Origin of the sequence: Lysinibacillus sp. NPDC094177, from assembly GCF_050279145.1 — a bacterium.
Lineage (GTDB): Bacteria > Bacillota > Bacilli > Bacillales_A > Planococcaceae > Lysinibacillus.
In genome coordinates, this window is record NZ_JBNNTW010000011.1 from 129,019 (window position 1) to 172,697 (window position 43,679).

The 43,679-nt window shown below is 37.6% G+C and carries 43 protein-coding genes; 35 read left to right on the forward strand and 8 right to left on the reverse strand.

Translation table 11 applies throughout. The features are described from left to right. Positions 1 to 631: 631 nt before the first annotated feature. From ACQKNC_RS17395 to ACQKNC_RS17510, 24 genes are all read left to right on the forward strand, one after another. Positions 632 to 2,791, forward strand: coding sequence for an EAL domain-containing protein (locus ACQKNC_RS17395; protein WP_427426011.1), 2,160 nt, complete (start codon positions 632 to 634; stop codon positions 2,789 to 2,791). 126 nt (positions 2,792 to 2,917) lie between these two features. Next, positions 2,918 to 3,547 (forward strand): uracil phosphoribosyltransferase, encoded by a 630-nt coding sequence (gene upp, locus ACQKNC_RS17400; RefSeq protein ID WP_370044630.1) that lies wholly within the window; start codon positions 2,918 to 2,920, stop codon positions 3,545 to 3,547. A 227-nt stretch (positions 3,548 to 3,774) separates the two neighbouring features. Beyond that, the gene (gene wecB, locus ACQKNC_RS17405; protein ID WP_427426012.1) at positions 3,775 to 4,896 is read left to right on the forward strand and encodes a non-hydrolyzing UDP-N-acetylglucosamine 2-epimerase; all 1,122 of its coding nucleotides are present in this window, start codon (positions 3,775 to 3,777) and stop codon (positions 4,894 to 4,896) included. Positions 4,897 to 5,412: 516 nt separating this feature from the next. Next, positions 5,413 to 5,784, forward strand: coding sequence for an ATP synthase subunit I (locus ACQKNC_RS17410; RefSeq protein WP_427426013.1), 372 nt, complete (start codon positions 5,413 to 5,415; stop codon positions 5,782 to 5,784). 36 nt (positions 5,785 to 5,820) lie between these two features. Next, complete coding sequence (gene atpB / locus ACQKNC_RS17415) at positions 5,821 to 6,543, forward strand: F0F1 ATP synthase subunit A (protein WP_134020520.1); 723 nt, start codon at positions 5,821 to 5,823, stop codon at positions 6,541 to 6,543. 66 nt (positions 6,544 to 6,609) lie between these two features. After that, complete coding sequence (gene atpE / locus ACQKNC_RS17420; RefSeq protein WP_132360362.1) at positions 6,610 to 6,834, forward strand: F0F1 ATP synthase subunit C; 225 nt, start codon at positions 6,610 to 6,612, stop codon at positions 6,832 to 6,834. Positions 6,835 to 7,007: 173 nt separating this feature from the next. Continuing rightward, a complete protein-coding gene (gene atpF, locus ACQKNC_RS17425; protein ID WP_427426014.1) occupies positions 7,008 to 7,529 on the forward strand; it encodes a F0F1 ATP synthase subunit B in 522 nt (173 codons plus the stop codon). Continuing rightward, complete coding sequence (locus tag ACQKNC_RS17430) at positions 7,526 to 8,062, forward strand: F0F1 ATP synthase subunit delta (RefSeq protein ID WP_427426015.1); 537 nt, start codon at positions 7,526 to 7,528, stop codon at positions 8,060 to 8,062. Before atpF ends, ACQKNC_RS17430 begins: the two co-directional genes overlap by 4 nt. A gap of 28 nt (positions 8,063 to 8,090) precedes the next feature. Next, positions 8,091 to 9,599 (forward strand): F0F1 ATP synthase subunit alpha, encoded by a 1,509-nt coding sequence (gene atpA / locus ACQKNC_RS17435; protein ID WP_427426016.1) that lies wholly within the window; start codon positions 8,091 to 8,093, stop codon positions 9,597 to 9,599. 47 nt (positions 9,600 to 9,646) lie between these two features. Then, complete coding sequence (atpG, locus tag ACQKNC_RS17440) at positions 9,647 to 10,504, forward strand: ATP synthase F1 subunit gamma (protein WP_427426017.1); 858 nt, start codon at positions 9,647 to 9,649, stop codon at positions 10,502 to 10,504. Between the two features lie 48 nt (positions 10,505 to 10,552). Beyond that, a complete protein-coding gene (gene atpD, locus ACQKNC_RS17445; protein WP_337991625.1) occupies positions 10,553 to 11,968 on the forward strand; it encodes a F0F1 ATP synthase subunit beta in 1,416 nt (471 codons plus the stop codon). A 24-nt stretch (positions 11,969 to 11,992) separates the two neighbouring features. Then, positions 11,993 to 12,400, forward strand: a complete 408-nt coding sequence (locus tag ACQKNC_RS17450; RefSeq protein WP_268636088.1) for a F0F1 ATP synthase subunit epsilon — start codon at positions 11,993 to 11,995, stop codon at positions 12,398 to 12,400. A gap of 97 nt (positions 12,401 to 12,497) precedes the next feature. Further along, positions 12,498 to 12,737 (forward strand): DUF1146 family protein, encoded by a 240-nt coding sequence (locus ACQKNC_RS17455; protein WP_427426018.1) that lies wholly within the window; start codon positions 12,498 to 12,500, stop codon positions 12,735 to 12,737. A gap of 496 nt (positions 12,738 to 13,233) precedes the next feature. Next, complete coding sequence (murA, locus tag ACQKNC_RS17460; RefSeq protein ID WP_427426019.1) at positions 13,234 to 14,547, forward strand: UDP-N-acetylglucosamine 1-carboxyvinyltransferase; 1,314 nt, start codon at positions 13,234 to 13,236, stop codon at positions 14,545 to 14,547. Between the two features lie 359 nt (positions 14,548 to 14,906). Continuing rightward, the gene (spoIID, locus tag ACQKNC_RS17465; RefSeq protein ID WP_427426020.1) at positions 14,907 to 15,791 is read left to right on the forward strand and encodes a stage II sporulation protein D; all 885 of its coding nucleotides are present in this window, start codon (positions 14,907 to 14,909) and stop codon (positions 15,789 to 15,791) included. Positions 15,792 to 15,828: 37 nt separating this feature from the next. Further along, the gene (locus ACQKNC_RS17470) at positions 15,829 to 16,497 is read left to right on the forward strand and encodes a peptidoglycan DD-metalloendopeptidase family protein (RefSeq protein WP_427426021.1); all 669 of its coding nucleotides are present in this window, start codon (positions 15,829 to 15,831) and stop codon (positions 16,495 to 16,497) included. Positions 16,498 to 16,909: 412 nt separating this feature from the next. Further along, complete coding sequence (locus tag ACQKNC_RS17475) at positions 16,910 to 17,170, forward strand: sporulation transcriptional regulator SpoIIID (protein ID WP_427426022.1); 261 nt, start codon at positions 16,910 to 16,912, stop codon at positions 17,168 to 17,170. 405 nt (positions 17,171 to 17,575) lie between these two features. Continuing rightward, entirely contained in the window at positions 17,576 to 18,571 is a 996-nt protein-coding gene (locus tag ACQKNC_RS17480; protein ID WP_068986217.1) for a rod shape-determining protein, read from the forward strand. A 21-nt stretch (positions 18,572 to 18,592) separates the two neighbouring features. Then, positions 18,593 to 19,426, forward strand: coding sequence for a flagellar hook-basal body protein (locus ACQKNC_RS17485; protein ID WP_427426023.1), 834 nt, complete (start codon positions 18,593 to 18,595; stop codon positions 19,424 to 19,426). Positions 19,427 to 19,450: 24 nt separating this feature from the next. Beyond that, positions 19,451 to 20,290 (forward strand): flagellar hook-basal body protein, encoded by an 840-nt coding sequence (locus ACQKNC_RS17490; RefSeq protein WP_427426024.1) that lies wholly within the window; start codon positions 19,451 to 19,453, stop codon positions 20,288 to 20,290. A gap of 47 nt (positions 20,291 to 20,337) precedes the next feature. Beyond that, complete coding sequence (locus tag ACQKNC_RS17495) at positions 20,338 to 20,622, forward strand: DNA-directed RNA polymerase subunit beta (RefSeq protein ID WP_427426025.1); 285 nt, start codon at positions 20,338 to 20,340, stop codon at positions 20,620 to 20,622. Positions 20,623 to 20,672: 50 nt separating this feature from the next. Then, positions 20,673 to 21,116 carry a 3-hydroxyacyl-ACP dehydratase FabZ gene (gene fabZ, locus ACQKNC_RS17500; RefSeq protein ID WP_053484429.1) on the forward strand — a complete coding sequence of 148 codons (444 nt, stop codon included), beginning with the start codon at positions 20,673 to 20,675 and terminating at the stop codon, positions 21,114 to 21,116. Between the two features lie 203 nt (positions 21,117 to 21,319). Further along, complete coding sequence (locus ACQKNC_RS17505; RefSeq protein WP_427426026.1) at positions 21,320 to 21,703, forward strand: hypothetical protein; 384 nt, start codon at positions 21,320 to 21,322, stop codon at positions 21,701 to 21,703. A 109-nt stretch (positions 21,704 to 21,812) separates the two neighbouring features. Beyond that, the gene (locus ACQKNC_RS17510) at positions 21,813 to 22,232 is read left to right on the forward strand and encodes a hypothetical protein (protein WP_427426027.1); all 420 of its coding nucleotides are present in this window, start codon (positions 21,813 to 21,815) and stop codon (positions 22,230 to 22,232) included. Here ACQKNC_RS17510 and ACQKNC_RS17515 read toward each other — a convergent pair. The 3 genes from ACQKNC_RS17515 to ACQKNC_RS17525 all read right to left on the reverse strand — a co-directional run bounded on the left by ACQKNC_RS17515 (position 22,163) and on the right by ACQKNC_RS17525 (position 23,902). Continuing rightward, a complete protein-coding gene (locus ACQKNC_RS17515) occupies positions 22,163 to 23,164 on the reverse strand; it encodes a nuclease-related domain-containing protein (protein WP_427426028.1) in 1,002 nt (333 codons plus the stop codon). The two genes, ACQKNC_RS17510 and ACQKNC_RS17515, sit on opposite strands and share 70 nt — an antisense overlap. Before the next feature lie 10 nt (positions 23,165 to 23,174). After that, a complete protein-coding gene (locus ACQKNC_RS17520; RefSeq protein ID WP_427426029.1) occupies positions 23,175 to 23,375 on the reverse strand; it encodes a hypothetical protein in 201 nt (66 codons plus the stop codon). Positions 23,376 to 23,476: 101 nt separating this feature from the next. Then, positions 23,477 to 23,902 (reverse strand): YwpF family protein, encoded by a 426-nt coding sequence (locus ACQKNC_RS17525; protein ID WP_427426030.1) that lies wholly within the window; start codon positions 23,900 to 23,902, stop codon positions 23,477 to 23,479. A gap of 310 nt (positions 23,903 to 24,212) precedes the next feature. Between ACQKNC_RS17525 and ACQKNC_RS17530 the strand changes: the two genes are divergently transcribed. Beyond that, positions 24,213 to 24,635: a single-stranded DNA-binding protein gene (locus tag ACQKNC_RS17530; RefSeq protein WP_427426031.1), complete on the forward strand. Its 423-nt coding sequence runs from the start codon at positions 24,213 to 24,215 to the stop codon at positions 24,633 to 24,635. Between the two features lie 259 nt (positions 24,636 to 24,894). On the opposite strand, the gene ACQKNC_RS17535 is transcribed toward ACQKNC_RS17530, so the two are convergent. Continuing rightward, positions 24,895 to 27,657, reverse strand: coding sequence for a DEAD/DEAH box helicase (locus ACQKNC_RS17535; RefSeq protein ID WP_427426032.1), 2,763 nt, complete (start codon positions 27,655 to 27,657; stop codon positions 24,895 to 24,897). Beyond that, positions 27,654 to 29,228, reverse strand: a complete 1,575-nt coding sequence (locus ACQKNC_RS17540) for a hypothetical protein (protein ID WP_427426033.1) — start codon at positions 29,226 to 29,228, stop codon at positions 27,654 to 27,656. The genes ACQKNC_RS17535 and ACQKNC_RS17540 overlap by 4 nt, the downstream gene beginning before the upstream one ends. A 199-nt stretch (positions 29,229 to 29,427) precedes the next feature. Here ACQKNC_RS17540 and ACQKNC_RS17545 point away from each other — a divergent pair, with 199 nt between their 5' ends. After that, positions 29,428 to 29,901: a transcriptional regulator gene (locus tag ACQKNC_RS17545; RefSeq protein WP_427426034.1), complete on the forward strand. Its 474-nt coding sequence runs from the start codon at positions 29,428 to 29,430 to the stop codon at positions 29,899 to 29,901. Positions 29,902 to 30,104: 203 nt separating this feature from the next. Next, positions 30,105 to 30,953 carry a flagellin gene (locus ACQKNC_RS17550; protein ID WP_427426035.1) on the forward strand — a complete coding sequence of 283 codons (849 nt, stop codon included), beginning with the start codon at positions 30,105 to 30,107 and terminating at the stop codon, positions 30,951 to 30,953. Here the strand turns inward: ACQKNC_RS17550 and ACQKNC_RS17555 are convergent. Continuing rightward, positions 30,950 to 31,621 carry a hypothetical protein gene (locus ACQKNC_RS17555; RefSeq protein ID WP_427426036.1) on the reverse strand — a complete coding sequence of 224 codons (672 nt, stop codon included), beginning with the start codon at positions 31,619 to 31,621 and terminating at the stop codon, positions 30,950 to 30,952. The two genes, ACQKNC_RS17550 and ACQKNC_RS17555, sit on opposite strands and share 4 nt — an antisense overlap. A gap of 169 nt (positions 31,622 to 31,790) precedes the next feature. On the opposite strand from ACQKNC_RS17555, the gene ACQKNC_RS17560 reads away from it, so the two are divergent. From ACQKNC_RS17560 to ACQKNC_RS17590, 7 genes are all read left to right on the forward strand, one after another. After that, complete coding sequence (locus ACQKNC_RS17560; protein WP_427426037.1) at positions 31,791 to 32,747, forward strand: nuclease-related domain-containing protein; 957 nt, start codon at positions 31,791 to 31,793, stop codon at positions 32,745 to 32,747. Between the two features lie 295 nt (positions 32,748 to 33,042). Beyond that, positions 33,043 to 34,314 (forward strand): nucleotide sugar dehydrogenase, encoded by a 1,272-nt coding sequence (locus tag ACQKNC_RS17565; protein ID WP_427426038.1) that lies wholly within the window; start codon positions 33,043 to 33,045, stop codon positions 34,312 to 34,314. Further along, a complete protein-coding gene (locus ACQKNC_RS17570) occupies positions 34,311 to 35,027 on the forward strand; it encodes a WecB/TagA/CpsF family glycosyltransferase (RefSeq protein WP_427426039.1) in 717 nt (238 codons plus the stop codon). The genes ACQKNC_RS17565 and ACQKNC_RS17570 overlap by 4 nt, the downstream gene beginning before the upstream one ends. 611 nt (positions 35,028 to 35,638) lie before the next feature. Then, positions 35,639 to 39,595, forward strand: a complete 3,957-nt coding sequence (locus ACQKNC_RS17575; RefSeq protein ID WP_427426040.1) for an S-layer homology domain-containing protein — start codon at positions 35,639 to 35,641, stop codon at positions 39,593 to 39,595. A 442-nt stretch (positions 39,596 to 40,037) separates the two neighbouring features. Next, the gene (locus tag ACQKNC_RS17580) at positions 40,038 to 40,175 is read left to right on the forward strand and encodes a hypothetical protein (RefSeq protein WP_427426041.1); all 138 of its coding nucleotides are present in this window, start codon (positions 40,038 to 40,040) and stop codon (positions 40,173 to 40,175) included. Beyond that, the gene (locus ACQKNC_RS17585; RefSeq protein ID WP_427426048.1) at positions 40,172 to 40,501 is read left to right on the forward strand and encodes a JAB domain-containing protein; all 330 of its coding nucleotides are present in this window, start codon (positions 40,172 to 40,174) and stop codon (positions 40,499 to 40,501) included. Before ACQKNC_RS17580 ends, ACQKNC_RS17585 begins: the two co-directional genes overlap by 4 nt. Positions 40,502 to 40,520: 19 nt before the next feature. Next, a complete protein-coding gene (locus tag ACQKNC_RS17590) occupies positions 40,521 to 40,658 on the forward strand; it encodes a hypothetical protein (RefSeq protein ID WP_427426042.1) in 138 nt (45 codons plus the stop codon). Between the two features lie 893 nt (positions 40,659 to 41,551). Here ACQKNC_RS17590 and ACQKNC_RS17595 read toward each other — a convergent pair. After that, positions 41,552 to 42,364 (reverse strand): helix-turn-helix transcriptional regulator, encoded by an 813-nt coding sequence (locus ACQKNC_RS17595; RefSeq protein ID WP_427426043.1) that lies wholly within the window; start codon positions 42,362 to 42,364, stop codon positions 41,552 to 41,554. 72 nt (positions 42,365 to 42,436) lie between these two features. Beyond that, entirely contained in the window at positions 42,437 to 42,787 is a 351-nt protein-coding gene (locus ACQKNC_RS17600; RefSeq protein ID WP_377662788.1) for a cyclic-phosphate processing receiver domain-containing protein, read from the reverse strand. A gap of 485 nt (positions 42,788 to 43,272) precedes the next feature. Between ACQKNC_RS17600 and ACQKNC_RS17605 the strand changes: the two genes are divergently transcribed. After that, the gene (locus tag ACQKNC_RS17605) at positions 43,273 to 43,518 is read left to right on the forward strand and encodes a hypothetical protein (protein ID WP_427426044.1); all 246 of its coding nucleotides are present in this window, start codon (positions 43,273 to 43,275) and stop codon (positions 43,516 to 43,518) included. Positions 43,519 to 43,679 lie beyond the last annotated feature (161 nt).

The following is a 43,679-nucleotide window of genomic DNA, read 5'->3' on the forward strand; positions in this document are numbered from 1 at the left end:
CAAAACCGTGTTGTTGCTGCCGCTTCGCTTTCGCACAGACAAAACCGTGTTGTTGCTGCCGCTTCGCTTTCGCACAGACAAAACCGTGTTGTTGCTGCCGCTTCGCTTTCGCACAGACAAAACCGTGTTGTTGCTGTAGCTTCGCTATCGCACAGTATCCAAAGTGGAACGAAATCAACCTGCGTTATGGTGAAAAGCTTTCTTGTTTGGAAAATAAGATTATAATGTAATTATTTTTTCTAAAATGGAAACAAAATACTCTTATTTTTGAATTTATTTACATAAACTTAGTATAAAAGGATATATTATGGCTCGTTGCTAATAGTTGTGGATAGCATTTTTAAAACAAATGCCATTTATATAAGTTGATCTTCGTTCCGGCTGGGCGACTAACGTAGTGTTGTTGCCACTACGCTTTCGCACAAAAAACATCTGTTGGACCCAGCGGCTAATCGGACTCCTTCAGTTGGAACGGAAATCAACCACACATTATGATGAAGAGCCTATATTATAAAGTTGATCGGGACAAGTAATGTCCTTATAAAGAATATTTTTTTATAAAAGTGACAATTTTTTGAATTTTTTATGTACAATGAAGAGAGATTAAAGTGATAGAGGGAGGGGGAGCTGGATGGTTACTAAAATGATGTTCGTAGAAAATGAAATGCTATTAAATACAATTCGTAGGTTAGGTGATAATTCTAGAGAAAGCTACGTTATTTTTGATGTAACGAATAATCATTGTATATTGGAGTGTAATGATTCTTTTTGTGCGCTTACGAATTCTACACGTTCACAAATAATAAATAGCGATTATTTTTCATTGATGTCAAACGAAGAACAGATGACGACTATTGAAACGATTAAACAAAAGATACATAGCGGAGTCATGGTACAAGCAAAATTGCACCATAGTTGCTTCGATAAACCTCCTTTTTGGGCAGAAATACAAGCACTCCCATTTCAAAATAATAAAAATGAAACATTATTTGTACTAGCACTTGTGAAGGATGTTACGTACTATCACACAGAGGAATTTTTAATGCGCTTAGAGAAAGCTATGTATGAGGCGATTGAAAAGGATAATTCTTTTGATATAACGATGAGCATTATTTGCAGTGGTCTAGATGAATTTTTTATGCCGAATATATCAAGTATGGTACTTGTCAAAACGGAGGCAGATCAATTACAAATTTTTAAAGGGAACGATAAAATAAAAGGTTTACCAGAGCGTTGTGAAAACAATGAATTTTTTAAGAAAGTTATGCAAAGCGAGACATCCATTCTAGTTAAGAACTTGGATGAAATTGATATTCCAATAGAACATAAAATGTTTGCCAATTCATCTAAAAAGCCATTTGGATGGTTCGTGCCAATATACAATCAACAACATCAAGCAATTGGATTGTTTGCGATATTTTTAAGGCAACATTCAAGTGACCGAAAGTTTTTTGAAAACATGTTTCGAAAAATTGGTGCACTTGTTGCATTGGCCTACTCGTATGCAAAAACACAACAAAAGATATGGGATTTAGCCTATATCGATATTACAACGGGACTACCTAATCGACATAGTTTTTTAAACAAGGTAGAAAAAGAGAGAGAATGCGGTGAAAATGGTAATATCAAAATCTTAAAGCCGAGCGAATTTAATCAAATTGTCGAGTTATATGGTCGTGAAGCGGGAGATGAGCTTTTAAGACAAATTGCCAAACGTCTAAATGAAGAGAAAAATGAGCATAACGAATATATTGCTAGATTTACAAGTTCTAGTTTAATCATTTCAAATACGATATCCGATGAAGATTTCTTAAATTATGAAAGGCGTCTAAAAGAGATTATTCGTCAGCCCTTTATTGTGGGAGGGAAGCAAATTTATATTACACTGAAAACTGGAATTGCTTTATATAACGATGAGATAAAAATTGCTGATGCGGTTCGCTTTGCAGATAATGCTGTATCCTTTGCGGCCAATAAACCGGGCACTTATGTGGAAATATTTACGCAAGAAAGAAACGATGTACTTGAGCAGCAAATGGCAATGTTAAACCATTTGGCACAAGCAATAAAAAATAAAGAAATCTCGGTGAATTTACAGCCAAAGGTTGATTTACGGACAGGTGAAATCCAAAGTATTGAGGCGCTTGCACGTTGGATTTCTCCGAAACTCGGTTTTGTGTCACCAGCGGTATTTATTCCAGTGGCAGAAAGTGCGGGAAAGGTACGAGAAATCGATATTCAGATATTAGAGATTGTTCTTTCATGGTTAGCAGAGCGCAAGAGATTAGGGAAAAAATTAGTGAAGGTGGCAGTAAATATTTCGCCTGATCATTTTTACTATGCTAATTTTGTACAAGATACATTGGAGCTCGTTCAGAAATACGATATTGATCCAAGGTATATCATTTTAGAAGTAACTGAAAATATTGGTCTAGTTGATTTTCAGACAGCTTTTTCTATTATCCAGGAATTAAAGGGCTATGGCTTTAAAACTTCGGTGGACGACTTTGGAACAGGCTTCTCATCACTAAGTTATTTACAACGACTACCGTTTACTGAATTGAAAATAGATAGAAGCTTTATTAATGCTATTAATGATGCTGCGACACTCGCTATTGTCCGCTCCATTATTCAATTAGCATTAAACTTAGGAATGACTTCGGTCGCAGAAGGTATTGAAAAAAAAGAACAGGTTGAGATTTTACTTGCACTTGGCTGTACAGTAGGACAAGGATATTTCTATTACAAACCGATGGAAATAGAACAGTTAGATGCAATACTTGATGAATAATCGCTATTATATGTAGTAAACACACTTGAAAAGGAATTGTCCCAAATTTATTTTTGAGACGACTCCTTTTTTCTGTTATACTAGGTGAGATAAAAATGAAATCCGAACGGTTAGGAGCGAATCCCTTTGAGCAAAGTATACGTATTTGATCATCCACTAATCCAACACAAGTTAACTTATATTCGTGATAAGAATACAGGAACAAAAGAATTTCGTGAGCTAGTAGACGAAGTTGCAACATTAATGGCATTCGAAATTACACGAGACATGCCAGTCGAGGAAATTGAAATTGAGACACCTGTTACAGTTGCTAAGACAAAAGTACTTTCTGGTAAAAAAATTGCGATTGTACCGATTTTACGTGCAGGTATCGGCATGGTAGATGGCGTATTAAATCTAATTCCAGCTGCAAAAGTTGGTCATATCGGTCTTTATCGTGATCCAGAAACTTTAAAACCTGTAGAATACTATGCAAAACTTCCTGCAGATGTAGAAGAACGTGATTTCATCATTGTAGACCCAATGCTTGCAACTGGTGGATCAGCAGTGGAAGCGATCAACTCACTGAAAAAACGTGGTGCGAAAAGTATTAAATTTATGTGCTTAATCGCTGCGCCAGAGGGTGTAAAAGAGATTCAAGAACAGCATCCAGATGTAGATATTTATATTGCTGCACTAGATGAAAAATTAAATGACCATGGTTACATTGTCCCTGGTTTAGGTGATGCAGGCGACCGTCTATTCGGTACGAAATAATACTGAGCAGTTTTCAACTGTAATAACATGGTTCACTACCTGAAAATTTATTATGTAATTTTTGGGAAACTTAAAACTTTTGAGAGCGTCCTTCAATATTGAAGGACGTTTCATAGTATGTTAGGCGAATTACTTCCCTTGAAGTCCGACACTTGCTTCATACGACGCAGATCAATGGGAGTAAAGAACTTTTCATACAAATATTATAAAGGACGGTGCAAATCGTTTTGACGAAAAAATGGAAAGTAATGACGATTTTCGGTACGAGACCAGAGGCTATTAAAATGGCTCCACTTGTATTGGAATTACAAAAGCATCCTGAGCAAATAGAATCGATTGTGACGGTAACAGCTCAACATCGCCAAATGCTCGATCAAGTTTTAGAAACATTTAAAATTACACCAGACTACGATTTAAATATTATGAAGGATCGTCAAACATTAATTGACGTGACGACTAATGCATTACAAGGCTTAGACAAAGTTATGAAAGAAGCAAAACCAGATATTGTTTTAGTACATGGCGATACAGCAACGACTTTCATTGCAAGCCTAGCTGCATTTTATAACCAAATTGCTATCGGACATGTGGAAGCAGGTCTTCGAACTTGGAATAAGTATTCACCATATCCAGAGGAAATGAACCGCCAGTTAACAGGTGTCATGGCCGACCTTCATTTCGCACCAACGGAAGTATCGAAGAAAAATCTTTTAGATGAAAATAAAAACCCTGAAACTATTATTGTCACTGGTAACACAGCTATCGACGCATTAGCTACAACTGTAAGTGAACATTACACACATCCTGTCTTAGAAAAAATAGGTTCAGATCGTATGATTTTATTAACAGCGCATCGTCGTGAAAATCTAGGTGAACCTATGCGTCATATGTTTAGAGCGATTACTAGAATTTTGGCAGAGCATGAGGATGTTCAAGTTGTTTATCCAGTTCATATGAATCCAGCTGTACGAGAAATAGCTAATGAAATTTTAGGAGACCATAAGCGTGTACATTTAATTGAACCTCTTGAAGTCTTCGATTTCCATAACTTTGCGGCTAATTCTTATATGATTTTAACTGATTCTGGTGGCGTCCAAGAAGAAGCCCCTTCATTAGGTAAACCAGTTCTAGTGCTCAGAGATACAACAGAACGTCCAGAAGGTATTGCAGCAGGGACTTTAAAGCTAGCGGGAACTGAAGAAGAAACAATCTATTCTCTAGCAAAGCAATTAATAGAAGATACAAATGCCTATGAATCAATGGCAAAAGCATCAAATCCTTATGGTGATGGACATGCTTCTGAACGTATTGTGAAGGCTCTTCTAGAATTTTTACAAAAAAGCAAGTAATACGCCATTTTGAAATTGAAAAATGAGTCTAATTTACCATTTGTAATGGGTGGGCTAATTTACGAGCATAAATGTGTCGTAAATTAGCTTTTTTTTGCACAAACGTGGACTTTCATTTTTGGGCTATGAGTTTTCATACACAAATTTGTCAACAATTTGACAAGAATACAGTGGCTGTGAAGTTTTTCTCCTTTACCAATTGACTTCAAATATCTCCTATTGTATGCTTACAAAGGGTAAGAATGATAAGGGTTTCTATTCGTAAATAGAGGTTGAAACACTTGTTATATCAAGTTTCTACTAAATTGACAGTACAAACTATAACTGTCGATTTGCAACGTTTTGTGCGTTTCGGGGTGTAAGATTTTTTTGGGATTTACACCTGTAATTTCAAAATGACTCTCTCCCGTTACTATTCCGCTGTGAGTAGTGTTTTTCACTGCTCTTTTCTGATTTCACATAGTGGTCAGCAAACGTTTCTTTACTCGAAAAATTGATTCAGGAGATTATAAACCAATGCTAGATTTGCATCACATTTTTGCTGTGCAGAAGAGAGCGTTATTTTTTTTGCTCGCACTCTGTGCATTAGGCTGGGGATTCACACCCTATCAAACGGTATTTGCGGGCATCGCAATCGGTGCATTTTTTGGTACGTATAATTTTTGGATTTTAGTTCGCCGTATGGAGAAGTTTGATCGATCCATTAGTGAAGGGAAGAAAGTAGGCTCACTTGGTACAGCGCTTCGCTTTGCATCAGGTGTAGCGGCAGTCGCTTTAGCCATTTCGTTGCCAAACTATTTTCACTTAATTAGCACGGTCATAGGGCTAATGATTCCGTACGTTTTTCTCTTTGTCGAGAGAATTGTGTCACATGTAAGGAACCACTAATGTGCTTTAAATTAGAAAGAGAGGTGAAAAATAACAATGAATCATGAAGCTCCATTAAAAGTAGTTGATTTTGGTTTGTTTACTCTAACGTTCAACCTTTCAACTGTAATGATGTTACTAGTTGCGGCTGTAATCGTTTTCTTAATCGCATTTATCTCAACTAGAAGCCTTAAGTTAAAACCTACAGGTATGCAAAACTTTATGGAATGGATTATGGATTTCGTAAAGAACATCATCAAAAGCAACATGGACTGGAAAACTGGCGGTCGATTCCATATTTTAGGTATCACGTTAATTATGTTTATCGCTGTATCTAACTTATTAGGTCTTCCATTTTCTATCATCTATGATGGCGAACTTTGGTGGAAATCTCCTACAGCTGACCCAACTGTTACAATGACGCTTGCAGCAATGATTTTAGCCTTAACACATTTCTATGGTATTAAAATGAAGGGTACAGGCCATTATGTTGGTACATTCTTCAAGCCAATGTCATTCATGTTCCCGCTAAAAATCGTTGAAGAATTTGCGAACACTTTAACATTAGGTCTTCGTCTTTACGGTAACATTTATGCAGGTGAGATTTTACTAGGCTTAATCGCAGGTTTAGCATCATCAGGTGCTGTTGGATTCATCGGAGCAATTGTTCCAATGATGGCATGGCAAGGTTTCTCTATTTTCATTGGCTTTATCCAAGCCTTTATCTTCACAATGTTAACAATGGTTTACATGGCTCATAAAGTGAGCGATGACCATTAATATAAAGCATACACCTTATGCTTGAACCCAAAAAAAAACAAACAATTCCAAGGAGGAAATTTTCAAATGACAGGTTCATTAGGTTTATTAGCAGCAGCAATCGCAATCGGTTTAGGTGCACTTGGTGCAGGTATCGGTAACGGTCTTATCGTTTCAAAAACAGTAGAAGGTATCGCTCGTCAACCAGAAGCACGTGGCGTTCTTCAAACTACAATGTTCATCGGGGTAGCATTAGTTGAAGCCCTACCAATCATCGCAGTAGTAATCGCATTCATCGTAATGAACAAATAATTCAGTTGTATACTGAATTCTAGTGGCGAAGCAGGAATCTATAGATGAAACTTCGCCCTTCATTTTGGAACTGATAAAAGCTATGTGAAAATATAGCTTTTTAAAATAGGTAGTTTTTCAAGTAATAAAATTATTATGTTGAAGTTAAAGCTCTTGAAGGGAGTGAAACAATCGTGTTTTTAGATAATCTTGTACTAGGCAACGCTGGACCTGGTTTCAATGGTGGCGATATCGCCGCAACATTAATCATTTTCATAGTGTTAATGCTATTACTTAAAAAGTTCGCTTGGGGTCCACTTATGGGCATCATGCAACAACGTGAAGAATTAGTAGCTAGTGAAATCGAAGCAGCTGAAAAAGCTCGCAAAGATTCTCATGCATTTTTAGAAGAACAAAAGAGCCTTCTTAAAGAAGCTCGTACGGAAGCACAATCGATTGTTGAAGGCGCTAAGAAGCAAGGCGAAGTGCAAAAAGAAGAAATTCTTACTGCAGCACGCAATGAAGCGAACCGCTTAAAAGAATCGGCTTTACGTGAAATTGAGTCTGAAAAAGAAAAAGCTATTGCAGCTGTACGTGATGAAGTCGTTTCATTATCTGTACTTGCAGCATCTAAAGTCCTTAGCAAAGAGATTTCTGAGGCAGACAACCGTGCTCTAATTGAAGAGACGATTGCGAAGGCAGGGGAAGCTCGATGAGTAATTCAACTGTAGCAAAACGTTACGCTCAAGCGCTTTTTGAATTAGCGCAACAAAAAAACATTCTTGCAGAAGTTGGAGCAGACTTAAACGAACTAACAAAGGTTGTCAATGAATCTCCTGATTTTTTAACACTTTTAAATGCTCCTAAGTTCTCTATCGAACGCAAGAAACAAATGATAGCTGAAATCTTTGCTGGTGCAACTCCAGAAGTTTTACACACAGTTCAACTACTTGTTGAGAAAAAACGTGTAAACGAAGTGAAGCTAATCGCAACAGCATATGCTGAACTTGCTGCACAAGCACAAGGTATTGCAGATGCTACAGTATTCTCAACTCGTGCAATTTCTGCTGAAGAGAACGCTAATATTTCGGCAGCGTTTGCGAAACTTGTTGGGAAACAATCATTAAACATAACAAACGAAATCGATCCATCTTTACTTGGTGGGATTCGTGTTCAAATCGGTAACCATATTTATGATAGCTCAGTAGCGAACAAGCTTGAGCGTCTAAAACGTGAATTAATCGGTTAATAATTTAGAAATGTGAGAGGTGACATACATGGGCATCAAGGCTGAAGAAATCAGCAGTCTGATTAAACAACAGATTGAGAATTATGAATCTGAACTTAAAGTAAGCGAAGTTGGTACAGTTATCCGTATTGGTGACGGTATCGCACTTGCTCATGGCCTCGACAACGTCATGGCTGGAGAGCTTTTAGAGTTCTCTAACGGTGTTATGGGTATGGCTCAAAACCTAGAAGAAGGTAGCGTTGGTATCGTAATCTTAGGTCCATACACAGACATCAAAGAAGGCGATGAAGTTCGTCGTACAGGTCGTATCATGGAAGTACCAGTTGGTGAAGAACTAATTGGTCGTGTTGTAAACCCACTTGGTCAACCAGTGGATGGACAAGGTCCTATCAACACAACAAAATCTCGTCCAATCGAAAGTCCAGCTTTCGGTGTAATGGCTCGTAAATCAGTACACGAACCACTACAAACTGGTATCAAAGCGATTGACGCTCTAGTACCAATCGGTCGTGGTCAACGTGAGTTAATCATCGGTGACCGTCAAACTGGTAAAACATCAGTAGCAATCGATGCAATTCTTAACCAAAATGACCAAAACATGATCTGTATCTATGTTGCAATCGGTCAAAAAGAATCTACTGTACGTGGTGTAGTAGAAACTCTTCGTAAAAATGGCGCTTTAGATTACACAATCGTTGTGACAGCTTCTGCTTCTCAACCAGCTCCATTATTATTCTTAGCACCACTTGCTGGTGTTTCTATGGCAGAAGAATTCATGTTACAAGGTAAGCACGTATTAATCGTGTATGATGATCTTTCTAAACAAGCATCAGCTTACCGTGAACTTTCACTTCTTCTACGCCGTCCTCCAGGTCGTGAAGCTTACCCTGGTGACGTTTTCTACTTACACAGCCGCTTACTTGAACGCGCTGCGAAGTTAAATGAAACATACCAAAATGGTTCTATTACAGCTCTTCCATTCGTTGAGACACAAGCTGGGGATATCTCTGCATACATCCCAACTAACGTAATCTCAATCACTGATGGACAAATTTTCTTACAATCTGACTTATTCAACTCAGGTGTACGTCCAGCGATTAACGCCGGTCTTTCTGTATCACGTGTAGGTGGATCTGCTCAAATTAAAGCGATGAAAAAAGTTGCGGGTACACTACGTCTTGACTTAGCTGCATTCCGTGAACTTGAATCATTTGCTCAATTCGGTTCTGATTTAGATAAAATCACACTTGCTAAACTTGAACGTGGTAAACGTACGGTTGAAGTTCTTAAACAAGACCTTAACAAACCACTTAAAGTTGAAAAGCAAGTTGCTATCCTTTATGCATTAACTAAAGGTCACTTAGATGATATTCCAGTACAAGATATCGTTCGCTTCGAAGGTGAATTCTTAAGCTGGTTAGATACAAACCACACAAACGTTTTAGATCATGTTCGTACTACAAAAGAGCTTGCTCCTGATGCTGATTACGTAGCAGCTTTAACTGAGTTCAAAAAAACTTTCGCTAAATCAGAATAAGTTCGAGTTAGTCACTTGATTAAAAAACAAAAGGTGGTGAAATACCAGTGGTAAACTTACGCGAAATAAAAGGTCGTATTAATTCTACAAAGAGTACGAAACAAATTACGAAAGCGATGCAGATGGTTTCTTCTTCAAAGTTACGTCGTGCAGAGCAAAACGCTAAAGCGTACGTTCCTTACATGGAAAAAATCCAGGACGTAGTAGGCGCGATCGCTTCAGGAACAAAAGACAGTGGACATCCAATGTTAACTGCTCGTCCTGTTAAGAAAACAGCTTACTTAGTCATTGGTTCTGACCGTGGTCTTGCAGGTGCTTACAACTCAAGTATCCTACGTCAAGTACAACGTACAATTGACGAGCGTCATAAATCAAAAGACGAATACGTTATTTTAGCGGTAGGTCGTGTTGTTCGTGATTACTTTGTGAAACGTGATCATAATGTCATCAGCGATGTTGTCGGTCTTCCGGACCAACCATCATTTGCTGATATCAAAGAAATCGCTCGTAAAGCTGTTGGTATGTTCACTGAGGGTACGTATGATGAACTTTATATGTACTACAATCACTTTGTCAGCGCAATTGCTAGCGAAGTGACAGAGAAAAAACTTCTTCCATTAACGGATCTTGCACCTGCTAGCAGTAATGCTTCTTACGAATTTGAGCCATCTGGTGAAGCAATTCTTGAAGTGTTACTTCCACAATACGCGGAAAGCTTAGTTTACGGCGCATTATTAGATGGAAAAGCAAGTGAACATGCTTCTCGTATGACGGCTATGAAAAATGCAACTGATAACGCTTCTGATCTTATTTCAGACCTTTCATTGCAATATAACCGTGCGCGTCAAGCGGCGATTACACAAGAAATTACAGAAATCGTTGGTGGAGCTGCAGCCTTAGAATAGGCCAGCTTCCCAATGTCGTATAAGAATACGATAGGAGGGTACACAGTAATGAATAAAGGACATGTTATTCAAGTAATGGGTCCAGTTGTTGACGTAAAATTTGACAATGGCCAATTACCAGCAATCTATAACTCATTAACAGTTAAGATTGAACGTCCTAATGAAGAACCAACAATTCTTGCATTAGAAGTTGCTCTTCATTTAGGTGATGATTCTGTTCGTACAATTGCAATGTCATCTACTGATGGCTTACAACGTGGAGCAGAAGTTACAGACTCAGGAAAAGCTATCTCAGTACCAGTTGGTGAAGTTACTCTAGGTCGTGTATTCAACGTACTTGGAGAAGTAATCGACTTAGGGGAAGAGATTCCAGCTGACGTTCGTCGTGATTCAATTCACCGCGAAGCACCAGCTTTCGCTGAACTTTCAACTTCAGTTGAAATTCTTGAAACAGGTATCAAAGTTGTAGACTTACTTGCACCATATATCAAAGGTGGTAAAATCGGTCTATTCGGTGGTGCCGGTGTAGGTAAAACTGTATTAATCCAAGAATTAATCAATAACATCGCACAAGAGCACTCAGGTATCTCTGTATTCGCTGGTGTAGGTGAGCGTACTCGTGAAGGGAACGACTTATTCTTCGAGATGAGTGATTCAGGCGTTATCAAGCAAACAGCGATGGTATTCGGTCAAATGAACGAACCACCAGGTGCACGTATGCGTGTAGCTTTAACTGGTCTTACAATGGCAGAATACTTCCGTGATGAGCAAGGTGCTGACGTACTTTTATTCATCGACAATATCTTCCGTTTCACACAAGCAGGTTCTGAGGTTTCTGCCCTATTAGGTCGTATGCCTTCTGCGGTAGGTTACCAACCAACACTTGCAACTGAAATGGGTAAATTACAAGAACGTATCACATCTACTAACAAAGGTTCTGTAACTTCTATTCAAGCGATCTATGTACCAGCCGATGACTATACTGACCCGGCTCCAGCTACAACTTTCGCCCACTTAGATGCAACTACTAACCTTGAGCGTAAATTATCAGAAATGGGTATCTACCCTGCGGTTGACCCATTAGCTTCGACTTCTCGTGCTTTATCACCAGAAATCGTAGGCGCTGAGCACTACGCAATTGCTACTGGTGTACAACGTACAATCCAACGTTACCGTGAATTACAAGATATCATTGCTATCTTAGGTATGGATGAATTATCTGATGAAGATAAACAAACAGTAGAACGTGCTCGTCGTATTCAATTCTTCTTATCTCAAAACTTCCACGTTGCGGAACAATTTACTGGTCAAAAAGGTTCTTATGTACCTGTTAAAGAAACTGTTCGCTCATTCAAGGAAATCCTTGATGGCAAATGGGATCACCTACCAGAAGATGCTTTCCGTCTAGTTGGATCTATTGATGAAGTAGTTGAAAAAGCGAAAAGCATGGGCGTAGAGGTTTAATACTAGGGACGAGGAGGAAAAAATATGAAGACAGTTCTAGTCAATATTGTCACTCCCGACGGCCCAGTATACGATTCTGAAGTATCAATGGTAATCGCTAAAACAACTTCAGGTGAAATCGGTGTTCTTGCAGGCCATATTCCTATGGTTGCTCCACTTGCAATTGGTGCAGTGAAGCTTAAAAAAGAAAACGGTTCAACTGAACTTGTCGCTTTAAGCGGTGGTTTCATTGAAGTTCGCCCTGAAAAAATCTCAATTTTAGCTCCGTCTGCTGAAATTGCTGAAAGCATCGATGTTAAACGTGCTAAAGAAGCCGTTAAACGTGCTGAAGGTCGTCTTCAAGGTAAACAAGATAACATTGATTTCAAACGTGCTGACCTAGCATTAAAACGTGCGTTGAATCGTATCAACGTTCATGAGGGTAATATCTAATTCAAATTTTAACGGGCAGATTCAACATCTGTCCGTTTTTTAACATTATGCTACCATTTGGGCGTATTGCTAGAGAGATTAATATGGAGGAACTAACATGGAAATGTATGAGGCAATAGGGCAAGAAGCTTTAATAGGGATTTTATCGCATATATTTTTTATCGCTATTACTTTTTATGCGCTACAAGCTTTTATGCTCGAAAAGGTCTTTAAGAAGAATAAAGTATTTCAAATCCAGTTAATTTATATTTTATTAAGTATTGCGATAGGATCAGCCGTTTCAAATTTCTTTCTCCAAATTTCAAGTTGGTCTGGGAAGCTTCCGTATTTATTTTAATAGCCCCTTATTACTATCTTTATGTTAGTAATTGAATATACATATTTCACAGGGCTTTATAACTAATTTATGTGGTCCTTTGAAATATGTAAAACTTAGTTTAACTTCTTTCAGCAATTATTATAGTAGCGAAAGCGAAGCGTTAGATGCTGTAGTCTCTCATCTCTATAGGTGGTGAGATGAATGCGACGCAATTATGCTGAGGCGAAATTGATATAAATCCATTAGATTTTGTTTTTTGTTCACATATCTTTGGGTATATATTAGAAATTTACGCTTTTCTTCCATGTTATTGGTCATTCACAAAAAAAAAAATCATGCGTACAATAAATAAATAGCAAAATATTGATAAATGCCGTAAAATAGTGATTTGGATGCTTGAACGAGCATAAGAAAAGTTGTACTATAGAGTTGTTTGTTTACTGATTATGACATTATACTTCTTTTTAAAATAAAAATTTGATAGGTTAATAGATTGAATTCGGAGGGACATAGGGTGGAAAAAATAATAGTGACTGGCGGCCAAAAGTTACAGGGGAAAGTACGCGTAGAGGGCGCAAAAAATGCGGTGTTACCAATCCTAGCAGCGGCTTTACTTGCTTCTAAAGGAGAAAATGTAATTAAAGAAGTCCCTAACTTAGCAGATGTCTTTACAATAAATGAGGTACTGAAAAGTCTAAATGCGGCAGTTACATATATACCAGAGGACAATACAGTATATATAGATACAACAAAAGAACTTTCTAGTGAAGCTCAATTTGAATTTGTCAGTAAAATGCGTGCATCGATTTTAGTGATGGGTTCCTTACTTGCTCGAAATGGCTATGCCCGTGTTGCTTTACCGGGGGGCTGTGCAATCGGTTCCCGTCCAATTGAGTTACATTTAAAGGGCTTTGAGGCTATGGGAGCAAAAATCTCTTTTGGTCATGGATATGTAGAGGCGAAGGCAGAAGGACGTTTAAAAGGCGCAAATGTGTATTTAGATTTCCCTAGCGTTGGGGCAACAGAAAATATTATGACAGCTGCAGCCTTAGCGCAAGGAACAACTGTGATTGAAAATGCAGCGAAAGAGCCTGAAATTGTTGATCTTGCAAACTTTATTAATAGTATGGGTGGTCGTGTTATCGGTGCAGGTACGAATACAATTCGTATCGAAGGAGTCGATACATTATATGGAACAGAACATCATATTATTCCTGACCGAATTGAAGCTGGCACATTTATGGTTGCAGCAGCAATTACAAAAGGGGATGTAACGATCGAAAATGCTGTTCCTGAGCATATGACAGCATTAATTGCGAAGATGCGTGAAATGGGTGTTGAAATTACTGAGCTAGATGAAGGAATCCGTGTACGTGCTCCTAAAACATTAAAAGCTGTTGATATTAAAACAATGCCACATCCAGGCTTCCCAACAGATATGCAATCTCAAATGATGGCCTTAATGTTAACTGCTGAAGGTACGAGTATTATTACGGAAACGGTTTTTGAAAATCGTTTTATGCATGTTGAGGAGTTCCGTCGCATGAATGCCGGTGCTAAAATAGAAGGACGTTCTGTGTTTATCGAAGGGCCTGTAAACCTTCAGGGTGCTGAAGTAATGGCGACTGATTTACGAGCTGCGGCTGCACTAATTTTAGCAGGTCTTGTATCTGAAGGTGTGACTAGAGTTACAAAACTTCATCACTTAGATCGTGGTTACGTCGATTTCCATGGCAAATTGGCTGCACTTGGCGCAAATATTGAACGTGTACCAGTTGAGGAAGTTATCATTAAAGAGAAAACAACTGTTGAATTACCAACAAACTAAATAGATTTCTAAACCCTTTGCTTAAGAGCAGAGGGTTTTTCTTTGTTAATGTAACTGTAGATTTTTTGTCTGGTGTCGGATGTATATGAGCGATTTGGGACATTTGTTCTGTTTTAACGGAACGATTTCGAGATTTATCGGAACAATTTTATATTTTATCGGAAAGATTCTAAGATTTATCGGAATGATTTTTGTTTTTATCGGAACAATTTCTAGCTGTCGTTACACTTCGCACAAAAACTTTATATCGAGGCTTACTTCGCCAACATCCACATATTTTGAAGAGTTTCAGCATATTATTCCTTATGAAAAAATGGATAATGAGTATAGGCATAATTTGTTTGATTGGAGCATTATATATGCTTCCTGTGGCATTTGGTGAGAGACTTACGGTTAAAGAGGATTCGCCTGCAACAACAGAGCAAGCTTGTGAAATATTCATAGAAGTGGAGGGACAACAGGAGAAAATCCCTTTAGAAACGTATGTAACTGGTGTGGTAGCTGCAGAAATGCCTGTGTCATTTAAAAAAGAAGCTTTAAAGGCGCAAGCTATTGCAGCAAGGACATACGCGTTGCAATCGACAAATTACGGTAAAATAGCTATCGCTCCTACTGTTGCTAGACAAGTTTTTTACAATAAGGAGCAAAGAAAAGCGAATTGGACTAGCAATTTCCCGGGGAATGAAAAGAAAATTGTCGAGGCTGTTAACGAAACGAAAGGACAAGTTCTTCTATATAATAATGAATTAATTACGGCAATGTTTCACTCTACTAGTAATGGGAAAACAGAAAGTGCTTTCGATTTTAGTGGCAATGATGTACCTTATCTACAAAGTGTTGCGAGTATTTCGGATCTATCATCACCAAAATTTTCAGCGACGAAAGAATGGACATTAACTGAATGGAATGCACTGTGGCCAGTTAAATGGCAGGCAAGTGATTTCAACCGTGTACAGTTCTTTATAAATGACTCAGGACGTGTTGAGCGCATGAAGTTAGGTAAGAATGTGTGGTCAGGACGAGAAGTTCGAACACTTTTGCAAATACCATCAACTGATTTTAAAATTTCATATAACCCCACTACTGGAAATGTACAGGTGAGCACAAAAGGATACGGACATGGAGTAGGAATGAGTCAATATGGAGCAGAGGCTATGGCAAGTGATGGGAAAAGCGCTGCCGAAATTTTACACTATTATTATCAAGAAATTGAGATAAAAAAGATAGATGCATGTTTAAAATAACTTCTAGTTGTTCACACTGCAACTAGAGGTGATGAAAATGAGAGAGGATAAAAATAGTAAAACTTCTCACAATCAACAAGATGAAAAAGTTCAATTACAGAAGAAACCGTGGTTTTGGCCGGCTGTTTACGCTGGTGGCGCTCTAATGCTAGCAGGTTTGCTACTTGGATACAATAGTCTCGTATCAAAGGTAGAAGAGGCGCCGTCACCAAATGTAGCAGAAGTAGATTCAGGTCCTGTAGTTGAAACAAATGCAAGAACAGAAACAATGAAGTACCCATTCAAGGAAGCGAATCTTAGTAAAATTCAAGTTTCACAAGAGTTTTATGAAGTAGAGGCTAATGCAGAGTCGCGTGAAAAAGCACTAATGGTATTTAATCAAACATTTACGACATCTTCCGGTATTACTCTTTCTATGAATGGTGAAGAATTCGAAGTACTTGCTGCTTTAAGTGGTAAAGTAAAACAAGTAAAACTTGATGCATTTACAGGCAATAAAATTGTTATTGAGCATGCAGATGGTAAGGAAACACATTACAGCTCTGTAAAAGACATTGCTGTCAAGGAAGGCGATGAGGTAACACAAGGTCAAGTACTTGGAAAAGCGACTGACAATGAGTGGAACCAAAGCGCTGGCGTAAACTTGCATTTTGAAGTACTAGAAAACGGGAAATATATTAATCCGAAAAAATTACTAGCATTTTAATTTATTTCAGTAGAAGTCTCTCACCTCTATAGGTGGGAGACTTCTACTGGTTTAAGACACTATTCAGCGAGTATCCAAAAAACTGCTGAAATAGAGGAACTCAGGCTAAGAACTTCACATTCTGTAAAAGCGCCTGATTGACCACCATCGTGTCGCTTTCGCGCTAAAAACTAAAGACTTCGGACGTAATTATGCCGAGGTATGATAGTAAAATTTGTAGATTTCAAATATAGTAAATGATAATTTACAATTGGAGAAACGAATACTAAAAAATGCATAAAAAATCAGTAATATATCGTGAAAATGTAAAACGTGTTCTGAATAGCTTTGTCCTTACATAAGGTGAAGAAATGCGCAGACGTGCATCTGATGCCAACGCCATTTGTGAAATTGTGTGGAAAGGACGAAGAACGTGCACGAGCACATTCGGAAGCGCTGCATACGCCTCGGTGAGTTATTGATTGAGACGCGTGAAACTGTGCGTGTCCTCGCGAAAATGACAGGTTTTTCAAAAAGTACGGTGCATAAAGATTTAACAGAGAGATTGCCAACAATACATGAAGGATTAGCCGAGCAAGTGAAGGAAATTCTCGCTTATCATAAGGCCGTACGTCATATTCGTGGAGGAGAGGCAACGAAAAACAAGTGGAAAGAAAGAGCGAGTCAAGATTGATTCGTTCTTTTTTAAATGCAAAGGACAAGCTAGATTCTTATTTTTAATTTCCTACATATTAAGAATTCTAAAAAAACCCCTAATAAAAGGCCATTCACCATAACGTAAGGTTGATTTCTGTTCCTCTATCGCTGATCCCCAAGGAGTTGCCCAGTAGGAACAAAGATCAACTTATTCACTAACATATGTTTAAAAAAATGTCATCTAAACTTTCGATGAAGAACCATATAAAAAAATGTTTAAACAATTTCTTCTTTTCAATCACTGTTCATATAATTGAATGGAATGCAGTTCTATTCACTAAAATTAGGTGAAATTACCAAAAGGATATGATAAAATATTCTAGATAAACAGATAAAAATGAACGTTATGTAGTTGGAACTGGCGGGAAGGAGAAATAATAAAATGTTTTCTAAAGATATAGGCATTGACTTAGGAACTGCGAACGTATTAATACACGTTAAAGGTAAAGGAATCGTCTTAAATGAACCATCTGTTGTGGCGATTGATAAAAAAACAAATAAAGTATTAGCGGTAGGGGAAGAGGCTCGCCAAATGGTAGGGCGTACACCGGGGAATATTACTGCAATTCGACCACTACGAGATGGCGTTATTGCGGATTTTGATGTTACAGAAGCTATGCTAAGACATTTCATCAATAAATTAGATGTAAAAGGATTTTTAGCGAAACCACGTATTTTAATTTGCTGTCCAACAAACATTACTAGTGTTGAGCAAAAAGCTATTCGCGAAGCTGCAGAAAAATCAGGTGGAAAAAAAGTTTACTTAGAAGAAGAACCAAAAGTTGCAGCAATTGGTGCAGGCATGGATATATTCCAACCTAGTGGTAATATGGTAGTCGATATTGGCGGTGGAACAACAGATGTAGCAGTTCTATCAATGGGTGATATTGTAACGAGCGAATCCATTAAGGTTGCAGGAGACGTTTTTGATAATGATATTTTACAATATATTAAAAAAGAATATAAATTGCTAATTGGTGAACGTACTGCAGAAGCAATAAAAATCACAATTGGTACAGTCTTTAAGGGCGCGAGAAACGATTCAATGGATATTCGTGGTCGTGACATGGTGACAGGTCTACCACGTACAATAGAAATTCACTCTGAGGAGATTGAACGTGCATTACATGAATCGGTTGCTATGATTGTCCAATCTGCAAAAAATGTTTTAGAAAAAACGCCACCAGAGTTATCAGCTGATATAATTGATCGTGGGGTCATTATTACTGGCGGTGGTGCATTACTACATGGAATGGACCAGCTATTAATAGAAGAGTTAAAGGTACCTGTGTTCATTGCAGAGCACCCTATGGATTGTGTAGCAATTGGTACAGGCATTATGCTTGAAAATATTGATCGAGTGCCCGCATCCTTATAAAAATATAATGAGGTGATTCCTTTGTTTAAAGGGTTTTATACAGTTGCAACTGGTATGATTGCACAACAAAGACGAACAGAATTACTAACTAATAATTTATCAAATGCGAATACACCAGGGTTTAAAGCAGACCAATCAACAATTCGGTCATTTCCCGACATGCTTATGTCAAGTGTAGGAAAAACGAATGCACCTGCTAATCAGCAAGCAGGCTCTCAATATATGAGTCAAGTTGGTGCATTAAATACAGGAATTTATATGCAAGAAACATTGCCAAATTATATACAAGGCCAAATCTATAGCACAGATTTCCCGACAGATATGGCTTTGATCGATGGAAACTTACCGCAAAATGAAGATGGCACTACTGGATCTATTTTCTTCCGTTTAGCACATCCAGAGGGTGGCGAGGCATACACACGTAACGGGAATTTTACATTAGATGGTCAAGGCTATTTAGTAAATCCACAAGGACTATATGTGCTATCAGACAGAGGTCAACGCATCCAGCTACCGAATGATGATTTCCGCTTAGATGAGAACGGTGCAATTTATGTTAATAATCAGCAAGTAGCTCGTGTTGGAGTATCATTTTCAGCGAATCCGAACATGCTACGTAAACAGGATAATGGGTTAATTCGAACAGAAAATGGTGAGAACTTACCTACAGCTTACGGTGCCAATGGCGTATCCTTTACACTGCGTCAAAATTATCTAGAGGGCTCAAACGTAGATTCTAGTCGCACAATGACGGATTTAATGACAGCTTATCGCGCTTTCGAAGCTAACCAAAAAGTGTTACAGGCTTATGATCGCAGTATGGAAAAGGCTGCCAATGAAATCGGAAAAGTATAATAGGCGAATAGGAGACGTTTAATCATGCTACGTACAATGATGACTGCAACAAACACAATGGGGCAATTACAAAATAAAATTGATACAATTAGTAATAACATTGCCAATAGCAATACACTCGGCTTTAAATCACAAGAAGCTACATTTAATGAAATGCTTTATCAGCAATTTAATAATGACAAGCAAGATCGTGCTGTTCGACAATCACCTGTTGGCATTCGTTATGGTTCAGGTGCAATGCTTGGACAAATCCAATCAAATCAAAAGCAAGGCTCTCTACAAACAACAAATCGTGACCTTGATTTAGCTTTTACAAAACCAAAGCAATATTTCAATATTTTGATGCCAAATGGTGAAAATGGCACAAAAACAGTGTATACTCGTCAAGGTGACTTTTATTTATCACCATTAAATAATGGAACAGTAATGGTTGTAACTGCAGATGGATATCCATTGGCAAACTCAACAGGACAAGCTATTACATTACCGGATAATGTGAAAAGTTTCGCGGTCCGTAATGGGGGCGTATTAGAGGCATTAGACTCAAATGGAAATACTATTCGTACTGATTTAGCAGTGACAGAGTTCCAAAAGCCACAGCTAATGGAGAAAGTTTCTGGCTCCTATGTTGGATTGCCGAATAACCTAGCTCAACTTGGATATACACAAGCTGAAGTTATCACTGAATTACGAGGAGCAAATCGTCAGCAAATTGGCATGCAAAGCGGGTCGCTAGAAATGTCGAATGTAAATCTTTCAAAGGAAATGACGGATTTAATGCAAACACAGCGCTCTTATCAATTCAATGCTAGAGCTGTAACTTTAGCAGACCAAATGCTTGGGCTCATTAATGGTATTCGATAGTAAATTCGTTATTACTGTTTAGTTAGGAATGAAGAGGAGTACAATCTATGACAAACGATTCAAGTCGAGGTTCTATGCAAACAAAAGCAACCGATACGCCACCAGAAGAGAAGGAACACGGCTCAAATGGAGAGCAACAAGAGGTTCGATGGGTGCAAATACGGCTGATTCCGATTTGGTTACGCGTTGTACTTATTATCATCTTAGTTGTTGTTGCAGCAGTTTTAGGTGCAATGTTTGGCTATAGCGTGATTGGACAAGGTAAAGCCATGGATGTTTTTAAACCCGAAACATGGCAGCATATATTTGATATTATGAATGGTAAAGAATAATTTTATTCTTTACCATACTTTGTGTTTACATATTTTAAGGGGGAAAAGAAATGTTAACAGCAGAGCAAATTCAAGCAATTCTACCACATCGTTATCCATTTTTATTCGTTGATCGTATCGTTGAATTAGAAGAAGGTAAGCGTGCAGTTGGTTTAAAAAATGTCTCTATGAACGAGGACTTTTTTAATGGGCACTTCCCAGGCTACCCAGTAATGCCAGGCGTTTTAATTGTAGAGGCGCTAGCACAAGTTGGTGGAGTAGCATTATTAAATGCAGATGAATTCAAAGGTCGTCTAGCTTTCTTAACAGGTATTGATAATTGTCGTTTCAAGCGCCAAGTAGTACCGGGAGATCAACTTCGATTAGAAGTAGAGTTCGTGAAACTACGTGGAGTAATGGGCAAAGGTCATGGTGTAGCGACAGTCGATGGAGAACTAGTATGTGAAGCAGATATTTTATTTGCAATTGGACCTGAGCAACCAAAACAGGCGTAATTTGCAATTATAGGCTAAAAGATATAAAATAATTATGTCGAATAATGTCTTTACTGTTAATCTTTCAATAGTTTATCTTTTGTGACATGAATGCAGTAAAAGAAAAGAATGTCATTTTATAAAAATGCAATGGCGTTATGTTATTGTGAATTGAAATACATGTAATTTTAGTTTTGTTTTTAAAACGTAGGAGGATTATATAGATGTATAAGGAATTGTCTTCAGGTGTTAAAATTAGCATTACACGTTCGATTTCAACATCTTTTGAATCATACTTAGCAAGTATTGATTGGAAAGAAGAGCGCTTTTCTATGGAAGACTTCATTGCTAGCTGGCAAACTTATTTTCAAGATAATGCCGCATGGATCGAAAAAATCCCAGCAGATGTTTTGATGAGTACTGAATTCCATGAAGAGATGGCGCAAAAAATCGATGAAGTAATTGCAAAAATTTTAAATGAAGAACCAACAGATAAGCAAGTTGAAACAATCGATGCCTTGCAAAAAGAGCTAGATACAAATTATAGCTACAACTGTAAAGCAGAAGCAGCATACATTGAACAATTGTTAAAAGAAAAACAAAAATAGTTTGTACAAAAATCGGATAGTTCCCTCCTTTCCCGGGCAATCTATGTAGGATCACAAATGCACACGTTGTATTTGATGACATAGCACCGAGGAGAGGAGGTTTTTTTCTATGTGGAGAATGTCATTTTTGGCCATTATTCTTGCTGCTTTATTCCTTGGAGGTTGTAACTGGGGAAACAAGGCTGTTGAAACAAGACCGGTGGAGAATGTTAAACACGACGTTCGCCGAGGTGTAGAGGACGTTGTAGAGCCGACTAAAAGAAATGATGTCTACAATCGTGACGTAAATGGTGTTAACCGTAACACTGTTCTTCCTGAAGCTACAACACCAGGAACTACAGCACCAGGAACTACTACACCAAGAACTACAACACCAAGAACTACAACACCAGGAACTACGACAGTACCAGGAACTACAACAGTACCAGGAACAAATACTGATTTAAATGGTACAAATGGTTATAACAACGTTCCAAATGCTAACGGCGTCGTTAAAGAAAAGGTCGTTGAAGAGAAAGTTACACGATAATATAAAAAAGAGTGTTTCCAACCAATGGAACACTCTTTTTTTTTATTTCGAATTCGCGTGAAAGGGGGAATATACCTGTGAAGGGGGGAGTGAATACCCGCTGCAAGAGGGAAATACCCGCGAAGAGGGAGTGAATACCCGCGGCAAGAGGGAAATACCCGCAAAGAGGGAGTGAATACCCGTGCGCGAGAGAAATACCCGCGAAGAGGAAGTAAATACCCGCTGGCAAGAAAAATACCCGCGAAGGTGAAGTGAATATTTCTAAGTAAACGATTTGCAGCATCGCTAGAAGGAATATCGAAAAATTCACGTAACTGTTTGTTGGTTATTGTTGGTCTAACTAAGTATCGATAATCTTGTAAGGCTTCAGCAAAAATTTCTTCGCTCGCATACTGACAGTACGAACATATCCAAATCCCGCGCGAATAATGCATTTGAGACTTGTATTGGCATTTCGGACAAAGCACGCCTCTGCGAAATCGTGATGAATCAATAGAAGCCGGAAGTTTTGATGGCTGATGTCTACTAAGGAATTGTTGAGCAATTTGAGTTAGTTGTGCATCACTTAAAATAGCTTGTGTATATTTTTCAAAAAGGGAATGAAGATGTGTTTGAAGTCCTGAAACATGGAAAATCGGAATTGTATTTGGATGACTTGCTATGATAGTAGAGGGGTTTGAAATGATAACCGCACCCTCAATGGGGAGAGAATAGTTTTGGTAAATAACTTTAAGAAATTGCATATGTCGTTGGGTTTGAGTAATTGCATTGGGAAATCCTTCGACAGTTCCATCTGGCTTCGTTCGAATACATTGATGAGTAATATCGTCAAAATCAAGACGTCCGTTAATATTTTTTATTTCAATAACTAGCATAAAATTACTGCAAATGAAAAGTGTGTCGAGTTGATGTGAATGTTGTGCAGAGTTCATCAGAATTAAATTATGTAACACTAAAAAAGTATAGGGACATTACTAATTCAAGCCATTCACGGTCAACTTTCCTTTCACCAGCATAGCCAGCATCGAATCTTCGAAATTGCTCATTATAATAGCTAAAATCAGGGTCCTCTTCGAACAACCGTCTCTTTAAAGCCTCAAGCCACAATAATTTTAAAGGCTTTTCTCTAATAGCGATATTCAAGTGTAGTTACCTCCTATAATTTTTACATCGTATTTTACCTTAAAATCTCTACCTGTCCAATAAAAAATAACGATGCAATTTTTTGCATCGTTAAATCAAGTTCAATCATTTTTTAATTTTGGTCGTTCTTTCATATCGTGTGAGAAGCGGTCCAATAGCTTATCTAAAGTAACTCCTTCAGCTAGTAACTCGGCTAGTAATTGCTCGGCATATTTTGAGCGTTTTGTCTTTAAAGTCCCTTTTAAAAGAACAGAGATGTGCTCGCCAATTTCTTGAACTGTATGTACGACAACCTGGAATGGAGCAGGCTCATTATCTGGAAATGAAATAACTACACGTACATTAAAGATAGTAGCATTCGTTAAAAGTTCATCGAAAGTTGAACGATATTGTCGGTCCATAAACAGTTCGAGAATCCAAGATTGATGGCTGTTTTCCTGATTAATAATAATACCATCGACTAAAGGGAAAGGTTGTATGCCGTCTTTTGTGACAATGTCAAAGGAAAGCATTTTAAATGTTTTCATTATGTAATATCCTCCTAAGTCGGTCATCCTTTTTAGTATAACATATTCAATTAGCCCTGTTTACGATAGGGTCAATGCTGTATTTTCGCACAATCTACAAAAACAGCGAAATTGCATATTTCAACAATTAGCTTTTGCTATTACAGTGAAAAGCATTCAGCCCGGAAAATCATTAATTAATTGAAAAGTAAAAGCCTCAATATATCCAATTTATGATTAAAAACTAAGGGAAATGATAAAAATCGACTTTTGCCAATGCGGGATTAATTTTTGTAAGATGAGAGCAATCAAAAGTAAAGGAGGTGAATCAATGAACCAAGTCGGACTGGTTGGAAGGTTAACAAAGGATCCAGTGTTACGGCACTTATCTGAAAATCGCGTGCAAACACATTTTTCCCTAGCCATAAATCGCAATTACAAAAACAGTCGTGGGGAAGTCGATGCTGACTTTATTCTTTGTACAGTATGGGGAAGGCTTGCAGAGCATATCGTCAAATATTGCGGAAAAGGCTCATTAATTGGGGCAAATGGTCGTATTCAATCAAGATCATTTATAAATGAAGAAAGCACAAAGGTTTTTATAACGGAAGTAGTCGTAGAAGATGTCCGATTTTATCAGCTTAAGCCAAGGGATAGTGACGGTTCTATTGTGTTACCAAAGCCACCTGATGAGCAGGACAGCTTAAAGGATTTTGTGCTACCTGAGGCAGAAGTACAATTACCAGTAATATAGCAGTTTTAAATGGTACATACGGGGCAAGTGACAAGTTGTCTGATCCGCCATTTTCCTTCTATTTACTTGCACCGTAATCAATTTAGAAAGGAATGATGTATACCTTTTCATAACGCAGTTCATTGCTGAAGACCGCACAGCAATGAGCATTTTAAACACAACTAAATATTAATATGAAGTAAGTAGGGAAGAAGTAACGGCAATATCCACTGAAAAAAAGCGCCAAGAACTTTGGGCTCTTGGCGCATATACACTTTTTTTAATAATCGAGCTTCATTAAATCGCGAAGTTCGTGATCTTCTAACTCAGTTAACCACTGACTTGATTGAATAAGTTCTTCTGATAAAGCAGATTTCTGGGCCAACATTTTATCGATTTTCTCTTCGATGGTACCAATTGTCACAAACTTATGCACTTGCACAAATTGTGTTTGACCAATTCGATATGCACGGTCTGTCGCTTGATTTTCAACGGCTGGATTCCACCATCGATCTGCGTGTAATACATGATTTGCAGCTGTTAAATTTAGCCCTGTTCCACCTGCTTTTAAGGAAAGTATAAATATTGGGAAAGCTCCTGCCTGAAAAGCTTCTACTAAGCGGTCACGCTGCTGCTTAGGCATTGCACCAGTTAAGAACGGTGCATCAATATTATATAATTCACTAAAACAATGCTGTAGTAATTGCCCCATTCCAATATATTGTGTGAATATGAGGCACTGCTCGCCGTTGTCTACGATTTCTGTAGTCATTTGCACAATACGTTCTAATTTCGTAGAACGATTTAGCATTGATTCGGCATCCTCGAAAGGTTCTTTTAAATACAAGGCAGGATGATTACATAATTGCTTTAACTTACTGAGCATCTTTAAGACGCGTCCCTTTTTTTGAAAGCCTGTTAATTGTTCCAGCTGATCGAGCGTCTCTAATATATATCCTTCATAGAGGGATGCTTGCTCAGTTGTTAATGGGCAATACTCATGAGACTCTTGTTTATCTGGTAAGTTAAGCTGTAAGTGTGGGTCACGCTTTGTACGTCGCAGTAAAAACGGTTGAATTTTTGCACGTAGCTTCTGTTTATGTGACTCTGACTCATCTCGTTCTATCGGTAAAATAAATTCTTCGTTAAAGCGACCGAAGCTACCTAAATAGCCTTTATGGATAAAGTCAAAAATTGCCCATAGCTCTGATAAACGGTTTTCGACTGGTGTACCTGTTAAAGCAATATGATGCGTACCATGTAATTTGCGAATAGCCCTTGATTGTAGCGTTTGCATATTTTTAATATTTTGAGCTTCATCTAGTACAACTGTTGCCCATTCGACTTCCTGTAAAAACTCAGCATCTTGTGATACCGTTCCATAGGTAGATAAAATCACATGTGGTTTTTCTCTTGCTACTAGCTGTTTAAAAACATCCTCCTTTGCTCGATTCGCCTGATAATGCGTATGCACAGTCAAGGAAGGAGCAAAACGAGCTAGTTCCTTTTGCCAGTTGCCTAGCACTGACGTAGGACAAATAATTATGGATGGCTTTGTATCCTCAATTGTTTCATAAAGATGAAGCAGATATGAAATAAGCTGAACGGTTTTACCAAGGCCCATATCATCTGCTAGACATGCACCAAAGCCTTGTTCTCGCATGAAGACGAGCCATTCAAAGCCTTCATGCTGATAAGGGCGTAATTCAGCCTGCAAAGATGTAGAGATTGGTACTGTTGGAAGCCCTTTTTTCTCCTGAAGCTGCTCCATATAGGATTTAAGCGATTGTTGCAATTCAAATGCAAAAATCGGGTCATCTCGCATTTCATCATCGGCATCCTCTTCTTCAAGAGGTAATGATAAATCCTCAGGTAGCTCACGAAATAGCAATTCGCGAACGGTCCAGCTTTCATCCTCTGCTTGCTGCATCAATGTACGCATTTCATGCATCCAGTTCGCATCGACTCGAAACCATTCAGTACCAATACGAATGAATTCGCGTTTCTCATCCACAAGCTTTTTAAATTGCTCAGGTGAAATGGACTGTCCATTCATAGAAAACTGCCATTTGAACGTTAAAATATCATCTAATCCAGCAACCTTCTTTGTCGCTACATTACCAGTGCTTACACGAACACGCATTTTTGATTGTTTTAAATCTTTTAGCCAAGCAGGTAATACAACGTCAAAGCCGAGTGCCTGTAATCTTGCTAAATCCTCACGTAAAAATGTTCGAACTTGTAAATCCTCAAGCATAATACGAATGAAAATATCACTAGATAAATCTTCAATAGAAAGAAGATCTACAATTTGCCCTTGTTGTTGTTCAATAGCATCAGCATACATTTCCCATTTTGCTGGTAGAGCTTTAGCAATTGGTAGTGACTGCTTTCGCATAGCAGGCGTCCAGTAGTTTTTAGTTGTAGCCGTGCTAAGTACTGTTTCTAAAAGCCAAACATCAGAATCTTCCTCAGGCTCACTTAGACGTAGGGAGACAGTAACTGCACCTGCTTGTCGTTCCTGCTCTAATGGCCAGCCACCACGCAAGAAAAATGGCATTAGCTTTGGCAAATCAGACAGTACAAGACCTGCTTGTGCTAGTTTTTGGTGCACTGCCACTTCTAATAATGCTGTATCTATATCGTCTATAGGGAATGTAAGCGAAGAAAAATCATCGGCAATAACTGCGTATGACCAGAGCGAGGACTCCTGCCAATATGTTTGTAATGCCGACGCTTTTTCTAGCCACTCCTGACTTTCTGTATTCACGCCTTGCCATTCAATAAAAGGATGCAAATAGCGCTGTGAAAAAATATCAAGGAGATCAGAAGTTGAAACTTCAACCGTAAGTTCTGAACGATTGGTTAATAAACCATAGACATTCGCTTCATAGTTAAAAAATAATGAAGAAATGAGTGAGTCTGCTTCTATTGCTGCACCATCAGCAGTAAATCCCTGTAACGTAAAATATCCTTCCTGTGCTGCATTAATACGAAGCTGTAGTTTTTTTGAAAACGGGGAAGGAGCATTATAAGTTATCATACTAAGTTTCCTTTCTCAATTTCTTCCTGTAATGCACGAAGTCGTTTATACTCTGCACGAATTGTTTGCATATATGTTTCAAAATAAGCAGTTTTACCAGCACGCTTTGCTGCACTGCGCATACTTTTCCAGATTCGTACAGCCTGCTTATAGTTCATCCGTGATTTTTGTGTAATTTCAGCCATGGCGTATAGATGGTATAAGGGCAGTACTGTTGCTGGAGAAACCTGAAGCACATCCTTTAATCCACACATTTCTAAATAAGAAAGAGAGGAGAGATTTAACTGATGGAGGGCTGCCCATTCACGATAGCGTTCTTTTTTAATAAGAAAGAACGAAAACGGTTGTAGCCCGTAAACGCCAAATGCACTATATAATGTAGCTTCTTCTTCCTCCGTTAGCTGCATGTCTTCATATAAAAGCTGAAATTGCCGTACATATTGAGCACGTTTTACAACTGGCACAGTTTGCTGTAAAAAGACTTCGGTAAATGGTAACATCGCACGTAAAATAATTGACTGTGCATGTGATTCGCTAGCCCGTTTTGCAAAAGTAGCCAGCTCAAATAGGTCCTGCATATGTTGTACATCAATATGTGCAATGCTGTCCTGTAATAAACTTTCTTTTTGTAGCAGCACATAAAATAGTAGTTGTAATGACTGCAAGGATATCTCAGGTGAAGGATTCTCAAGGTTATTTATCAGTGCTAATTCCTGTTCACGACGCGGCTTCTCGTAAAAAAGCACTGCCCAAAGCAGCATATAAATTTGTAGTCGTTCAGCAAACAATCCTTGTCGTTCGAATAAACACTCTCGCACTAATTCCTGAATTGCATCATAAAATGGATCAGTAGCAAAAAGTCGTGATCGACCAGTCAGCTCCGTCAATATACTTTCGAATGATTGAACACTTTGATCAATAAAATATTTCATATAAGGAGAATCCAACGAATGTCCTTTTGTTTCATTTAAATGGCGCCATATTGTATTAAAGATGGATAGCTCCATGAAAAGCTTATAAAGTGGCTGCCACTCGCGTTCGAAAGGCATATGCCGTTGAAGTCTCTCTAATGCATCTGTCCGTATAGCAGAAAGGCCATACCCTTCTAGAATACGCCCAGGTGGCAATAAACGTTTCATGACTTCATTGACCATCAATTGCCAGCTTTCTGGACTCCGCTCATCTGCCAATGATTTTAATTGCACTGATTTTTGCGCACGCCAAGCACTCGACCAATTTTGCACCGAGTCAAAATACTGATAGAGGGCAAGCAATGCGCCAACCTGATGTCTGCACCATTTCAGCTGAGGACAGTTACAGCTCAACTCCTCTTTGGCAAAATCAATTTCTACAGAGGCAGGTCTGACATCCTGTACGCTTGCATATAATATAGAACTTGCTCCATTAAAACGTTCAAAGACAACTGATTTGTTCCGCACTGAAAAAACAGCACGACGCACTAGCTCTTCGTCTTCAGTAGAGGAAGGATGTAACGCCTGTTCAGCTTCCTGTAATTTGGCAAGGATAAATTCTTGATGTTCCTTAGCTAATTGGGCAATAGACAATGCCATAACCTCACTCCTTTCAAAATGTATAGCTAGTGGACATTTAAGTGATGAAGGAAAAAAGACTGTCCTTCCATTATACGATTAAAATGCGTACATGATAAGCTGAATGATTCGAAAGAAAAAAATCAAGGAGAAGATAGTTAACAAGATAATTAATATGTGTTAAAATCTGAATAATCAGATAAATAGGGAGGGATGAAGGATGATGCAAGTTCAATATATGAAGCCATTTTACACAAAAATCACAGGAGACAAACTACGTCTCGTGTTTGCTTATCAATATTTCTCTATTTTAAAAGAGAATGAGATTTTCCATTTCATTCCCATCGAAGGTAAAGAGATGATTATCAACTTGAATACACAGCAAATTGAAAATATATCTGAGGTATTTGTTTTCCAAAAGGGGAATCGCTTTATCCGACTGCCATTATATCAATTATTATTAATTACAAATGTTCATGAGCATCTAACACCGATTCTTGAAAGTGCAACACCTAAGCCTCAGTTACCACTTGTTTCATCAGTGACTGTTGGCGAAGTAGATCAACTCATTGCAGAATTGGAGCAGAAAAACATAGATTATTTAATCGACCAGGCATTACTAGATAATAATAAAGCTCTATTTTTTGAACTTCTACAACAAAAGAGCCATCAACTCGGAGGTTTCGAAAATTGAATACACGGTATTTCAATTAAGCACCTACTTTTCACATGTGAGAAGCGGGTGCTTTTATATATATATGGGTACAAAGTCTAGATTGCGAAAATGAATTAAAAATCATTACTATATATAACCTATTAAATTAGAATACATTACCAAAATAAACTAAAAAAAATAGAACGTAGACCGATATAAATAACAATAGGGGTGGTGAAATTATGCTAGGAAAATGGTCAGCAACAGGATTGTCAATTTTAAATAATATGAATAGACATTACGATGCAATGAGCAAGGCCATGCTTCGAATATCCTCAGGCTACCGCATCAATAGCGCTGCGGATGATCCAGCAGGACTTGCAATTTCCGAAAAAATGCGGGCGCAAATTCGCGGACTGAACATGGGGGCGAAAAATATCCAGGATGGTATTTCACTTGTTCAAACAGCAGAGGGTGCACTAAATGAAACACATGATATGATTCAGCGCATGCGCGAGCTCGCAGTACAGGCGTCCAACGACACATTAACGGATAGTGATCGTAAGAAACTCGATTTGGAATTTCAGGAATTAAAAAAAGAAATCCAGCGCATCTCGAAGGACACTGAGTTTAATACAAAGACATTACTAAATGGGGATTATGCTGCAAACGGTATTAAAATACAGGCAGGTGCCAACTCAGGTCAAAGCATCGAACTGTTTATTAACGATATGGGTGCTGGAGCACTTGGCTTGGACGGTAACACATCCATTGCAACTCGTGAGGATGCCAATAAAGCGATCTCCACAATGGACGAGGCTTTAAAAAGTGTGTCAAACGAGCGCTCAAGACTAGGTGCCTACCAAAATCGCCTAGAGCACGCATACAATGCGAACGTAAACACGGCAGAAAACTTACAAGACGCCGAATCTCGCATTCGTGATGCAGATATCGCAAAAGAAATGATGAATATGGTAAAATCACAAATTTTAATGCAGGCAAGCCAATACGTACTAGCAATACACATGCAACAAGCACAATCAATCCTAAAACTACTCGAAAGCGGAACAATGAGGAATCCCCGATACTAAAGGTGATTCCTTTTTTCGTTTGGATTGTGATAAAAGTGAAGTAATCGCCGATAAAAAGAGACTATCGCTGATAAAAGTGGAACAATCGCTGATAAAGCAGAGAAGATCGCTGATAAAAGTGCAATAATCGCTGATAAAAGTGGAGTAATCGCTGATAAAAAGAGACAATCGCTGATAAAAGTGGAGAAATCGCTGATAAAGAAGACAACATCGCTGATAAAAGTGCAATAATCGCTGATAAAGAAGAGACCATCGCTGATAAAAGTGGAACAATCGCCGATAAAAAGAGACAATCGCTGATAAAAGTGGAGTAATCGCCGATAAAAAGAGACCATCGCTGATAAAAGTGGAGTAATCGCCGATAAAGCAGAGAAGATCGCTGATAAAAGTGGAACAATCGCTGATAAAGAAGACAACATCGCTGATAAAAGTGGAGTAATCGCCGATAAAGAAGAGACCATCGCTGATAAAAGTGGAACAATCGCTGATAAAGAAGAGACAATCGCTGATAAAAGTGGAGTAATCGCTGATAAAGAAGACAACATCGCTGATAAAAGTGGAACAATCGCTGATAAAGAAGAGACAATCGCTGATAAAAGTGGAGTAATCGCTGATAAAAAGAGACAATCGCTGATAAAAGTGGAGTAATCGCCGATAAAAAGAGACAATCGCTGATAAAAGTGGAGTAATCGCTGATAAAGAAGAGACAATCGCTGATAAAAAATGAAAACCGCTGATTAAATCGCAAAACCGCTGTTAAACGTGCTATAATCGCTGAGAGGATCCAATAATAGCTAATGAACCTATGAAAATTTAAATAGAAAAGGAGAGAATTGATTGATCATAAAATCCTACGCACCATCACCGTTGACCAAAGGACTTCAAGCACTTGTGACTCGGTTGCACCCCACGCACCCACAATATCAAAATTTTCAGCAGGAACTTAAAAATAAAGAAGCTGGTGATTTTGGTGAGCAGTATGTTATGAAGGAACTACAGCAAATAGCACTACTCAATGATTGCTACATTCTCCACAATGTAACACTTCCCTCTGCTTTACCCATGCAAATTGATATTTTACTCATTATCCCCAACGCTATTATTCTATTAGAAATTAAAAATATACGAGGAACGGTACATTTTAAAAATGACCCCCGACAGCTCATTCGTACATCGGATTCTGGAGAGGTTCATGTTTTTACGCATCCTGAAATACAGCTTGAACAGTATATTCAAGGTATGAAACATTTCTTAGACGCTCAACATGTTTCGATACCTATTTATGGAGCCGTTGTTTTTCCTTTTAATAATGCAAATATTCATCGAGAGGAAGGACGATTGCCAATTTTAATGGCAAAAGAGCTACCGATATTTCTGCATAAACATTTAGAGAAAAGTAAAGAGACGAAAACAATGGCAGAAATCAAAAACATTATTTTGTCACATTTGCGTAACAGAACTCCATTTCCACTTTGCCAGTACTATCAAATTGATGCCTCTGCTTTGCAACGGGGTGTTTATTGTGAAAACTGTGGTAGGTTTGGGATGCAGAAATTGAAAATAGGTTGGCATTGTCAGATGTGTCAACATCGATGTCGCGATGCTCATGTACAGTCGCTAAAAGATTATTATATGCTTGTAGGTGAGACGATAACGAACCGTGAATGTCGGGATTTTTTGATGATTGAAAGCGAGCATGTTGCAAAACGTATATTACAAAAATTACAGTTGCCACGTGGTGGATCTAATAAAAATTCAAGGTACAAATTGTCTGGTTTATATATGAATCGCTGATAAAACCAGCATAATCGCTGATAAAACCAGCATAATCGCTGATAAACCTTGAGAATCGCTGATAAAATCATTATAATCGCTGATAAATCCCAAAAACCGCTGATAAACACGCTCAATTCCGCCGCTAACTAACAAAATTTTTGCTAATCGGACACAGAAAACAGCTTTGAAATAACAAATTGATTCACACTTTCCCTTGAAAGATGTATACTATAATGCAGAACAAAAATGCAGCATGCATTTAAAGAACATATAATATAACTACTCGTTTTTGAAACGGAAGGAAGAATAGAGAATGACGAAATCAATTTGTGTCGTTGGACTTGGTTATATCGGATTACCAACGGCTGTAATGTTTGCCAACCACGGCATAAAAGTACATGGGGTGGACGTAAACCCAGCAGCAGTAAAAAGTATTCAAGAGAAAAAACTTCATATTGAAGAAAATGGATTGCAAGAGCGCCTGAACAAAGCAGTTGATGAAGGTTTCTTAACGGCGTCAACGACACCACAGGAAGCGGACGTGTTTATCGTTGCTGTTCCGTCGCCAATTAATCCTGATAATACAGCGAATTTAGAATATGTACGTCAAGCTACGGCTTCTATCGTGCCATTCGTGAAAAAAGGTGACCTTGTCATTCTTGAATCGACAGTACCACCGAAAACTGTAGAGAACATTATGCTACCAGAGTTGATCAAGGCTAATCTTGAATTTGGTGTAGATTTATTTGTAGCACATTCACCAGAGCGTGTTATTCCAGGTCGTATTTTTGAAGAATTAGTGAACAACGACCGTATCGTTGGTGGTATTGATGAGAAGTCTGCACAAATGACAAAAGAGCTTTATCAAACATTTGTGAATGGAACAATCCACCTTACAGATGCAACAACAGCTGAGTTAGTAAAAGTAATGGAAAACACTTACCGTGATGTAAACATTGCGTTTGCCAATGAGCTTGCAAAATTAGCAGAGAAGCTAGACGTAAACATTTGGGAAGCCATTAAATTTGCGAACTATCACCCACGTGTAAATGTTCACTTCCCAGGTCCTGGTGTAGGTGGTCACTGTATCGCGGTTGACCCTTGGTTCCTAGTTGAGCTAGGTGGCGAGACAGCACAACTTATTCACTTATCTCGTAATACAAATGATAGTATGCCAAGCTTCACAGCACAAAAAACACAAGCAATTTTAAATCAAAACAAAATTGCTGGTGGCAAAGTAGCTGTTCTTGGACTAGCCTTCAAAGGTAACGTAGATGACATGCGCGAAAGTCCATCTACAATCGTTATTGACGAGTTACAAAATCTTGGATTAGAAGTTATTTCATACGATCCACACATTAAAGAAAACAAACATGCTACACAAACACAAAGCTTAGAAGAAGCAACAAAAGATGCAGATATCATTGTTGTTTTAACGGACCATAATGAATTCAAAGCATTAAACGCTGCAGAAATTACAGCAAAATCAAAAATTGTCTTCGATACGAAAAACTGCTTAAAACGCGATAATTGGGAAGAAGCAGGCTTCCAGTTCCACCTTTTAGGAGATGCGAAAAACCGATGAAAGAAACAGTACTTGGCATCAATGTCAATACGGAAGGCTACGATGAATTAATGGAGATGGCATTCGAGCGTATTGAAACAAAACAAAAGGCGCTCGTTGTTGCCATCAATCCAGAAAAAATTATCAAAGCAAAAGAAGACCCTGCTCTAAAGAAGCTGCTTAACGAAGCGGAATTTCAAATTCCAGATGGTATTGGGGTTATTCTTGCTTCCAAAATTCAAAAAGGGCAAATTCGTGAACGTGTTACAGGCGTCGATATGATGATGAAGCTTTGCGAGGAAGCGGCAAAACGTGGCAAGCCTATTTTCCTTTATGGAGGGAAACCAGGTGTAGCAGATGCAGCAAAAGCAAAGCTAGAATCATTATTTCCTTCTATTAAAATAGCCGGCACACAGGACGGCTATGAAAAGGACGAACAGAAGGTACTTGACCGCATTAATGAAGCACAACCTGATTTACTTTTTGTAGCAATGGGAAGTCCAAAACAAGAAAACTGGATTAATGCAAATCGCGATCAATTGCATCCAACCATTTATCAAGGCGTGGGTGGATCATTTGATGTGCTTGCAGGTACAGTTAAACGTGCACCGGAGATTTTCCAAAAATTTGGCCTTGAATGGTTTTATCGTTTAATGAAAGAACCGAAGCGTATCAAGCGTCAAATAGCACTTCCATTATTTTTATTGGAAGTGGCAAGGCAGAAACGGCAATAATTTTTAAAAATGGTATTGTTGTTTTATATTGAAAGTGTTAGACTGTATGTGTATAGGAATTTCCTCTATGAAATAAATAGAATTCCCTGCAAGGAAACAACGGTTGGTAGCCCAAGCGAAAAAAGCTCAAGCATTTATATGCTTGAGCTTTTTTCGTGTATAAAAATATTATTCTACGCTTAGAGAGTCTAAAAACATAGATTGCATTGTCTAAAGATCCCTCAATAATTCACCGGAACACCTTCAAATATTAAGCCACTATAATTTCCATAGAAGCAAAAAAGATTACCAATTTTAATACCACTAAAAATAGATATAAAACCTATAATTGGATATGATTGTAAAAACATTGAACATTTAAGGTTCACATACCATATTCTTGTTGGAAAAGATGTGTAATATCACTTGAAAAATCAGCGTAAATAGATAACAATGGTAAAAGAGAGTTGCATGTCCATGTTTTTCCGGAAATGAATTAGAAACTTTCCCAAAATATGATTGACAACTTTTAGGGATACAACTATACTTTTATGTGTAGTTGTTTATTTACTGCATTTCTATGTATTTGTAGTAGAGACATAATTTATGAACTTAGAGGAGGAAATTTTTCTATGGCTAACCAACCAAAGAAATACAAAAAATTCGTAGCAACAGCTGCTACAGCTACATTAGTAGCATCTGCTATCGTACCAGTGGCATCTGCAGCAGGATTCACAGATGTAAAGGGCAATTCTCACGAAGAAGCTATCAACGCTCTTGCTGATGCAGGTATCATCAATGGATACGCTGACGGCACATTCAAACCAAACCAAACTATCAACCGTGGTCAAGTAGTTAAATTATTAGGCCGTTGGTTAGAATCTGAAGGTTATGAAGCTCCAGCTGACTGGGATACAAAACAACGCTTCAACGATCTTCCATTAACAGCTGAAAAAGAATTAGTAAAATATGCTGCACTTGCTAAAGATGCAGGCGTATTCGCTGGTTCAAACGGCAACTTAAACTACACTCAAACTATGCAACGTCAACAAATGGCAGTTGTTTTAGTGCGTGCTATCAACGAAATCTATGACCTAGATCTAGTAAAAGAGTACAAAGCTGAAAAATTCAAGAGCGAAATCTCTGACTTAGACAAAGCTTTCTCTGCTGAACAACGTGAAGCTATCACTGCTTTAGAATATGCTGAACTTACAAATGCTGCTACTCTACCAGGTAAAGCATTCAACCCAGCTAACTCTATCACTCGCGGTCAATTCGCTTCATTCTTATACCGTACAATCAACATTGATGCTACTACTCCAGTAGACGCTTCTGTTAAAGCTATCAACAACACAACTGTTGAAGTAACATTTGACGAAGAACAAGATAACGTAGATGGTCTTAAGTTCGAAATCAAAGATTTAAAAGTTGTAAACGCAGCTGTTAAACAAACAAACAAAAAAGTTGTTGTTTTAACTACTGAAGCTCAAACAGCTGACAAAGAGTACACTGTATCTCTTAACGCTGAAGAAATCGGTAAATTCAAAGGTATCGGTGCTGTAGTTCCAACTGCAGTTAATGTAACTACAACTTCTGTACAAGGTGTTGTTGGTCAACAAGTAACACTTAAAGCTGAAGTTAAAGTTGCAGAAGGTCAAGCTAAAGCTGGTATCCCAGTAACATTTAACGTTGACCCATACGATGCACTGAACTCTGAACAAAAAAGTTCACTAAACAAATCACAAGTTGTTGAAGTGAAAACTGATGATAACGGTGTTGCTACTTACACTTATACTCAATACAATGCTGGTCAAGACCAAGTTGTAGCATATGCAACTGGTAACCCTGCTAACCGTAGCTTTGCGAAAGTTTACTGGGGAGTTAAACCAATCCTAACTCTTACTTCTAAAGAAGGTACTACTTTAGAAAACGGTAAAGCTAAAACTTATACAGCAACTTACGTGGATCCAGTAACTGGTACTCCAATGAAAAACCAAGAATTAAAAGTTACATTCAAAGAAAACATCGATGAGTCTGTAACTAACGATACTAATGCAGTAGCTACAGATGCTGCTACAGGTGCTACAGTAAAACCATTTGAATCAAAAACTGACCAACGCGTTTTATTAGTTAAAACAAATGATAAAGGTGAAGCTACATTCACAGTAACTGGTTCAAACACTGCTGTAACTCCTATCGTATATAAAGACAGCGATAGATTAAATACTTCAGGTTGGGATCGTTTAGATGCTCGTGACTTACAAGCAGTAGCTGAAGAAACTAAATTTGTTGGTGGAGCTTACACATTCAAATTCAACAAAGAACAACAATTTGAAGCAGTAGTTGGTAAACCATTCACTTATGAATTAGAAGTATTAAAAGCTGACGGTAAACCATATGCTGGCGGTACAGTAACAGTTGCTTTAAACGAATTAATCGATGGTAGCATCACAACTAATACTGAAGCATACATCGTTAACAACGATAAAGTTAAACCTATCGCTGGTAAAGCTGGAGTATTCACTCTAGAACTTGACAAAGATGGTAAAGCTAAATTTGATGTTCGTGCTGACAAAACTGAAGTAAGTGCAACTCCAGTAGTATGGGTTGACATTAACTCAGCTTCTAACATTCAAGGTACACTTGAAAAAGAAGAATCATTCAAACTTGCTGGATCAGTTGTATTCCGTAATGAGGTTATCGCTGGTGCAGAACTAGAAGATACTTCTGATGTAACTGGTATTTTCGGAGTAACTGGTACTGGTTTACAACAACCAAACTACGAAATTACATTATTAGACCAAGCTGGTAAAGAATATAGTAAAAATGATTTTGCTATTGACCGTGTAACTTATACAATCTCTAACACTGGTAACAGTGCAGTAGATTTAACACTAGCTCCAACAAACTTCACAGTTGATAACATTTCTAACCACACTGGTTCTAATAACCAAGTACGCATTGCTGCTGGTCAATCTGTAACAGTAACTGGTAAAGCGAATGTAGGAGTAAATCCTAAAAAGATTGCTTTACAACTACAAAATGCAACTGCTGGTAAACTAAATGTTGTAGGAAGCGTTACAACTGTTAAAAATGTAAATGGCCAATGGTCAACAAATAATAGCTACTACTCAGCTGGTACAGCAACTTCTGAATGGGTAGAAGCAACTCCAGCAGCAACTGAAGTAACAGGTGTTGTTAAAGGTTACCAAACTGTTGATGGAGCAGCAGATTGGGGTCATGCATTAGTATTAGTAGATGGCACTTCTAAGTACCAAATCGTGAGATACGACCAAAATAACACTTACTTCACTGGTACACAAACAGACTTCAACCGCCTAACTGCAACTAATGTAGCAGGCTTTGAAACTGCAATTTCTTTAGAAGATCGTATCAGCTTAAAGAATACTGAACTTCGTTTAATTAACGTTGACAGCTCTTCTAAATCAAAACAAGTAGCAGGTAATAATGATTCAACTGGTGGAACTGGTACAGGTGTTGTAAATCAAACAGTAGTTAACAATGTAAATGCTTCTGCAAACCAAAATGCAGTGAAAAATGCATTACAAGGTATTGTAGGATTCTCTAACTTATTAACAGTAGATCAAGATGAAATTGCACGTGTTGTATTTGGTACTTTAACTTCACAACAAACTATTGCATCTTTAACAAATACTCTGGGTACATCAGTAACTGTAGCTAGCGAACGTGCAGACTCTGCTAAAGCATTAAAAGCAGCAATCGATGCAGCACAAGCTAAACATGACTCAGCAGTTGAAGGTTCTGCACTAGGTCAATATGCTCCAGGTTCTAAAAATACATTACAAGGTGTTATCACAACAGCTAAAGCTCAATATGATGCAGCAATAACTACACACACAACTCCAACTAAAGCAACTCTTGATACTCAAAAAGGACTTGTGAATTCTGCAGTAACAACATTTGAAGCTGGTAAAGTAACTACTGGAGATGTTCAAACAGCAGCACTTAACGCAGTAAAAGCAAAATTAGTAGATGTTTATAATGCTGGAACACCATTAGCAACAGGAGATGCAAAATTTGCAGCGGCTACAGCAGCTTTAGATGCTAACAAAGCAGCTTTACTATTAGATTTAACTGCATATAACCTATTACCTGCTACAGAAAAAGAAGCAGTATTAAATAGCTTAGCTACACAAAACGGAGCTGCTCCGGGTGTACTTACAGCGGCTACATTAAAATCAGCGTTGGGAACTGCATTAGTAGCAGTTAAAGATACTGTTGACCCAACAGTAGCTTCAGCTAAATTTGATGCTTCTAAAAATGAGTTAACAGTAACATTCAGTGAGTCAGTAGTATTAAGTGGAACAGACACTGGTACAATCGACTTTACAACAGCTGGTTCTGCTGGTTCGGTAGCGGTTAGTGCTGTTGCAGCTGGTTCAACTGACAAAGAATTAGTATTTACTTTAACTTCACCTGCAGCACAACAATTTGCAGTAGGCTCAGTAATTAATACAATTACTTTATCTTCAGCAACAATTAAAGATACTGCAATTCCAACAGCTCATGGAGCAGTTCTTACTGGTTTAACTATTACAGTTAAATAATATAGTTTTATACTTTGATAGATTTTTACTAGAGTATATTTAAAAGTCCTTGTATGAGAGAAATCTTGTACAAGGGCTTTTATTAGTATAATTTACAATATCTGTTGGATTGCTCTTTCTAACATAATCATACATAAAAAGCAAATTCACAAAATATACATTTAAATTTGCCGAGAGCCAGTAATAGTAAGGTAGGCGAACAGTGCTACATGAATCTTATCACGAATATTCCTAATTTGAAGATTAGGGGTTATCAAAATAAAGGTGCTTGGCGATAGAATTACCCTATAATAGGGACTAATATATTTTAATAAAAGGTAAAACAATACTAACCGTAATAACACACACTTCAAACAGTTAATATATTATTGATATAGAAATTTATGAGTCTTTATTCCTTCTACAGGAGTAAAGGCTTTTTACATTTGAAGGAGGGATTCATATGGAAGAAAAACATCATTTACCTATAAAGCTTATAGACATTGTACAGGTGAAGTTAGTTCGTGAGAAAACAATACCTTACAAAGAAAAAGACGTATTCGTTCACCTCATGATGCCTACAAAATATTTCAAGGGATAGTCGGGGATAGTGACAGAGAAGTGTTCGCTATCGCTTGTCTAAGCACTTGTAGCGATATCAACTGTTTTCAAATGGTACACATCGGTTCCATCAATATCAGCATTGTCCAACCTAGCGACGTCATGAAAGCAGCAATTCTCTCTAACAGTGCAAGTATCCTAGCTATTCATAATCATCCATCCGATGACAATGCACCTTCACCTGAAGATATTGCTGTAACAGAAAGACTTGTAGAAGCAGGTAAAATCATCGGCATCGATGTAGTGGATCATTTGATTTGCACATCAATAGGTTTTCGTTCACTAAAAGAATCGGGATACATGTAAATAAAAGGAGGTTAAGATGATGGAAGCATTACAACGCTTTATAGAAGGCATGAATAAGTTAATAGGAAAATCAATCTCAATAGACGAATTAGGTTATGAATCACTATTATTTGAGAAAGAGGAAATCGATGAAACACTTTTTCCCAAGCGATACTAGCACCATTGCTAGAACCTATTGTAACATCTTCAGTAGATTATACAGATGCAGAAGGTAATTACTATTTGTATTTTCTGTGTCCCGAAAAGAGAACAGATTACCACCGTATGAAGTTTGGTTATTAACTTGCTTAATCGAATATAAGATGTAAAACTTCGCAGTATCATCCGTCAATACATTGCGTATTTAGAAAAATTGGTATTAGGGGATTAGTTGGTTTTTAGGTGAACTCACGACATTTCTAATGAAAAACTGACGACATTAGTAAATGCCCATTGCATAGAAAAAGAGAAGTGCATGCGACACATAGCATGTGCTATTTTTGTGTGCCTAAAAACTGACGACATTATTATATAACTGTCGTGAGTGAACTCGGTGCAAGCTAACTTGAAAGGAGGGCAAATGTATGTGGGGTGAATAACTAAAAGTAGTACTAGTTGCAGTTGTAGCAGCTGTTGTTGATTATGTAATTGAAAAATCAGAACGTCAATTTAATTTTTCATGGTAATCAACTGTCTAAACTTGCAGGGAGTAGGTGAGGAATCAATCGATTTCTTCCCCTACTTTTTTTAATTTTCATTAGTAGATAAGGACATTGTTGTTAATGAGTGATTCATTGTAAGCGAATTGATGTAAGTGGGTATTTTAACGACAACTGAGATGGCTTTACGTTATTACCTTTGTGAATGTTGTATTAGCCATTATTTTTTGCGTTATGGGTGTATTTCACAGAATAGGTATGATAGACTAAAGAACTTGTTATAGTATGAGCATACATAAAACCACATCAAACAAAACCTCAACCATAATATTGAATAGTATGATTCAAGCCTTTCATTCCATTGTGGAGTGAAAGGCTTTTTCTGATTTGTATTAATCCTATTTTTAGTTAACTAGGTTTCTCTATCTTTACTATTTAATTCATGGATATACCAGTTGAGACGAGGCTCTTCAATTTTCATGGTGTTAATATTGGTAGGAAGATCCTTTAAGTATCTATACATATCTGTAATAGAAACCTGTGGATTAAACCATAAGTAATAAGATACCTCCTCTTCCTTTTGAAAATAAGGTAACTGTTGTGATAGTGAATAGTTAATACTACACGTTCCTAACCAATCCTCAAAATACTGAACTTTTTGTTGGTCCTTGTTTAGTAAGTTAAGTGTTATAGCACAACTATTCAATTCAAGGGAAAAGAAATGTTTGTGTTCATCTTGAGTAATATACCCTTTAATAATATGAGAATCATCTTCAAATGTCTCACTACTTTTCGTTTCTTCAACCCAATTTCTTGTAACAGCAATGACGTGCTTCTTTACTTCATCTAATTCGTAAGGCGTTAATCGATTAAACAAGTCATCTTGTAGCTCCTTTAACCAATCAGCGACCTTTTGTTTTACGTAATCCTCACCGCAGGATAAAAGAGCATCTACTAAAAGTCGAATATAATCAGGGGAATGATTAGTTATTGGTTTGTGTTCTACTTTTTGAAAACTATCTGAGATTTGGTTATCACGTAAGTTTAGTAGTGTTTTCGGTTTCAATTTGAAAAATTTCTCTACTTTAAGCAAGAATTTGTCAGCACCGCCTCTTCGACCTTGTTCAATTAAAGCTATATAAGTGGAAGTCACACCTAATTTCAGAGAGAGGTTGGTTTGTGTAAGGTTATGCTCTTTACGTAACTCTTTGATTTTACTCCCCATCTATAAGTAGTGGACTGCCCATTATTTTTCTTTTTCTTACTAAACTATTTGTTTGAATTGTTTAGTATTACTTTATTCGGTATATTTATTTTCGGTAATAGAATAGTGGTAAATTTCAATATCTGAATCAATGAAACCTCTTCGTTTCGCTCCATGCAGTGTGTGATACATATTCTCTCTACCAACAGGGTTGTCCGTATGAAGATATATTTTGTTTGCCCGTAACCCTTTTTCACAAATATATTTTACTAAGTCATAACCTGTTGGCAATAGATTACCTTGTAGATCTTCTCCTAAATCATGGTCAAGAGAAAGTATATCTACTTCGTGAGTTTCAAGTAAGTGAATGGCTTCTTGAAACGTTCTTGCCACGACAAAACCAATCGGACAATCTCTTAAATCATCCACATATACATTAATCATAATAGTAATTCCTTTCTCCACGATATGTTTCAAATACGTAGTGAAATATAATTTTTAAAAATTAGTTTCCACTACTTGTTACGAATAGCCAAAGATATTAATGCTCTGTCTAAAGACCTCACACGCCTCCAGCTGTGGGCTACGTTCCCAAAGTAGGTAACGAACGTACGTACGTTCTTGTTTATGGTATACATACTATACGATATTTTAAACAGATATTTTCAACATCTAATTAACGAATATAATATGCATAGGAAAAGAGGATATATGCTCATGTATTGAACATAATATCCTCTTATTAGTTTAGTCTATATAAATTTGTAATAAAGTTTGATTAATATCTTCCCTTCTCTGTAAATTTCTTAAAGGTTAGATGATTCTTTATTGGATATTTATGTTAATGTCACTATAAAGATTGTGATGAAATGTACTTAAACTAACGGTGCAGGTTAGTGGAAGAAGCGTTAAATAAAGGGGGGAGATTTATGAATGATTACAACTATAAAAAATTTCTTGACGATTTAAGTACAGGTAGAGAGATTCATTTCATTTATAAGAAGGAAAGCTACTATATAGGTCGTGGAACAGGTCAGTTTATGTTTTGGAAGTTCTATGATTCAGCAAGTGAAATTATTGGAGAGGATGCTGAAGATTTACTTCAAAAAGTAAATCTTGATGGGAAACTAATCAAAGAAATATGGAACTTGATTAATATTGATATTATTTTCTGAAATAAAGGAAGTTGTTTAGCTAACGGTGCAGGATAGTGGAAGAAGGGATATTATAAAAATGTGTAAAAATAAACAAATATAAATAATTCTAAACAGGGGGTATTATGAAGGATATTAGTTTATGTGTTAAAGAGTTTGATGTCCATTATTACGAATTAGGA

Excerpts from the sequence above, each read along its gene's own strand:
- ACQKNC_RS17395 (WP_427426011.1), top strand. The coding sequence starts at position 632 with ATGGTTACTAAAATGATGTTCGTAGAAAATGAAATGCTATTAAATACA.
- ACQKNC_RS17410 (WP_427426013.1), top strand. The coding sequence starts at position 5,413 with ATGCTAGATTTGCATCACATTTTTGCTGTGCAGAAGAGAGCGTTATTT.
- atpB (WP_134020520.1), top strand. The coding sequence starts at position 5,821 with ATGAATCATGAAGCTCCATTAAAAGTAGTTGATTTTGGTTTGTTTACT.
- atpE (WP_132360362.1), top strand. The coding sequence starts at position 6,610 with ATGACAGGTTCATTAGGTTTATTAGCAGCAGCAATCGCAATCGGTTTA.
- ACQKNC_RS17430 (WP_427426015.1), top strand. The coding sequence starts at position 7,526 with ATGAGTAATTCAACTGTAGCAAAACGTTACGCTCAAGCGCTTTTTGAA.
- atpA (WP_427426016.1), top strand. The coding sequence starts at position 8,091 with ATGGGCATCAAGGCTGAAGAAATCAGCAGTCTGATTAAACAACAGATT.
- atpD (WP_337991625.1), top strand. The coding sequence starts at position 10,553 with ATGAATAAAGGACATGTTATTCAAGTAATGGGTCCAGTTGTTGACGTA.
- ACQKNC_RS17450 (WP_268636088.1), top strand. The coding sequence starts at position 11,993 with ATGAAGACAGTTCTAGTCAATATTGTCACTCCCGACGGCCCAGTATAC.
- ACQKNC_RS17455 (WP_427426018.1), top strand. The coding sequence starts at position 12,498 with ATGGAAATGTATGAGGCAATAGGGCAAGAAGCTTTAATAGGGATTTTA.
- spoIID (WP_427426020.1), top strand. The coding sequence starts at position 14,907 with ATGCTTCCTGTGGCATTTGGTGAGAGACTTACGGTTAAAGAGGATTCG.
- ACQKNC_RS17470 (WP_427426021.1), top strand. The coding sequence starts at position 15,829 with ATGAGAGAGGATAAAAATAGTAAAACTTCTCACAATCAACAAGATGAA.
- ACQKNC_RS17480 (WP_068986217.1), top strand. The coding sequence starts at position 17,576 with ATGTTTTCTAAAGATATAGGCATTGACTTAGGAACTGCGAACGTATTA.
- ACQKNC_RS17490 (WP_427426024.1), top strand. The coding sequence starts at position 19,451 with ATGCTACGTACAATGATGACTGCAACAAACACAATGGGGCAATTACAA.
- ACQKNC_RS17495 (WP_427426025.1), top strand. The coding sequence starts at position 20,338 with ATGACAAACGATTCAAGTCGAGGTTCTATGCAAACAAAAGCAACCGAT.
- fabZ (WP_053484429.1), top strand. The coding sequence starts at position 20,673 with ATGTTAACAGCAGAGCAAATTCAAGCAATTCTACCACATCGTTATCCA.
- ACQKNC_RS17505 (WP_427426026.1), top strand. The coding sequence starts at position 21,320 with ATGTATAAGGAATTGTCTTCAGGTGTTAAAATTAGCATTACACGTTCG.
- ACQKNC_RS17510 (WP_427426027.1), top strand. The coding sequence starts at position 21,813 with ATGTGGAGAATGTCATTTTTGGCCATTATTCTTGCTGCTTTATTCCTT.
- ACQKNC_RS17515 (WP_427426028.1), bottom strand. The coding sequence starts at position 23,164 with ATGAACTCTGCACAACATTCACATCAACTCGACACACTTTTCATTTGC.
- ACQKNC_RS17525 (WP_427426030.1), bottom strand. The coding sequence starts at position 23,902 with ATGAAAACATTTAAAATGCTTTCCTTTGACATTGTCACAAAAGACGGC.
- ACQKNC_RS17530 (WP_427426031.1), top strand. The coding sequence starts at position 24,213 with ATGAACCAAGTCGGACTGGTTGGAAGGTTAACAAAGGATCCAGTGTTA.
- ACQKNC_RS17535 (WP_427426032.1), bottom strand. The coding sequence starts at position 27,657 with ATGATAACTTATAATGCTCCTTCCCCGTTTTCAAAAAAACTACAGCTT.
- ACQKNC_RS17540 (WP_427426033.1), bottom strand. The coding sequence starts at position 29,228 with ATGGCATTGTCTATTGCCCAATTAGCTAAGGAACATCAAGAATTTATC.
- ACQKNC_RS17545 (WP_427426034.1), top strand. The coding sequence starts at position 29,428 with ATGATGCAAGTTCAATATATGAAGCCATTTTACACAAAAATCACAGGA.
- ACQKNC_RS17550 (WP_427426035.1), top strand. The coding sequence starts at position 30,105 with ATGCTAGGAAAATGGTCAGCAACAGGATTGTCAATTTTAAATAATATG.
- ACQKNC_RS17565 (WP_427426038.1), top strand. The coding sequence starts at position 33,043 with ATGACGAAATCAATTTGTGTCGTTGGACTTGGTTATATCGGATTACCA.
- ACQKNC_RS17570 (WP_427426039.1), top strand. The coding sequence starts at position 34,311 with ATGAAAGAAACAGTACTTGGCATCAATGTCAATACGGAAGGCTACGAT.
- ACQKNC_RS17575 (WP_427426040.1), top strand. The coding sequence starts at position 35,639 with ATGGCTAACCAACCAAAGAAATACAAAAAATTCGTAGCAACAGCTGCT.
- ACQKNC_RS17580 (WP_427426041.1), top strand. The coding sequence starts at position 40,038 with ATGGAAGAAAAACATCATTTACCTATAAAGCTTATAGACATTGTACAG.
- ACQKNC_RS17590 (WP_427426042.1), top strand. The coding sequence starts at position 40,521 with ATGGAAGCATTACAACGCTTTATAGAAGGCATGAATAAGTTAATAGGA.
- ACQKNC_RS17595 (WP_427426043.1), bottom strand. The coding sequence starts at position 42,364 with ATGGGGAGTAAAATCAAAGAGTTACGTAAAGAGCATAACCTTACACAA.
- ACQKNC_RS17600 (WP_377662788.1), bottom strand. The coding sequence starts at position 42,787 with ATGATTAATGTATATGTGGATGATTTAAGAGATTGTCCGATTGGTTTT.
- ACQKNC_RS17605 (WP_427426044.1), top strand. The coding sequence starts at position 43,273 with ATGAATGATTACAACTATAAAAAATTTCTTGACGATTTAAGTACAGGT.